We start from the raw sequence: 54,708 nt of genomic DNA, 5'->3' as shown, positions 1-54,708 counted from the left end.
TTCCAATCGAACCCGGAGATAGCTGGTTCTCCCCGAAATAGCTTTAGGGCTAGCCTCGGTGTGAGCGTCGTGGAGGTAGAGCACTGATTGGGTGCGGGGCCCGCAAGGGTTACCAAGTCCAGTCAAACTCCGAATGCCATAGACGTATGACCGGGAGTCAGACAGTGAGTGCTAAGATCCATTGTCAAGAGGGAAACAGCCCAGATCATCAGCTAAGGTCCCCAAGTGTGTGTTAAGTGGGAAAGGATGTGGAGTTGCCCAGACAACCAGGATGTTGGCTTAGAAGCAGCCACCATTTAAAGAGTGCGTAATAGCTCACTGGTCGAGTGACTCTGCGCCGAAAATGTAACGGGGCTAAACACACCACCGAAGCTATGGCATGTACCTTAGGGTACTTGGGTAGGGGAGCGTTGTGTATAGGTTGAAGTCAGACCGTAAGGACTGGTGGACGGTACACAAGTGAGAATGCCGGTATGAGTAACGAAAAGATCAGTGAGAATCTGATCCGCCGAAAGCCTAAGGGTTCCTGAGGAAGGCTCGTCCGCTCAGGGTAAGTCGGGACCTAACGCGAGGCCGAAAGGCGTAGTGGATGGACAACAGGTGGATATTCCTGTACCACCGTAGCCGTTATGAGCAATGGAGTGACGCAGAAGGGTAGTGACGCGGACTGATGGATGTCCGTCCAAGCAGTGAGGCTGATGAGTAGGCAAATCCGCTCATCGTAAGGCTGGGCTGTGATGGGGAGCGAAAATTACAGTAGCGAAGGTCATGAGCTCCAGCTGCCAAGAAAAGCTTCTAGCCAGGTGAAGGTGCCCGTACCGTAAACCGACACAGGTAGGCGAGCAGAGCATGCTAAGGCGCGCGGAAGAACTCTCGTTAAGGAACTCGGCAAAATGACCCCGTAACTTCGGGAGAAGGGGTGCCTCGGTAGGGTGAATAGCCCGAGGGGGCCGCAGTGAAAAGGCCCAAGCGACTGTTTAGCAAAAACACAGGTCTGTGCGAAGCCGTAAGGCGAAGTATACGGGCTGACGCCTGCCCGGTGCTGGAAGGTTAAGGGGAGCGGTTAGGGGCAACCCGAAGCTGTGAACCGAAGCCCCAGTAAACGGCGGCCGTAACTATAACGGTCCTAAGGTAGCGAAATTCCTTGTCAGGTAAATTCTGACCCGCACGAATGGCGTAACGACTTGGGCGCTGTCTCAACGAGAGATCCGGTGAAATTTTAATACCTGTGAAGATGCAGGTTACCCGCGACAAGACGGAAAGACCCCATGGAGCTTTACTGCAGCTTGATATTGGACTTTGGTACGATCTGTACAGGATAGGTGGGAGCCTTGGAAGCCGGAGCGCCAGCTTCGGTGGAGGCGCCGTTGGGATACCACCCTGATCGTATCGGAGTTCTAACCCACTACCGTGAATCCGGTAGGGGGACCGTGTCAGGCGGGCAGTTTGACTGGGGCGGTCGCCTCCTAAAGTGTAACGGAGGCGCCCCAAGGTTCCCTCAGAATGGTTGGAAATCATTCGTAGAGTGCAAAGGCATAAGGGAGCTTGACTGCGAGACCTACAAGTCGAGCAGGGACGAAAGTCGGGCTTAGTGATCCGGTGGTACCGCATGGAAGGGCCATCGCTCAACGGATAAAAGCTACCCTGGGGATAACAGGCTTATCTCCCCCAAGAGTCCACATCGACGGGGAGGTTTGGCACCTCGATGTCGGCTCATCGCATCCTGGGGCTGAAGTAGGTCCCAAGGGTTGGGCTGTTCGCCCATTAAAGCGGTACGCGAGCTGGGTTCAGAACGTCGTGAGACAGTTCGGTCCCTATCTGTCGTGGGCGCAGGAAATTTGAGAGGAGCTGTCCTTAGTACGAGAGGACCGGGATGGACGTACCGCTGGTGTACCAGTTGTTCCGCCAGGAGCACCGCTGGGTAGCTATGTACGGACGGGATAAACGCTGAAAGCATCTAAGCGTGAAGCCCCCCTCAAGATGAGATTTCCCAATTCGTAAGACCCCTGGTAGACGACCAGGTTGATAGGTCCGGGGTGGAAGTGCAGCAATGCATGCAGCTGACGGATACTAATCGGTCGAGGGCTTATCCTAAAACCTTCAGCTAAGACTTACCTTGCTTTGATTCGCATCCAGTTTTTAAGGTGCAATGCCTTGCGCTGCTGATCTACATTCCCTGATAGCTCAGTTGGTAGAGCACTCGACTGTTAATCGAGTTGTCACAGGTTCGAGTCCTGTTCGGGGAGCCATAGCTTGGAGAGGTGTCCGAGTCAGGTCGAAGGAGCACGATTGGAAATCGTGTAGGCGTCACAAGCGTCTCGAGGGTTCGAATCCCTCTCTCTCCGCCACTTCACCCCCAAAAGTGAAGTCTTTTCTAAGAAGGAGTTTCCGAGAACTTTTCGGGGCCCCGGATAACAGCATGGCCCGTTGGTCAAGGGGTTAAGACACCTCCCTTTCACGGAGGTAACAGGGGTTCGAATCCCCTACGGGTCACCAACTTTTTTAAAAGAATTGAAAATTAAAGCTTGATTTTAGCAGCGCTTTTGAGGTATACTAATAAATGTCGCTTCTAAAACTTGGACGCTTAGCTCAGCTGGGAGAGCATCTGCCTTACAAGCAGAGGGTCGGCGGTTCGATCCCGTCAGCGTCCACCATAATTGCTTATCGACGCGGGGTGGAGCAGCCCGGTAGCTCGTCGGGCTCATAACCCGAAGGCCGCAGGTTCAAATCCTGCCCCCGCAACCAATTCACCTTCGGAGTCTTCCGAGAAATCATGTGGAGCTGTGGTGTAGAGGCCTAACATGCCTGCCTGTCACGCAGGAGACCGCGGGTTCGAATCCCGTCAGCTCCGCCATTTAATACTCATGATAAGGCTCGGTAGCTCAGTCGGTAGAGCAGAGGACTGAAAATCCTCGTGTCGGCGGTTCGATTCCGTCCCGAGCCACCATTGTATCACCTTGGAATTGTATATGCCGGTGTAGCTCAACTGGTAGAGCAACTGACTTGTAATCAGTAGGTTGGGGGTTCAAGTCCTCTCGCCGGCACCACATGGAGGATTAGCGAAGTGGCTAAACGCGGCAGACTGTAAATCTGCTCTCTCTGAGTTCGGTGGTTCGAATCCATCATCCTCCACCAGTTTACCTTAGGGGCATAGTTTAAAGGTAGAACAGCGGTCTCCAAAACCGTTAGTGTGGGTTCAATTCCTGCTGCCCCTGCCAACTGAATATCTTGTTATTATGGCGGTCGTGGCGAAGGGGTTAACGCACCGGATTGTGGCTCCGGCATTCGTGGGTTCAAGTCCCATCGATCGCCCCATTTAACAAACTAAAACAAACCAAAAATGTTGGGGCATAGCCAAGCGGTAAGGCAACGGACTTTGACTCCGTCACCCCTAGGTTCGAATCCTAGTGCCCCAGCCATGAACGCGGAAGTGGCTCAGCGGTAGAGCATCGCCTTGCCAAGGCGAGGGTCGCGGGTTCGATTCCCGTCTTCCGCTCCATTTTTTTTTGGCGCCATAGCCAAGTGGTAAGGCAGAGCTCTGCAAAAGCTCTACCCCCAGTTCGAGTCTGGGTGGCGCCTCCACAAACCTTATATTTGCGCCCTTAGCTCAGCTGGATAGAGCGTTTGACTACGAATCAAAAGGTCAGGAGTTCGAATCTCTTAGGGCGCGCCATCTTTTTTTTGTGCAAAGAGAGAATTATGAACAAGCCGGTGTGGCGGAATGGCAGACGCGTTCGACTCAAAATCGTGAGCGTAAGTCAAAGATTTATCCGCTAAAGCCTTGGTATTACTGGATTCTTTAAAAGGTGTTCCAAAAGTTCTCTCCTGTAGTTCTCTCCTTTATCCAGAGGAGCGATGGAGACTATAAAATGTGCCGGTGTGGCGGAATGGCAGACGCGAACGACTCAAAATCGTTTGGGGAGACCCGTGGAGGTTCGAGTCCTCTCACCGGTACCACATTAATAACAAACAGTTCATTAGATTTAATTCTAATGGGCTTTTTTATATTTTTATGACCTCATTCATTGTATTGGCTGAAGAAACTTTGGAACTGTACTCTAAGTGAGAATAAATATTAGCTGTGGTGGAATAATCACTATGTCCCAACCACTCTTGGACTTCTTTCATGCTGACACCATTGCTCAAGAGCAGAGTAGCGCAGCTATGGCGAAGATCGTGAAAACGGATATGGCGCATGCCGTTCTTCTTCAGCACGAGAGCAAAATGTTGGGTAATATAGTTAGGCTTGATTCGCTCGCCCATAGCATTGACATAAATGTAACCAATATAGTCTTTGCAGTACGAATCCCTGAAGAGTTGATGATTTGTTTCCTGTTGCTGCTTCAATTGCAAAAGAAGGTCGTAGAAAGCATCTACAAGGGGCAGAGTACGGAGACTTGCCTTGTTCTTTGTTCGATCCTTCTCAATCGTGATCAACTTTCCATTCAGTGAACCAGAAGTGACCGTATGTCTGATCGTGATCGTTTTATTGAACAGATCAATGGCAGACCATTTTAGACCTACCACCTCACTCCGCCTTAATCCATAAAATGCTCCCAAGATTACAGCCAGCTCAATCTTGGTGCCTTTGATAATTTCTAAAAGTTGATTAACTTCTGAGGCACTGTATGAACTGCCCACAAAGGATTCCTTCTTCGGACGAATGATTTTGTCGGCAGGATTAGAACTAATTCGATCTGTGATGTATGCTTGTTGAAGTGCTGAACGAATATTGGCATGATAATGAATGACGGTGTTGGCGCTCACACCCCATTCATTTAAGGCATGGCTGTAAAAATCCTGAATATGGTGAGGTTTCAATTCCAGGAGTGTAATGCCTTTTTCTCGGAAGTAAGGAACGATGCGCTTCTCCACTGAATTAACATAGGATATATAGGTGATCAGTTCGACCCTATGCTTCACCGTGTCTAACCAATTCATCATGTAATCTGCAAATATGGACTGATCAACATCAGAATTTTCTTCATTGTTTTGCTTTCCTTGTTCTTTTTCTTCTTCAATTGTTTTTAATTTAAAATTTTTGCGAGCATCCATTAGCATGGACTCCGCTCTTTTCTTGTTTCCTTTGACGGGCAAGCCCGTAGCAATCCATTTACTTTTCCGCTTCCCCTCCTCATTTTTATAATTTAAGACGATATAGAAAAGACCTTTTTTTTCTTGTAGGTGGCCTGCAACCATGATTCATTTCCTCCTTGGTTAGCAACACCGATCCCACCATTGACACTTTAAATATACCATAGCAAAATTAATGATTCAATGCACTAAAGCGTCGCAGTGAGGAGTCGGTTGATGAGTCATTATGCTGTGGAGATAAGCAATAATGGTGGCTTTGGGGATTTTATACGCTCTGCCTATTTTGAAGTGATTGATTTTATTAGCTTGTAAGAGCTTGTATCCAGTTTTAATGCTGATTCCACCGAGCATTTCACACATCTGAACGACATTGACTACGTCCGGATAATCTTGAAACATGTGCGAATAAAAAATGAGTGCTGACTCATATGGAACGTCAGACTGGTCATGCATGTCACATGTCTCCTTTCATAGAAAAGAAGATTATGTATACGAAAAAAAACCTGTTTCAAGTTGCAGGTGGTTAGCCCACACATAACTTCATTTACAAAGCTCCCCCTCATCCGAGCGGGCTGCCCCCAATGCAGTGACGCTGGCCAGGCAGAAGTATCATTATCTCTTCCTGTAGATCATCGCGATTCACCTCACCACAAGATGATTCCAGCCAAAAGTTGATCGCTCAAGTTTATAACGAAAATAAACTGTCATGGCGCTTTCGCTGTGTCGCTATTGTATTTTTAACAGCCACAGGAAGAACGTACTCGTAACAGGAATATGTAATTGTCATGGTACAGGGTGAGTCGATTTGAGTAGATCAGCGATGCTAAGGAGAAAAAGTATTATCTGCTCACTTATTAATTGATGATTTTTGAATTGAAAGGCAACCATTGAGTTGAAATAAGTTAGTCGATTGATGGTTGCTTTTTAAAACCTTCTTCTTTTTTATAGTTGTAACGAGAAAGATCAAAGCGCCTAATTGCCATAATAAACTCAAGAACCATCTGTTGTTTGCAGTCTTCGTTAATGATGCCATTGTATCGAGCATATTTATTGATAAGCGGTTCGTAACGATTAATCAATTCGATTTCCGCTTCGTGGTCGCCTTTTTGAGCCAACTGGATTAACTCCATGACATCGCGCATTATATAATCCCTCCTTAGTTGTTTTTGTGAATGACATTAACTAAGGAGGACTTCGATTATTTATTTTAAGTAATGGAAGATTGGTAATGCTTTTTAAGTTTGAACAACAATTTTTTTTTTGACTTGGTAATAGCTTGTCTGGTGACACCAAAGACACGGGCTATATCCTCGTCGGTTTTGTCTTGAAAATACTTTAGATGAAGAAGTTCTCTTTCTGACGACTCAAGATCATTCATTGCCTGTAGAAGTGCAATGTTTTGTTCGAGAATGATGAAAGGACTTTCACAGAATTTAAAGGCAACATTGATCTGGAAGTCAGCTTCATCAAATGGCCTGAAACGATCATTTTCCATACATAATTTTTTGAAAAAGTCGCGACTTGCATGGCGTAAAGTAGTACTTGCATAGCTGCTGAATCCTTTTTCAATAGCTTTACGATTTTTGAGATCCCTGTTCATAATTTCACCCCCTTTCACTATGTAATTGGGAGGATGCAACGGAAAAAGCAACTTTTTGTTGAATTTTGGAAAGCATAAAAAAACATGATCAATGAAAAAGCGTATTGCTTGACACAAGGTATATAGGTGCTATATACTTGTTTGATGAAAGGTCCATAAAGTTTGCAACGTCTTGATAAGAACAAGATAATCAGTATCGATTCAAGAAAAATTTTTTATTATAACATTATAGCAGCTAAAGGCTTTTAGCGCTTAATTCACTGCGCTTTAAATTAGATTGCTATTTGTTTATAAGGTGGTGACGGAGATGAATGCAGGTGAATGGAAAAAGCAAGAACTAAGTGATGCATTTTTGGGTGCCGTTTACGCGTATATGGATTATGAGAAAACGACGCATCTCTTAAAAACGAAGGATGGAAAGCAGATTTATTATGCAGAAATTCATATCGTATCCGCGATCCATGACCATGAAGGGATTCATGTGTCGGGTTTGGCGGATTTGCTTGGTGTGACGATCGGAGCTGTTTCGCAAATATTAATGAAACTTGAAAAGAAAGGGCTTATCAAAAAAGAACGTGATGCACGTAATCAATCGCGTTTTTTATTGAAGCTAACTCCAGATGGAGAAATTACGCATCTTAATCATTTGAAGTTTCACGAGGAGTTTGATGAATTATTTTGTTCGGCACTCGACGAGGGAAGTGTAGAACAAGTTCGTTTCTTAAAACAGTTTTTTAGCCGAATAGAACATAAACTACAGGAAGTGACGAAAAAATAATTTTTTTTAAGCAACGCCTATAGCAACTTAATACTTTAAAGTCAGATTCCATCAAACATGATGGAATTAAAAAATATTTGTAATTGAGAATGATTATCTTCTTCATAGGAAAGGGAACAGATTTCATGGTGGGCTTCTTAAAAAGGTGCATAGGCCTGATCATTACTCTTTTGGGGGTGACGGCACTTTCGTTTCTAATGGCCAATATTTCAATTGTTGATCCCGCTGAAGCTTATGCACGAAATCTATTTTTGCATCCCTCGGAAGAACAAATTGTCCAGATTCGCACGGAAATGGGGCTGGATCAGCCGTTATACCAGCAATATATACAATGGTTAGGCAGCAGTTTGCGTGGGGATTTAGGGGTTTCTTTACAGACAAAAAATACAGTCGCATCAGATATTGGCCAGAAGCTGCCTATAACCATGCAACTTGTTGGCATGTCCCTATTGTGGGTGGTGGTCTTTACCATTCCTGTTGGCCTTATCACTGCCTTGCGAAAAAATAGTTGGTTTGACCACGTTGTTAGAATAGCAACGATATTGGGTGCTTCACTGCCCAACTTCTGGCTGGGATTCTTGGTACTTCTTTTGTTCGCTGTAACCTTTCCAATTGTGAAGGTTGTGGACTACGACAATCTTATGAGTCTTATTCTTCCTTCTCTCGTTCTAGCTGTTCCGGTTGCTTCGATATCCATTCGCTTATTTCGCGCGACACTGCTTTCCAATCTGAATAAGGATTATGTTGCTTATGCGAAAGCAAGGGGACTGAGCAACGGAAGGATTGTATGGGTTCACGTGACAAGGAATTCTCTGCCGCCGCTCATCATGTTGTTTGGTCAATACATGGGTCACATGATTGCGGGAAGTGCCATCGTGGAAAGCATTTTTTCCTTGAAGGGCGTCGGTATGCATTTGATTGACGCGATTATGGCTCGGGACTTGCCAACGATCAATGGTTGTGTATTGGTCATCGCACTTATTTTTGTTTTTGGCAGAGTGCTTGCGGATATCCTCAATTGGCGGCTCAGCCCCAGGATGATGGATAAGGGGGAAGGAGCTTTATGATTATAAAAATTGTTAACAACAAGCAGGCGCTGGCAGGACTTGTAATGATCGCATTGGTAAGTCTGGTTGCTGCAACTGCTCCACTGATTGTACCAAATGACCCGCACAAAATTGATATCTTGAACCGATTCTTATCCGCAAATGCGCAATACCCTCTCGGTACGGATCAACTGGGCCGTTGCGTGTTATCGAGGCTGCTCCTTGGGGCGAGCTACTCACTTGGCATCGCCGTACCGAACCTGATGGCGCTTGGCGGCATTGGATTAATACTGGGAACGTCAGCCGCTTATTTAGGCGGGCGCCTGGAACGGGCTTTTCTGATCATCTGTGATCTATTTATGGCTTTTCCATCGCTGGTAATTGTATTGTCTCTTGTCGGGGCGCTAGGACAAGGAATACCCAGCATTGTTGTTGCCGTGATGTTCTCTCTGTGGGCTTGGTATGCCAAAGTGGTGTGGAGCTATGCATGTCTGGAAAAAAGCAAGGACTACATTCTTGCATGCATTATAGCCGGGTGCAATTACAGAAGAATTATATTTCGACACCTCATTCCTAATCTGTTTCCTCAATTTCTGGTGTACTTAAGCACGGGAATGGCTTCCATGATCATCATGATATCCGGGTTTTCATTTTTAGGATTAGGCTTTGAATCCGGCACGCCGGAATGGGGAGCGATGTTGAACGAAGCCAGGGCGAGTTTTTATTCTCATCCGACATTTGTCCTTTACCCTGGCCTTTGTATTCTGTTAACGGCAGCGGGCTTCAATTTATTCGGAGAGGCGCTTAGAGACATCATTTCTCCGGAGGAGGTGAGCGAATGAATGGTTTGTTGGAAGTGAAAAATCTTTGTGTCGGACTTAAGGAGCAGCCCAGCCGTCTGATTGTCAAACATGTAGATTTTACGCTTCGCCAAGGAAAGGCATTAGCTCTTGTAGGGGAAAGCGGAAGCGGAAAGACGATGATCTGCAAGGCGCTTATGCGGTTATTAAATAGGAAGAAATTCGAAGTTTCCGGGAGCATCCGGTATAGGGAGGTGGGGCTGCTAACCCTTAAAGAAAAAGAAATGCGTTCGTTATGCGGAAGCAAAATGGCGATGATTGTTCAACATCCGATGACCGCCTTCAATCCGACAATCAAAATTGGTGCGCAAATCATAGAGTCGATAAGAGCTCATCGACAAATCGGCAAAAAAGAAGCGTATGAGATTGGTATTCAAGCACTGGAGCAAATGAATTTGCCGCGCTGCGAACAATTAATGAACAGTTATTCTTACACATTAAGTGGAGGAATGCTGCAAAGAATCATGATCGCAGTAGCCTTGATTCACAAGCCGGAGATCCTTATAGCGGATGAAGCGACCACGGCTTTGGACGTGAAAAACCAAAGCATTGTACTTGAGGAACTCGATCAATTGAAGAAAAAGGGGATTGCGCTTCTTTTGGTTACTCATGACTTGGGCGTGGCCGCGAAGCTTGCGGATGATATGGTGGTTATGAAAAGTGGGGAGATCATTGAACGCGGGGCTGTCTTCAAACTCTTCGCATCACCTCGGGAAGCATACACCAAAGAACTGCTGGGAGCCAGGCTAATGAAAGGAGCAGGGCTGTGATTGAGCTAAAGCAGGTATCCAAGCAATATCAGGCAAAGGATAAGCGAGGAAATAAACTGACTGTCGATGCGGTGAAACCAGTATCGCTTTCGTTGGATCATCAAACCAGTTACGCCCTTGTAGGCGAAAGCGGAAGCGGAAAAAGCACCTTGGCCCGTCTGATGCTGGGGATCGAGCGACCGACACGCGGCGAGGTATGTCTGGATGGGAGTAATATCGCTTTGCTGCGTCCAGGAGAACTTCGCATGAAAAGGGCAGTGCTCCAGATGGTGTTGCAAAATGCACAGAGCTCACTCGATCCCAGACTTCCGGTATTTGATTCGATTGCCGAGCCGATCCGGTGTTTGAAGAAGATGGACAAACAAAGCGAGCGCCAAAAAATTCTGGCACTGGCCGACAAAGTTTGCTTAACCGTTGATCAGCTTAGCCGCCTTCCGCATGAGTTGAGCGGCGGTCAATTGAAGAGGGTTTGCATTGCTCGCGCAATGAGCATATCCCCAAAGTTTATTGTTTTTGACGAATCCGTTAGCGGACTGGATGTGACGGTCCGAAAGCAAATTCTCGACTTGATTCTCCAGCTAAAAAATGACGGAATAGGAGCGTTCCTGTTTATTACCCACGATATCGATGTAGCGATCTATATGGCGGATCACATCTTTGTGATGAAAGATGGATCTATCGTTGAACGGATTGAACATGCTGCTTCTTATGATGATTTTAAACATGAGTATTCGAGGAAGATGATAGAGTCGCTTCCTCCGAAGTCGCCTGAATACCGGAACCAACAATATCGGATGGCTGCAACCCTTTAACAGTGTTAAGGAGAGATTCCCATGAGAAAAAAGATTGATGCTCTCGTTGTAATAGCGTTATTGCTATTTGTTTTAACTGCTTGCTTACAGACAAATACCGAACAAACGGAGGGTGAGATTACATTAACGGAAAGCTGGGATTTTGCCGGAGGTTTTTACCCGATTGAAACGCTAACGGTAAATGCCAATTACGGTCCACAGTTTTACATGGTTAATTTTTATGAAACGCTTGTCCGTTATAAGGATGGAAATATCATTCCCGGTCTTGCAAAGTCATGGGAGATATCGGAGGACGGCTTAGTTTATACATTTTATTTAAGAGAACAGGTGAAGTTCTCCGATGGATCGCCATTCGATGCGGACGCGGTTAAACGAAATCTGGAGGTGATCCCGGCCAATCTCGGTCCCATGAATGGAGGCTTGGGAACGGTGTCTACACTCCTGGACCAGATTGTAGTCATCGATTCCCATACGGTTGAAGTGCATATTACAGCCCCTTATTATGGAGCGCTAAAGGATTTTACACTGATGAACCCGATGGCGATGGTAGCCCCCAGTGCATTCAATGCGGACGGCTCTCCGGGGGATGCGCTCAGAACAGCCACGTTCGGAACGGGTCCTTACATGTATGAGGGGGAAACGGACGGGACGACGTACACCTTTGTTAAAAATCCGCATTATTGGGGCGAGGAGCCCGAGGTCGAACGCTTTCATGTGAAGGTGATTCCGGATAACGATACCAAGCTGCTGGCTTTGCGCAATGGAGAAGTAGACATGCTCGTAGGAACACGGCATATGTCCTATGATCGTTTTAATGAAATGAAAAAATCGGGCTACGGAGCGCAGATTTCAGAAGGGATAGCCAGCAACACGCGCTATCTTGCATTTAATGTGTCCAAAGCGCCTTTCGATGATCGGAATGTACGACTGGCAGCCAGCCGCGCCATCGACAAAGAGGGGGTTGTACAAAGTATATTTACGGGAATTGAAACGAAGGCCGACAGTATTTTCGATCCCGCTATGCCTTACAGCGACGTGAAACTTGTTCCCCATGAATACGATATAGATCAAGCCAAATTGATTTTAGAAGACGCTGGCTGGGTGGATACGGATGGCGACGGCTTCAGGGAAAAAGACGGCAAGCGATTGGCAGGTGAGATTCTGTATATGAAAGGAGATGTCATGATCGATGATTTGCTCTTGGCAATCTCGGCGCAATGGAAAGAACTTGGTATGGACATCAAGCCAAAGGGGATGGAAAAAATGACTTTTCACGCTGAGTTCGCAAAGGCCGATTTTGACCTCGCTTTTTATGAAACTTACGGCTCTGCCTGGGATCCCCACACATCGATGACAAATATGAAGCCCGATTACAGACATGGTTATCCTGCGGCCCAGGCGCTGGCGCTCGTAGAGAACGGCAACGAGATCATAGATGCGCTTAATGTCAGCACAGATGAAGATCAGATTCAGGAGATTTATGATCTTGTTTTAAACGAAATCAACGACCAGGCCATTCTTATTCCTCTCTCCTATACAAAAGAACTGGCCTTGTATAATAGCCAAAGAATAGCGCATTACTCGTTTAATGGACAGCCGACCGATATTGACGTTGCTGCTATTCAACTAAAATAAAAAAGCTCTCCCTCGTCTGTAAGGGTGAGGAGAGCTTTTGTTCGGTCAAAGTGTATAGCAGCTATATACATTTGGGAGGTGTGCTGATTGGGAGGACAATATAATAACCCAAAGAAAAATCGTTCGACAGATGACAATCGCAGCGGCAACTTGGCCGGGGAGGAAGCTCCGCGTATGCTGCCGATAAGCGATACGTTTCGCATGTTGCGCCCGATCCGGATTCACTTGATCACGTGCGCGTTCCTCACCGGGGCGAGCGCGGTAGCCGGCTTTGCGCCGTACTTGGCCATTGTGGAGATCGCCAGAGCCTTGTTCGTAGCCGCCAATGCCGCAGAGGCTGCCAGTACAGTGTGGATCTGGGTCGGCATCGGCGCCGCAGGCGCTGCGTTGCGACTCATTATGCTCGGGTTGTCCACGCATGTCGGCCACAACGCCGACGCAGAAATGCTGCATCATCTCCGAGGTCAAATTGTGAAGCGGCTTGGCGTTCTGCCTCTCGGCTGGTTCCGAGCCGCCGGTTCCGGACAGGTGAAGAAGGCGATGACCGATGATTTGGAAGCGATGCATGAACTGTTCGCCCATGCGTTGGGAGCAGTTGTCGGCGCAGCCGTTTCGCTTGCTGTCGGCTTCACTTACCTGATGCTTGTGGATTGGCGGATGGCGCTCATTACGCTCGCAGTCCCGGTGCTGGCCGCAATTACGTATAAGATGGCGATGCGATCGCTTCCCGCGCACATGTCCCGATTGTTAACCGCAGAGGGACGGATCAGTTCCGCAAGCGTGGAGTATGTTGACGGAATTAACGTCGTAAAGACGTTTGGAGGTACAAAGGGCCGAATATTGGCCCGTTTCGACGAAGCGATGAATGAACACACCGAGGCTTATCGAGCTTGGGTAGCAGGACATCGGAACAGTTCCGCCATGAACCGGGTATTGGGCTCGGAGATGGTCCTGCTTGGCGTAGTATTGTCCGCGGGACTGGCATTCGTGAGCGCAGGCTGGCTTGCGGTTGCCGATCTGCTCCCTTTCCTCGTTGTAGGCGTGGGGCTGCCGACAGCTTTCGGTCCGCTGATCCATGGCTCGCAAGGCGTTCGTATGGCGCGTATGGCAGCCGGCCACATCGGCAGCCTGTTGTCCCGCGAACCGCTGCCCGAGCCCTCGGAGCCTCGTCAACCTCGGGACAATCGCATCGCACATGAGAAGGTATCCTTTTCTTATGATGGACTTACTCAGGTGGTAAGCGAGATCGAGGCGGAGTGCAAGCCCGGTACCGTCACCGCACTGGTCGGTCCGTCCGGCGCGGGCAAATCGACGCTCGCCAGCCTGCTGCCGCGCTTCTACGATGTAACGGGAGGCGCAATCCGTATCGGCGGCGCGGATGTGCGCGAGATCGGTTCCAAGACGCTGCTTTCTTCCATGTCGCTAGTATTTCAGGAAGTTATGCTGCTGCGGGATACCGTGAAGGAAAATATCCGCATCGGACGCCCGGAAGCTACGGATGAAGCCATTTATGAGGCGGCCAAGGCTGCCCAGGTTCATGAGGTAATCGAAAGACTTCCGAACGGGTACAACACGATGCTTGAATCTGGCGGGGGCGGATTGTCGGGCGGAGAGCGTCAGCGCCTGACGATCGCGCGCGCGATTCTCTCGGGCGCCGGCATCGTCGTACTGGACGAAGCGACCGCCTCGCTCGATCCCGACAGCGAGGCAGCGGTGCAAGACGCATTGGCCGAGCTTGCAGCAGGCAAGACGGTCATTGTCATCGCTCATCGTCTTCATACCATTAAAAGCGCAGACCAGATTCTCGTTCTGGATGGAGGGCGTCTCGCCGAGCACGGCAAGCACGAAGAACTGCTTGCAGAAGACGGATTGTACGCTCGGATGTGGGAAGCGCAGCAGAGGGGGGAATCTGCATGATTCGCATGATTGCTCAGTTATATCGTCTATGGCCTGATCCGAAGCTGCTGGTTCGCATGTGGCTGCTGAGTGCCATTCTTGCGGTGCTGCAGGGGCTGCTGCTTGGACTGCTGATCCCGATTCTGCGTGCGCTGCTGCAGCCGAGCCCCGATTTCGAGGCAGCCACCCCTTGGCTGATCGCTGGGGCGGTGGGACTTGTTATTTATGTGGTGCTTACTGTGCTGGCTACACCCATTGGGTTCGCTGCCAGCATGAAGCTTGCGGTTCAACTAAGGCATCATCTGATGAGCCATGTGACGACGCTGCCGCTTGGCTGGTTCACTGCTGCCCGTAAGGGAGAATTCGTCCGTACGGTCACGAATGTGACCGGTGTCCTGTCGCAATTGACCGTGACGGTAGGGGTTCCTGCGATTACCGGAGTGATTGTGCCTGCTACGATTGTTGGTGTCACCTTCCTGATAGATTGGCGGCTTGCCCTAGTGCTGCTCGTCACCATACCCGTATCGTTATTCGCGCTGCGCCGCTCCAGACGAACCGTTGATGAGGTATCCGCCGATATGGAAATAGCGGCGAACGAGGTAGCCGGTCGAGCGATAGAGTTCGGCCAGGCCCAGCCTGTATTGAGGGCAGCGGGACACGGCACAACCGGTAGTGTTCGCATGCGTGACGCCCTTGCAGACCACCGTATGCGATATCACCGCGGATTGAAACGAATGCTGTTTCCTGATTTGTCATACAGCGGTGTCGTCATGATTGGTTTTATCGCAGCTGTCGTACTCGGTGTGCAGCTGCTGCTTGCCGGAACGATCTCTATGGCGGATACGATTGCCTTGCTCGTGCTGGCGGTACGCTTTCTTGAACCGCTCGGCGGGATGATTGATCACGCTTCGGGTCTTGGCGCGATGGACTATCTTGCGAGGCGTGTCGAGGCTGTGTTGCATACCCAATCGCTGCCGCACAATCCGCGGCCGGTTCGCCAGCTGGAGCGGACCGATATTGCTTTCGACGACGTGACTTTCTCGTATAGCGACAAGCCTGTACTGACGAATGTGTCGTTCGAATGTCCTCACGGCAGCACGACAGCATTGGTTGGGCCATCGGGATCAGGCAAGACGACGGTGACGCGGCTGATCGCACGCTTTTTCGATGCTGATGCCGGCAGTGTGAGTGTCGGTGGAACGGACGTTCGCGATATTGATCATAGCGTTCTGATGAACGACATTGCGATTGTCTTCCAAGACGTATATCTGTTTGACACGACAATCGAAGAGAATCTTCGGCTGGCCCGGCCGGATGCAACGGAGGATGAACTGGCCGAAGCGGCCCGCGCCGCTCGGCTGGATGAGGTAGTCGCGCGTTTGCCTCACGGCTGGCAGACCCGGGTAGGCGAGGCGGGGGCGCAGTTGTCCGGCGGCGAGCGGCAGCGGGTATCGATCGCGCGCGCATTCCTCAAGAAGGCGCGGATCGTACTGATCGACGAAGCGGCGTCGGCGCTCGACCCGGAGAATGAGCGCGCCATTGGCGAGGCGATTGCTGGACTGGCTCGCGATCCCGAGCGAACCGTAATCGTGATTGCCCACCGTCCATCGACGCTGGCTGCGGCTGATCGCGTCGTCGCTCTCGACAGGGGAGAGGTTGCCGAAGTAGGGAGCCCTGAAGCGCTTCGCAAATCCGGCGGAATATATGCCCGGTTGTATAACCAATACGAGAGAGCCCGAAGCTGGCATATTAAGCGGGCTTGAGTTGGAGCAGGGAAGGCACTGCGGAACGTGACAGCGGAAATCACTTAACTTTTCCGGGAAGTATGGGGAATAGGCTTTTTAGATATAAAGTGTATAGCAGCTATATTCTTTTACTCATAAATAGGTGTTGGTATATCAACACGGATAGGGGGAACTGATGGGTAACGATCATGTGCATGGTCATCATTCAATGAATGACATGCTTCATTCATCTACTGGGGGCGAGAACGGGCAACTTGCAAAATCCGACGCGCTGTGGCGGTTGTTGCGACCGGTTCATCTGCACCTTGCCTGGTGTGCAATTCTGTCGGCAATCGGCGCGGCTGCCGGGTTCGCTCCTTATATCGCAGTTGCGGAAATTGCACGCATGATGCTCGGTGCGGGGGAGACTAGCGGAAGCGCCGTATGGATGTGGGTCGCGATCGGCGCGATTGGAGCAGGGGTCCGCCTGCTGTTCATCTTCGCCTCGTCGCGGCTTGGACATTATGCGGACGCGGCGCTGCTGCATGATGTAAGAGTACGCATCGTAGGCAAGCTGGGCGTGTTGCCGCTTGGCTGGTTTCGCGCCAGCGGCTCGGGTGCGATCAAGAAACGGATGACCAACGACCTGGAGGAGATGCATCAGCTGATTGCGCACGCGCTTGGCGAGCTGGTCGGGGCTGGCGCTGCCATGATTACAGGGTTTGCGTATTTGCTGTTGGTCGATTGGCGTATGGCATTGATTTCAATGGCAGTACTGATCCTGATGGTCATAAGCTATCGGATCGCGATGCGATCGGCTACCACCCATATGTCTCGTCTTCTTGCCGCGGAAGGGCGAATCAGCGCGGCGAGCGTAGAGTATGCGGATGGCATTGCTGTTGTGAAGGCGTTCGGTACAGGCGGACGCATGAATGAACGATTTGGCTCCGCCGTGAAGGAGCATACGAACGCCATGCTCGACTGGGTGAAAGAAACGACGTACAGCTCAGCAGCATCGCGGCTGCTCTCTTCCGAGATGACCGTGCTTGGTGTCGTCTTAATTGCCGGACTTGCTCTTGTGAGCGCAGGCCAGCTCGAGATGGCGGATCTGCTACCGTTTCTCGTCATCGCCGTCGGCCTGCCGACATCGATCATGCCCGCCATTCAAGGAGGGCAGGGCATTCGGAAAGGCCGCGTGTCCGCCAGCAACATTGAAGAGCTCCTGCAGCAAGAGGCTTTGCCGGAGCCTCTTGATCCCAAGCAACCGGCATCCTACCGAGTCGAACTGAATAACGTGTCATTATCGTACGACGGTTCAAGTGATGCGCTGTCATCGATCAGCGCGGTATGTGAAACAGGCACCGTCACGGCGCTTGTCGGTCCTTCGGGAGCGGGCAAGTCGACGCTGGCAAGCCTGCTGCCGCGATTTTACGATGTAACGGGTGGCGCGATTACAATCGGGGGCGTCGATGTGCGCGATATGACATCGGAGACGCTGTTGTCGTCGATGTCGCTCGTGTTCCAGGACGTCATCCTGCTGCGCGATACCGTGACCGAGAATATCCGTATCGGCCGTCAGGATGCCAGCGATGAAGAAGTGCGCGAGGCCGCCCGGGCAGCCCATATTCATCATGTGATCGAGCAGCTGCCTCAGGGATACGATACGGTGCTGGGAAGCGGAGACGGCGGCTTCTCCGGCGGAGAGAAGCAGCGGCTGACGATTGCGCGCGCGATCCTGTCCGGGGCGCCGATCGTCGTGCTGGACGAGGCGACCGCCTCGCTCGATCCTGATGGGGAGACGGCCGTTCAGGAGGCGCTGGCTAAGCTCGCAACGGGCAAGACCGTCATTGTCATTGCACATCGGCTTCATACCATTAAGAACGCAGATCAGATTCTCGTGCTGGACGGCGGTCGTCTTGCCGAACGGGGCAAGCACGAGGAGCTGCTGGTCAAAGACGGATTATACGCGCGGATGTGGAAAGCGCAGCAGAAGGGAGAATCGTAGATGATTCGCAAACTGTACAACTTATGGCCGGATCGCAGCATATTGCTGCGCATAGGAGCGCTGCAGGCTGTATTGGCCATCCTGCAAGGACTGCTGCTGGGGCTGCTGGTGCCGATATTGCGGGCGCTGCTGCAAGCCGAACCGGATTTCCAGGCGGCTGCTCCTTGGCTCATTGCGGGTGCCATTGGGCTGCTTCTGTATTGGGTGCTCACGGTTATCGCGACGCCGATCGGCTTTGCCGCCAGCATGGAGCTGGCGGCAGCGCTTCGCCATCATGTGATGCGCCATGTCGCTATTTTGCCGTTAGGCTGGTTCACCGCTGCGAACAAGGCGCGGCTGGCACGCGCTGTGACGGCGGACGCCGGCAATATTGGACATTTGGCTGTCGTCATCGGGGCACCTGCCATTGTCTCCATGCTTGTCCCGCTTACAATCATCGGAGTCGCTATGGCACTGGAATGGAGGGTGGCGCTCGTATTTCTAGCGATTATTCCGGTTGCGCTGCTGACACTTCGACATTCTGGCCGCATTGCATCGGAGGCCGATATCGAGCTCGAAGAAGCGGCCACGGAAATCGCCGGACGCGCGATTGAGCTTGGCCAAGCCCAAACGGTGCTGCGGGCGGCTGGGCAGGGGCAGTCGGGGGGCATGCGCATGAGGGAAGCGTTAGATGAACATCGGGCTTCATACCGCCGGGGGCTAAGACGTGTCATGCTGCCGGATCTTTCGTACACGGCTATTGTGCTTGGAGGCTTTATCGCAATCCTGGCCTTCTCCGTATACTTGCTTCTGTCCGGTTCGCTTGCACTCACGGATACGATCGTACTGCTGGTGCTTGCGGTCCGATTTTTGGAGCCGCTCGGCAATTTGATCGAGCTGATCGGCGCGCTGCGCGCCATGGAAAATGCGGCTGTCCGCGTTCAGTCCATACTGGATACGCCTACTCTACCGCATCTGCCGAATGCGGCGACCGCACTGGAGCATGCGGGGATCGAGTTCGAAGGCGTGACGTTCTCCTACGGGGATACGCCAGTGCTGAGCGACGTTACATTCCGCTGTCCGGCAGGCAGTACGACAGCGCTGGTCGGACCATCTGGCTCAGGCAAGACGACCGTCACACGGCTCATTGCGCGGTTCTTCGATGTCGATGCCGGATGCGTGCGGGTCGGCGGAGTAGACGTTCGGCAGCTTGATCCCGGGATTTTGTTGAACGATATCGCCATCGTGTTCCAAGAGGTATATCTGTTCGATTCCTCCATTGAAGAGAACCTTCGGCTTGCGCGCCCGGACGCTTCGCTTGAGCAGCTTAACGAAGCCGCACGCGCTGCCCGTTTGGACGAAGTCATCGAACGGCTGCCCGAGGGGTGGAATACCCGTGTCGGGGAAGGGGGATCGCGGCTCTCCGGGGGAGAACGGCAGCGTGTATCGATTGCGCGCGCCTTCCTTAAGCAAGCGCGCATCGTACTGATCGATGAAGCGGCGTCCGCGCTTGATCCGGAGAACGAGCGGGCCGTAAGCGAAGCGATTGCGCGGCTCGCGCGCGACCGCCGCAGAACGGTCATCGTCATTGCCCACAGACCGGCTACGCTTGCGGCGGCGGATCAAGTCATCGCGCTTGAGGCCGGGCGGATTGCAGAGATGGGATCTCCGGCGGAGCTTCGTGTCGCAGACGGAATGTTTGCCAAGCTATATGGTCAGTACGAGCGGGCCCGCAGCTGGCATATTGCCGAACGGGAAAGTTCCTAACGCGTTCTACATTATTATTGAGAAGGAGCTATCGAACCATGACTACACAATTTGAAGTTCGCGGTCTGAAGACCGCTATTAACGGAAAAGAAATTTTGAAGGGTGTCGATCTGGCAATCAAGGGCGGGGAGATTCACGCCATAATGGGCCCGAACGGCACCGGCAAAAGCACGCTTGCTTCCGCATTGATGGGCCATCCGAACTATGAGGTGATCGAGGGCGAGGCTTTGCTTAATGGTGAGGATCTGTTGGAAATGGAAGTGGATGAACGCAGCCGAGCCGGATTGTTCCTCGCGATGCAGTATCCGAGCGAGATTGCAGGCGTAACCAATGCCGACTTTTTGCGAAGCGCCATTAACGCACGTCGTGGCGAGGGCAATGAAATGTCATTGATCAAGTTCATCCGTCAGATGGAAGGCACAATGAAAGAGCTGGAGATGAACACGGAGTTTGCTCACCGCTACTTGAATGAAGGATTCTCCGGCGGGGAGAAGAAGCGCAATGAAATATTACAAATGAAGCTGTTGGAACCGAAGATCGCCATTCTCGACGAGGTTGATTCGGGGCTCGACATTGACGCCCTGAAGGTTGTAGCGGCAGGCATCAACGCGATGTGCGCCGAGGACCGCGGTTTTCTGATCATCACGCATTATCAGCGTCTGCTCGACTATATTACGCCCGATTATGTGCATGTGATGATGCAGGGCCGCATCGTTAAGTCGGGCGGAGCTGAACTGGCGTTGCGTCTGGAGAATGAAGGATATGAATGGATCAAAGAAGAGCTCGGGATCGTCGATGAAACGGTCGGTCGGCTGTGAGCATGGAAGAGGAGCGACGGAATATGATGAACAAACCGGTATCGAAATCTGTTCAGAGCGCTGCGGCAGAGGCGCTCTCGAGATCCAAGGGCGAGCCCGAATGGTTGACGCGGCTGCGCGGAAATGCGGCGCAGGCTGCGGAAGGACTGGAGTGGCCGAAGCCGGACAAAATACGGCTCGACCGCTGGGCGCTGGATGCGCGCGGTCGCTATCTGCCGGCTGACGAGATGTGCGACAGCGAGGAGCTTCCCGGTTCGATTCGGGGCCTGGCGCCGGAGGATAGTGCGTCCGGTTTGATCGTGCAGCGCAATTCCAGCGTGGTGCTGAAGCGGCTTTCCGTGGAGTTGAAGAGCAAAGGAGTCATCCTCACCGATCTGGAGACTGCGGCGCGCGAGCATACGGAAGTGCTCAAGACGCATCTGTTCAGCGCCGTCAATTGGGAGGAGAACAAGCTGACGGCACTGCACGCAGCGTGGTGGAACGGCGGAATCTTCGTCTACGTGCCGAAGCATGTGGAGCTTGAGCTGCCGATTCAGGCACTGCTGTTCAGTGATGATGCGGAGGCTGCATTCGCGCCACACATCTTGATCGTGGCCGACTCCCATAGCAGGATCACCTACATCGATCATGTCGTGTCTGAGCCAGGCGACGGACTGCCGCCAGCTGTCCATCAATCGATTGTGGAGGTTATTGTGAAACCCGGGGCTCGGGTGCAGTTCGCATCCATTCATCATTTGGCCGACAATGTCGTCGATTTGACGTTGCGTCGGGCGATTGTGGAACAGGGTGGCCGAATCGAGTGGATCATCGGCGACCTGAGCGACGGCAATGTATTCTCCGACACACGATCAAGTCTCCACGGCAGCGGATCAACGTCCGATGCGAAGGTGATCAGTATCGGAGCGGGATCGCAGCAGTTGAGTCTGACGACACAAGCGGTTCACTTCGGCAAGCGCACCGACAGCCAGATGGTGACGCGGGCGGTCATGAAGGAGCGGGGCACGGCAATTATAAATGGCGTTACGAAGATTGAGAAGGGGGCGTCGAAGGCGAACGGAGAGCAGACGGAGAAGGTACTGATGCTCAGTCCGAAAGCGCGCGGCGACGCCAACCCGATTCTGCTGATTGACGAGGACGACGTAACGGCGGGTCATGCTGCGAGCGTAGGCAAGGTTAGTCCGGAGCAGATCTATTACTTGATGTCACGCGGCATTCAGAGGGAGGAAGCGGAACGTCTCGTAGTCCAGGGCTTTCTCGCGCCGATTGTGTCCGGGATACCGGCCCAGAGCGTCAGAGAGCGGTTGAAGCGGTTGCTCGAGACGAAGCTTCAATCTGGAACGCAATCGTCCGAGGGACAGCTGCGATGATAACGAAGGAGGATGACAACGATGACCAAGACAATGCCGGAGATCGAAGCGTACAAGTTCGGATTCCGCGACGAGCATAAGGCCGTATTTCAATCCGGGAAGGGGCTTACGGCGGAAATCGTGCGCACCATTTCCAAAATCAAGAACGAACCGGATTGGATGCTCCAATTCCGGCTGAATTCACTGGAGCAATTCAAAGAAATGCCCCTCCCCAATTGGGGAGGCAAGCTGGACGATCTGGATTTTGACGACATTCAATATTATGTGCGTCCCTCGGAAAAACAGGGGAAAACGTGGGAAGAGGTACCTTCCGAAATTAAAGAGACCTTCGGTAAGCTGGGCATTCCGGAGGCGGAACAAAAATTTTTAGCGGGCGTATCGGCGCAGTATGAGTCAGAGGTTGTTTATCACAGCATGCAGGAAGATTTGGAGAAACAGGGCGTTATTTTTACTGATACGGATACCGCATTGCGTGAGCACCCTGAGATATTCAAAGCGTATTTTGGTCGAGTTGTCCCTGCAAGCGACAATAAATTTGCTGCTCTTAACAGTGCTGTTTGGTCGGGAGGCAGCCTCATTTATGTGCCCAAAGGAGTGAAATGTGAAGTTCCGCTGCAGGCGTATTTTCGCATCAATTCAGAAAATATGGGTCAGTTTGAACGCACGTTGATCATTGCGGATGAAGACAGCTTTGTGCATTATGTGGAGGGCTGTACAGCGCCGGTATACAGTACGAATTCTCTGCATAGCGCGGTCGTCGAGATTGTTTGCAAGAAGAATGCCCGGGTTCGGTACACAACGATTCAAAACTGGGCGCCCAATATTTATAATTTGGTTACAAAGCGGGCAATGGCTGAAGAAAATGCAACCATGGAGTGGGTGGATGGCAACATCGGCTCCAAGCTTACGATGAAATACCCGTCTGTTGTTCTGAAGGGACGTGGCGCCAAGGGAATGGTGCTTTCTATTGCAGTTGCAGGCAAAAATCAGCATCAGGATGCGGGGGCGAAGATGATTCATTTGGCACCGGACACAACTTCCACAATTGTTTCCAAATCGATTAGCAAACATGGAGGCAAAGTGACCTACCGAGGATTGGCTTCGTTCGGCAGACAAGCCGTCGGTTCCAAAGCAAACATCCAATGTGACACGCTGATCCTTGACAACGAGTCCACATCGGACACGATACCGTACAATGAGATCATGAATGATAATGTTACGCTTGAGCACGAAGCCACCGTCTCCAAGGTTTCAGAAGATCAGCTGTTCTACCTGATGAGTCGGGGCTTAAGCGAAGCTGAAGCAACGCAAATGATTGTCATGGGATTCATCGAACCGTTCACGAAGGAGCTTCCGATGGAATACGCAGTGGAAATGAACAGGCTTATCAAGTTTGAAATGGAAGGCAGCATCGGGTGATAGGGAGGGTTTCCATGATGATGAATATGGCTCCCGTGCCAGATCAATATATGGATCAGTTGAAAGCAAGAATGGAGCAGTGCGGTATAAGATGGACAAAGCAGCGCGCTGCAATAATAAATATATTTGTAGTAAAAGGTGTAGGGCTTTTAACGGCGGAAGAGGTATTTTTAGCGGCTAAGAGAAAGCTTCCCAAGCTAGGAATGGCAACGGTGTATCGTACCCTGGAACTGTGTGTTAAAGTACGTTTACTACGCAAGATATTTAATGACCGAACAGCTAGATACTGTCTTTGCCCATTTGAAATGAATGGGGATATCCATTCCTTATAACTAGTAGATTGGGAAAAGTATTAGAGAGACTTCATGCCGACAAGAAGATTGGTCTATGAAAAGGAAGAGGGTGGCTTGTGAACATACAAGCTATCCTCCTTTTCGGTGCTGCAATCGGATTTGGTCTTCAACGCCGCTTCTCGCATTCTGCACCGAACAATATTCGTTGTTCTACTACGAAGGGAACATTAAACATTTTGGAAGTATCCTGAATTCTTCATGATTTCTTCTCCGCTCAATAGTGCAGCCTCTTCAACGGAAATCCCCTGTCTTCTTTAGGAAGGCCTGAACAGCACGGTACCCAATGGCATATCCGCTATAGGAGGGATGCCCGTACGTTCGGCACCCTCGTAGCTCGCCTGGTCTCCGAACATATACTTGCGTACTTCACCGAACCCCTTAACGTCAAGCGCTTTCCTAATCACACGCCGCGCTTGCTCCAACTCATCGCAAGCTAATCTATTCACCCAGGGTCGCCGCGATTCAAAGCCGTACAGGTTCTCAGCAAATCTCTCGGCAAGCCCCTCCACCGCCAAATATTTGGCAACAGTAATATCCATAAAATCCCACTTGCCGTTCGCAAACAAGACGGTATGGTGGAATTCATGGGCCACGATTGACGGCAGTATATCGAGATTTTCATCGGGCAAACTCCCTCGCTCGATGTGTCCGCTTCCCAACCTCCTATCAAAGCGCACTTCTAGTGATCATAAAACCTACAGCCCCTCTGTGGACAGAAGGGCTGCCTTAGATTATCAGGGCTTCAGAAATTCCAGCCCTTGCATGTATCTCCGCAACGCTTCCGGAATCCGGATGGATCCGTCTTCCTGCTGATGATTCTCCAGCAGTGGGATCAATATACGGGGCGAAGCGATGGCAGTATTGTTCAAGGTGTAGCAAAATTGCGTCTTGCCGTCTGCATTCCGGTATCGAATGTTCGAACGACGGGCTTGAAAATCCAGCAGATTGGAGGCGGAGTGAGTCTCACCGTACGCTTGGCGGCTTGGCATCCAGGTTTCGATGTCCCATTGTTTGTAGGTTTTTTGAGACATGTCGCCTGTGCATACAGCCATGACGCGATAAGGCAGCTCAAGCAACGACAGGATCTCTTCCGCATTGGCTGTGATCTCTTGCAATAGCTGTTCCGATGTATCCAAACTGGCTTCACACAAAATGACTTGCTCAACCTTTGAGAACTGATGCAACCGGTACAAGCCATGAACGTCTTTTCCTGCCGATCCTACCTCATTGCGGAAGCAGGTTGAGATGGCAGCGAGTCGGATGGGCTCGGTGACATCCACGATTTCATGGTCGTAATATGACACAAGCGGCACCTCCGATGTACCCACCAGCCATTTATCCTCTTCTGCCATCCTGAACGTCTGACTTTGGCTTAGCGGGAAGTGTGCGGTATTGACCAATGCCTCTGTCCGGACCATGAGCGGCACCTCAAGCAGCGTGAACCCTCTTTGGATGAGCACATCGAGGGCCAACTGCTGGACCGCCCGGTGCAAGAGCGCTCCCATGCCTGTAAGATAGTAATTGCGGCTGCCGGCGATCTTAACGCCGCGGGGGATATCGATCATCTGATGGAGCTCGCCAAGCGCGACATGATCTTTGGGCTCGAAATCAAACCTTGTCGGTTCACCTGCCCCTCTTACCTCTACATTGTCATGATCGGAGCTGCCCGCAGGCGTATCCGGCGACACCACATTGGGTACATGGAGCATGAGCTGTCTGTAATGGGTTTCGACTTCTTTATGTTCCTCTTCCACGGTACTTAAGCGTTGATTGATTTCCTTCACCTGCTGTTTGTTGCGGTCAGCCTTCTCACGCTCATTGCTCCGCATCAACCCGCTGATCTCCTGGCTTAGCCGGTTGCGATCCTGCCGCAGCTGCTCCAACTGCTGGAGCAGGCTCCGCCTTCTGTCATCGTATGCGACCAATTGAGAGATCGAGAGGGAAATCCCTTTTTGATCCGCGACGGCTTGCACTTCCGCTTGATTTTGCCTAATCCATTTGATGTCCAACATGGTAACGAACTCCTTTTAATGAGAATATAAAAAGCGCTCTCGTCCGATTGGGACGAAGAGCGCTATTCTCGCGGTGCCACCCAAATTGATCGAACAGCATAAACTGCTCAATCCACTCAGTTCCACGGTAACGGGCGGACCCGGTTAACTTAGGGGGAACTTTTCCCCTTGACGAAAACGCCTCCGAGTTGGATTCTCATCATCGGCCTGATGTCATTATTTTTATAGTATATCTTAGACTGCTCAATGTAATCAAGGGGCTGAGATTTACCGGTACCCCTTAGCATCTGCCGGCTTGCCCGCATCCTGAACTTCGACGATGTAACGCCAAGCATCCGGCCGTGAGCCGTCGAGATCCGTTATCCCGTATTCGTTGGCAAGCTCACCGCTTGATGTCGATTGTCCGCTCCAGCGAGCGGATTGTGAATCATTAGCCAATGCCGCGATCCCGCGACCAATGAAGCGTGGCGTTTCGGAAATGATGAAATGCGGTTCGCGGACGAGCGCATCTTTCCAGTTTGCTTCGGTTACGCCGTATTCCTCCAGCATGATTTCTGAGCGTAGCCAGCCTGGCGATACAGAGAGGGCACTCCCTTGGTAGGGGGCAAGTTCATGCGCCAAAGACTTGGCCATTCGGATGACGGAGTTCTTCGCCAAATCGTAAAATAACGACAACCGGTAGTTTGTTTCATTATAGGCTTTCGTGCCGTCCGTGACTTCCACAACGAGCCCGCCCGGCTTGCGGATGAGTAGCGGCAGCGAGTAATGACTTGTAATGATATGGGTGTCTATGGCCAGATGGAGCATACGCAACCCGTTTTCCAATGAATGTTCCCACACGGGGACATTCCACTCCACCATATATTCGCCGCCCCAAATATCGTTAACCAAAATGTCCAGTTGACCTTGCTCGCGTTCAATTCTTGCGATTAAAGCCTGAACCTGAACGGGATCGAGGTGATCGACTTGCACCGCAATTCCGGTGCCGCCGGCCAGATCAACGAGTTCAGCGGTTTCTTCAATCGTTTCCGGTCGGTTGTATTCAGAGCGCCTCGTCCGTGTTGTACGGCCTGTCACGTAGACGGTTGCACCTGCCGCCCCCAATTCAATTGCGATGCCTCTGCCTGCGCCCCGGGTTCCTCCGGCAACCAAAGCCACTTTCCCTGATAATGGCTTCATCACTTACTATCCCTCTTTCCCTTGCTCAATTCCATCATAAAGGCTAACTCTTCTTTAAATTTAAGTAGTAGTCTCTTGTACTTTTATCAAACTTCTCGATTGCATACCTTAAGGTGGTTCTGGGCATGGTGCGAGCGTGCTTATTCAGGAAAGACTTCAGCTTTTCTTCGTCTTTTTTGCCGGCTTCACGAATGAAACTGCCAACTGCCTTGTTAATTAATTCTTCCGGATCGTTTACCAGTATTTCAGCGATGGCAAAGGTGTCCTCGGTGTTTCCCTGTTTGATAAAGCTATACGTACTTACCATAGCTGTCCTTCGTTCCCAAATATCAGAGGAGTGTGCCATGTCGTACAGTTTATCCTTCGGTTTATCCAGCAAATAGTTTCCGACTACAGATGGCGCGGCACGATCGACAAAATCCCAGTTGTTGATTCGATCATGCCTCCGTATATACAGCTCGTACAAAGCTTGTCTGTGTTCCTCCGGGAGCTTCTTGGTCTTGGCCTGAAAATCCATAATGCTCACGGCGCCCATTCTCACTTCATAATAATCGCTTTCCAGAAGCTGTTCGACTTCGGGTAAAGGCATATCCGTAAATTTCTTAGCAATTTGGAATACCGTGCGCATGTTGAGACCTAAGCACTTTGTGTTTTCATCTGAACCTTTAAAAAACTTTTTCATTTTTTCAATATCGGCTTCATTTTGATGTTGCTGCAACTCATGTATAAAACGCTCAGCGGTATGATTGTCCATGTTTCTAAGACTCCTTTCATTAGACAGTTAATAGTATGGCATATTGACGATTCCTATATTTCTTGTAGATTGCTACAATCTTTAATAAATCCTTAAACACGGCTGATATTCACATTGTAGATCATTCAGCTTTTCCGGTAAGCTGCGTCGGCTTTCCATTGCGGAGAACTTCCACATCAAGAGGAACGTAGACCTCGAATCGTGCATCACAATTTGCTAGACCAAAACAAGTGGCTTTCAAGTTCAACGTATTGTCGACCAAGCTCCAGTCTGCGTCAACCGAGCCGTTTTTAACGTGTAGTTTTCTCACTACCTTCACATTTTCACGTTCTTCGGCAAAAAGATCGGTTGGAATACTATTCTGAATCACGTTTAATGTAGTTCCGTCAAATTCAAATTCTTTTTCTTCAGGTTCAGCTTCCAAATATGATGCACATGACACTAAAACGATTATACCGACGAGTAAGAATAGCCATTTTCCAGCTTTGATCAAAAAATTCCCTCCATTTGCAATTTCAATGAGGAAGAGTATATAGCAGCTATAGTCTTTTGTCAATTTACGGATCAGTCCATAATTTTCTTCTTCATTCATATACTTCAGATAGACGGATGCAAACGGGTCGTCGACGCGGACTTGCATACGTGTCATATTATCGAAAATTGTTAAGTTATGTTTCAGAATAAGCAGATCTTAAATGCTGACAGCGGGCCGTTAACTCTTGCTTGATTTGTTCAGGCTGTTCGGTTTCCACAACGATACGCTGGTACAAAGACGAAGGAGCTAATTCGAGAATGACGACTGAATGTCGTTTCGAGTAGGCCATAAAGGTGCGTTTTCCGTTATGGAGAAAGCGTCCAGTCCGATAAAAGGGCAGAGATACCCCTCCAGTTGGCAATGCCGTGACGCGCTCTTGGAATGGCCCTGTCTGCACGGACATAATCGTGGAATAAGGAATTATCAATTTGCGCTTGAAACTTGTAATGGCTGTTAACCCGGAAAACGATAAGACGACTTCAGTAGAGTTAAATAAAAACTGAGTATTCATCGTTATTCTCCTTTACTTGTTGGTTTTTGAGGTTGCGGAATCATCATCGAAGCAAAAAGACGTGCTTTACGTTCTGGAGATGGCTTATACGCGGCAACCTTATCCAGCAATTCATTGATGCTTGCAACAAAAGATGCAAACTCTTCATCCGTCATATGGAGCGGTGCATTCCAGTAGCCGAATCCGTCTGCCGCGTACTGCTCAACCGGTGTTTTGCTCAGATAAGCGGTTGCTTGTTGCAGCAGATTGGCATGGAAGACGGAGAAGTACCGCAGATGGTCCTCTTGAGATGCGGAGTATGCTTCACTTTCTGAAATGGACAAATTTTCTTGTACGGCAGCATAGACGCGTTCTTCTTGTCCATGTATTTTGTTGACTTGGACAACTTCAATCAAGTTGGATTCCAGCATTAGCTTCATATGGCGGTATAGGGTTGCTTGCGGCACATCCCCAAGCGCTTCCACCAATTGCATAATGGTTTGAGGTTCTCCCGTAAGCAGCTGTTGAATGATTCGCATCCGTACAGGATGAAGCAGTAAATCGGTTTTTTTCACAAGTATCACCTCGTATTTGTATAGGTTGCTGAATGTGCAACGATAAGGATTGCTTGACTATCTATTATTATTTTATATAATGATAATATCATGATTGAGACAAGATTGCAAATGAAGCTCGTTGGAACGGGATGAACGAACAACAAATGAAAGTAGGGTTGAGTATGACATTAGAACAAAAATCAAAGTTGTTTAAGAAGCGATGGCCGAAAGTAGTGCTGATTATCGTGTTGGTGCTTGTAGTGTCAGGAGTCGCGGGTTCCATTTACCAAGATCGAAGCAAGCAGGCGGAAGTCACCCGATATCCGCCATTGGGCACAATGGTTGAGGTTGAAGAGAAACAGATGCATGTGTACGCACAAGGTGAAGGAGATATGACCATTGTGTTGGCTTCGGGACATGGCACGGAAAATCCATATGTGGATTTCTACCCGTTGCATGAGAAACTCTCAGAGCAGTCCAGGGTGGTAGTTTATGATCGCTTTGGTTATGGCTGGAGTGATCAAACATCGGTTCCAAGGGATATTGATATCATTACGCAAGAATTGCACACCTTATTGCACGAGAGCGGAGAGAAGGGCCCTTATCTTTTCGTCGCACATTCCATTGCATCTCTGGAGGCTATTCGCTTTGCCCAGATACACCCGGAAGAAGTTGCGGGTATTGTTCTGCTTGATGCTGGCAATCCAACATTTTACGAGACCTATGAGACACCTTCGAAAGCAGCTCAGAAGATCATGCAAACGTTGAAAAACACCGGCGTGCTGCGTATGCTATCCCATATTGATTCCGTTGCCGATACCTTGCTTCAGCCAGAAGAAGGAGATGGGCAACATATTCCTGAGTCGCTCAAGAAATTGCAGCTTGCGATGTTCTTGAAAAATTTTTCGAATGACACCGTCATTGACGAAATGCTGCATCTGCAGTCTAATGCTAAAAAAGTAATCGAGGCCGGTCATCTTGGGGATCTTCCGCTAATTTGGTTCACATCGGGAATCAATCAGCAAGCGATCCAGGGGTGGTCGGAGTCTCAGGAAGCGTTGGCGGAATGGTCTACAAACAGCAAACAAATAATATTAGATAGTGCGGGCCACTATGTGCATCACCATGAACCTGGACTTATCATCGAGGAAATTTCGAATCTGACAAAAGCTTTGCTTCAAAATTGAATGGAGCAACTCGAGGTTAACAAGAGGGGCTGTGTTTGTCTAGCTATTCGACCGACTGACAGGCGAGCTCTGCCTTTCGTAGAACGCACCTTCGTGGAAATGGATGGAGGAATTCGAATGGCGAGGCAACAACCCGGATTAGTAACTGCATGGGTTTGATTACAGAATTACTGTCTAGCTATCTCACCTGCAAAAACTCGCTTAACGAGTGTTTGCAACGAGTAAAATCGCGATGCTACGCAAAAAAAGCGAAGGTGCAACCGGAAAATGGCAAGGTTGCAACCTCTGATAGATAGATAAATAGTGGCTGTCGGTTTACGATAAGGGTGAGGTGAAGAGAATGGAATTTTATCAAAAACTAAAAAAGCTGAGGGCACAAAAAGGATGGTCCCAAGAGGAATTTGCCGAAAAGCTACAAGTCTCCAGACAAGCAATAAGTAAATGGGAGAACGGTCAAGGATTTCCGGAAACAGAAAAACTGGTGAAAATGAGCAGGCTATTCCAGGTTTCGCTCGATTACCTGTTAAAGGATGAAGATCAGTCCATTGGAGAACACGGAACGACTGAGGAAGGCTATTATGCCAGTCAGGAAGTTGTGGAAGCCTATCTTTTAAGTAAGAAGCAGGGTGCCAAAAAAATCGCCGCCGGAGTGGCTATTCTTATAGCCTCAATCTTATTGCCTATGTATTTTCAAGAAGCGTTTAGCTATGTGTTGTTTATGATGGTCGTTGCTGTTGGAGTGGCTATCTTGGTGTGGCAAGGCTTTAGCGTAAAAGCGTACAAGGAACTTGAAACACAACCATTAGTTTTTGATGATTCGTTTATTAAAGATTTTAGACAGAAAAACTTGGTCAATCGTAAAAGGTATGGAATATTAATCGTCACCGGAATTGTGATCATTATATTAAGTTTTGGGATCCCTTTTTTGACTAACGACACTGGTCAGGCTGATAGAGATCCCCTCTTAGTGCTAATGCCGCTGACATGGGCATCTGCTGTGTACTTGTTCATTATTGCAGGTTCGGCATTGGAGGGCGAACGATTGGTTACCAACAATGAAGAATATGTAAAGGAATATGAGAAAGATGAGGAATCGAGCAAACATGGCTGGATTCATGCGGTAATTTGGCCCTTGGCAGCTGTTGTTTTTCTGGCGATCGGTTTTATTTGGAATGCTTGGCATCCTGGGTGGTTAGTGTTTCTGGTTGCCGCCGTTTTTACAATCGCTTATACTGCATGGAAAAGTAGTAAAGATTGAAAAGGAAGATGGCAGTCCATTCTGACATCTTCCTCCACGATTCAAGGAACTTTCCAAGCATGCTTTTTTGAAAATACTAATACTCATATTTGTATCAATCTGATTTTGAATAACGCAACGTATATTCTTTCAAAAATAGTCTATATATCCGACTGTTTACTACAGAATCAAATAGGTCGTGAGAGTTATCTCCGAAAAGAATGTCGTTTCTTATCATTTGAAGCAAGTAGGAGTGTAAACTTTCAGGTACAAATAATCCTATTACATGTACAGGCAGGTCTTTGCATCGCTCTATAGCCCGATAAAACATCGGCAATTCGTAAGGCATAGCCGAGCCGCAAAGTATACGAATATCTGCTTGTATAAAGGATTCTTGTACCCTAGGATCACCCAAAACTCCACAATCCGTCACAATAAAGTTATAATCGCGATCAAACTCAGGGGTTAAATAAAAATTAGCCCCCTCCATTACATAAGAGTTCCCTGATTTCTCCGGCTCGAACAGATGGATAATGTGAGCCAAATGCTTGCTCGTATTGGCTTCTAAATAACAGGCATTCCCTCCATGGGCTTGAATCCAAAAAACTAAATTCATTGCCGTTGTCGTAACGCCTACCCGTCGATCGCTACCAGCTATGGCAATTCGAATGTTCTTACAGTCAAAAATATATTTCTCTTCATCAGGTTGATTTGTTTCCGACGTTGCCTCTACTGGTTCAAAGGAAACAGAATGAGTATAACGCTGCATCCCTTGCTCCGAAAAACACTCTTGTATTTCTAATAACATCGTCTCAATACTTTTTGAAGTTACTACATTCGTGATTCCAGCCCGGATCAGTTGTTGAAGAAAAGGGCTACTCTCCGGCAGCCCTTCGGCAATGACAATGATTCGAATTTCATACATCGTTTGAAACGATAACAGAGCTTGAAGCATTTCCTCATCAGATTCCATTACGGCTTTCCGATCAATCGTTACGTATCGAACGTGACTAAAATGCCGCATGTCTTTCACCACAAAGGATAGAAGCGAGAATTGTCCGGTCAGCTTTTTTACCGGCAATTCCTGCTCCGTCTCTAATTGATCCAGTAAATTCACATTCGTATTGCTGGTCAGATACAGAATCATGGTCATCCTTCTTTCATAAACAATAGGATTGATCCTACAATTACGATGACAATATAAATGAAAAGCTCGATGAGTTGCTTCTTTTTATTCATCATTCATCGTCCTCCTGCGGCTCCCATATAAGCAAACTTGTACTCGGGAATCTCGAAGTGAACGTGCATTCGTTTGGAGCCGATCATAAGCAGAGCGTGTTCGCGCTTTTTACTGGCGAGAAGCTCCTCTTCAGCTTCAGTTAAGTTGTACAGTTCCCGAGTTTCTTTGAGGTTTTGTCCATCGGTTCCCATCAGGATTTTGATGCAAGGAATATCGAGCAGCGCTTGACCGTACATCTTCACTTCAGGAGCCAGAAAATCCACGACGCTGTGAGAGATAATGGCCAAACTCGCTTCATATTTCCGTGCTCGCTTCTCGACGTTCCGAAGAAAAACTAGACTTTGCGGAACGTTCGGGTCGATCATGAGATAGGATTCATCACAGATTAGCAGTACCCGTTCATTCCGATCCTGCGACATCTGCTCCCAGCACCAGGATAGCAAATTGAAGTATTGCGTTCTCTTGATGTTATCGGACGTATTTTGAAGCGAATGCGTATCCAGACAAATGCAGCGGCTGCGGGTTTGAATGGTGCTGTGGCCATTCCATAAAAAAGAATCCCCGCCGTGTGCAATATCGTGCAACAGCAGGGATAATTCTTTATAGATGTCATCCTGTGTCGCTTGTTCCTTGGCAGAGATAAGGTTGTGGAGATCAGAAAACGTTGGAAAGTCCATGGACTTCAGTTTAGTGATGTCGGTGGTCCATGTGATTTGAAATTGATGATATAGCTCGATTAAACATTGCTTGAGAACGGCTTTTTGCATCATTGTAAGGTCAGGGATGTAAAGATTAAAAAATATCTCCAAATTTTTGAGATGCAAGGCCATATCCGACATGCCGTTTCCTTCATCCTTATAGAGCGGATGCTCCTCGTCATCATCGTCACGAGGAGCTGGGCGAATTTGCAACGGATTGATCTTTCCGCCTGCGCCGCCGCCGGCATTGATCCAATCGCCGTTTAAGCGCAGAGTTAGCTCTTTGTACTCGGATTCGGGGTCCACGAAAATGATTTTGGTTCCTTTCATGTACTCGCTAAGCGCAATATGTTTAACCGCCGTCGATTTGCCCACACCGGCTATGCCCATCACCACGATGTTGGAATTCGTTCGATCCCCGCCGCGCCGCCATAGATCAACAATAATCAGTCCGCCGCTGGCGTCCTTGGCTAGGTAATAGCCGGTTCCATCATTGAAGCCACTGCTGGCAAACGGAAAACCACCCACGAAGGTACTCATCGGCATGATTTTGTTCAATACATTTTCGATTGGCTCCTGAGCAGGATATAAAGGCGACAAATGGGTGTAGCTTTCTTTCTGAAGATGAGCAAGCGTGCGAATTTTACAGCGCATCATGCTGAATGTGTTTTCAACGCGGCGACAAGCTCGGTTGAAAAGCGTTTCTTCATGGGCAAACGGCATGACGACCATGTTCATGAGTCCTACCGTTTCGCCGTTTTGGTCAATTTGCAGCATGATTTGCTCGCCGTCCGCTGCCGCTTTTTCTGCCCGCTGGCGGGTAAGCGGGTCTTTGGCGCTGTCGGCCAGACTGCGGTTTTGGGTAATGGACTTGGAAATAGCATTGATTAAGGCGCTGTTGTCAATCGGCTGAAAACCGATGGCGACCATCGTAGCAGGCAGATTGGTGAGAGGGGAGAGCCAGCCAATGTCCACTTTTTGCGGGTATTGGATGACGCCATACATTTTAGCTGCCTCTTCTCCGACGGTAAGGCCCGCACGTGAAAAACCAAGGCCCATTGGTGTAATGGCGTTCAACAGAGATGAATTAGAGGATACGTTAGCATTGCGTGACATAAGAAGTGCCAACTCCTTTCATGAAATGATCCAAAACGGTCCGCCCGCCAGCGTTTTGTCGGGCTTCAGTTAGGATGATATTGAAATCCCAAGACTGCTCGCTCCTTTTCTTGCTAGCCGGGTCAGCGACTAAAATGTGCCCATCTTCCGTAACGCCGCGCAGAACAATGAAATGGCCGGATGAAGTGAAATGCCCTTTGGCCATAATGGCGATAACGAGCTTACCGGCACCCAGAGCATCGACGATGGTCTGCTTATCCTTAACGGTCGCACCAGTTACCTGTAAACCAAAATGTTTGGCTCCGTCTGGAATCAAGCTGTGGTAGCTGCCGGTGCCTTCTGCCAAATAGCCATTGTCATAGGCCCACTTGGACATGGTGACCGGATCAACCGTTTGACCGGTTAGCGTGGAGACCACAATGGAAAGAGAAGTCGGGCCACAACCTGCAACACCAATCGTATCGTTTGGGCCGTAAGGCTTGTCTGCCCATCGGATATCTAGTTGGTTAAAGTACACGACTTCTCGGCCGCCGTCCTGGAATACGACACCTTCGTATTGCTGGCCATTGCTTTCCTTGTAACCCTCTTCATCTGCTTGCAACAATTGCGTGTATCCGTAATCGGAGCGTAAATTTTCAACAATTGGAGCTTCATTGGGAGTGAGCCAGATTTTGAGGGATTCAATCGGTGAAGTTAACAGTTGTAAAATCATGGCGACGAGAAGCAAAAGCGCGACAATAGGAACGGCGATTAGAAGGAGGAGACGTTTGCGCGCTTCTTCGTCAGCAGCCAATTTGGCGGCAAGTTGCGCTAGTAACTTAGCCGTTGATGGGTCCATGCGTTATCCCTCCCTGAAAAATAAAAATGGGATGGCTTCCTCTGGGTCATCTTGATCGAGGTGACTGTAAGCCGGATTGTTCACCAAATTGCATAGTCGAACAATCTCTTGCTGCTTAAGAAGTTGAGCCTGCACTCCGGCATCTTCAAAATGCTGGACAAGTCGTTTGGCCTTGTCCAATAAGTTGCGTTCATCGCCCTGTTCTTGTCGTTGCCAGAGCGTCAAATAAAATTGCCGCTCAACCACTTCACCGGATAGGGACAACGTGTTCATCTCCATCAATTCTTGTCGCAGCAGTTCTTTTTGTGTAGCATCGGCGGAGGGGAGCAAGGAGGAAAGATCGGTAATTAAGGGGGAAATATCGACCGGTCGGCTGACAGCCAGAAATTTAAAGGGGAATCGAATAGAAGAAAGCTCGGCGGTTAGCTTTCGGATAAGAAGCCGCTTTTCTGCGAGGCTTAACAGGTCAAGGCTGATTGGAAAGAGGCGAAGGTAAGACAGTACCCAGCCGTCCAATGTAAACAGGAAATGTCCTTGAATATCTTGAACGTTGACGAATTGTTGCGCCGTTTGATCAGCCGCATCACTCGTCGCTTGCGATCGTCGCTTGCTGGTTCGGAGGAAAAATAGAACTGCTCCTCCGCCTATGAGGCAGAAGAGCAGGATGAGGATCGGCAGCAGCATGGAAGCAGCACCATCCTTTCATTATTTTAGTGGCGCGATATGCCAATCGGAGAACAAGTTATCAGATATTGTGATTGAACTTTGAAGTTGTAACGTGAGCATCCCGTCTGGTGTCCAAGCATCCAATACACGCGTAATCGGGGTATAGGGACCATCGGGGTACCAGATGGGCGTGAAGTGTACCCGACTTTGGTAGGTGGAGAAGACATTCGGCATTAACCAGAGGTTGGCGTTCAATCCATTCGTTTTCAGGTCATGCAGTCGCCAATACGTTTGATAGTTAAATTCGGGGAAATAAGATACGGCATTTTGCGCTCCAGTCATGTGGCTGCTGGGCGCATTAGAAGACACGGCAGTAGATACATCCATTTCAATGCCGTATCCGGATTTGATGCGGTCGGAAGCTGTATTAGGAGACTTGGTATCAGGAGTAACGGATTGTGTGGCCGAAAGCGAGGCGTTATAGCCTGTCCAGGTGTAATCCCACCATCCTTGATCTTCCCAGTGCCCAAAGTCCACCCAATAACCGCTATCCGGTCCGGCGCTAATCCATTGCCACTTTGGAATCCAAACCCAATAGGCGTGCCAGCGAGCAGACCATATGCCCCAGGAAGCGGTGGTTTTGGCTGTATAGCTAAGGATAGAGGGCTCTTGAAAGCTATCATTTCGGTCCGTTGCCTTCGGATCGGGAGGTATATTCTGATTAAGATCGACAATGGAGGCGGTGATGGGAGAAGCGCTTAATGAGCCCTTTGAGGAGCTTACCTGAATGGAAATCGTCTGGGGTTGGCTTGGTGTGCGCCATTTAACCCAAACCAGTTGACTGTCTCCCTCTGGAATAACAATATTACTGACGGTGTAGCTGCTGCCCATGATATGGAAAGTAACGCTGGCCGGGGACTCTGGAGTGATCGGGGCGGAAGTGGAGAGACGTGCGGATGTAATAACCTCGGTATTGGTGCGATACTGCACGCTTGTTTGACTTGGTGGCGGGGGTGTAGGTGGCGCACCGTTAAAACGGACAATGCCAAGTCCCAGGGAAGTGATAATTTGGTCGTTGCTTACCCTGCTGCTACGTGAGCCGCTCCACGCGGGGAAATCAAGATCGGGATTTTCCAGAAACATGGACAAAGGCAGATTTTGATGGGTGAGGCTCACCATTTTGGAACGTAGACCCCCACTAAGGATTTGATCGTATAAAGCCGCTTCATGAGCCGTCATCGCCATGAATCCGCCTTGAAAGGTAAGATAGGCAATGGGCTCCAGCAGTAGCTTATAATTTCCGTTGGTCAACGTATCGTAATCCATGCCGGTATCGTTGGCCACCATTTTGACTGCACCTTCGGACGTGAAATATCTTTTGATGACCTCAATGTTGGTTATGGTATCACCAGAGCTGATAATGCGTGGCATTGGGGTTGCGGGGATTTTATAAGCGTAGCCTCCCACCTTTACCGTAAGAAGTGTGCCGCTACGATATTGGAGTTTGCTGACTTTCCCAAAATGAATTAAACCGGAGGAAGGTGTTTTGTTTGTATAATCTAAAGGGTTTGAGACAGGCTTTTCATCTATTGCTCGAACTATCGTTATTCTTACTCCGTCATAACCGGGGGTCCATTTATTTTGCGATGTTCCCGATCCCATGTCTCCTCCGCCATTATCAATATTCCCGTCACCGTTTGCATAGATTGAGGAACTAACGGAAGACACAATTATGAATAAAGAAAGTACTGAAATGAGGAAACGTTTCATTCTGATCTCCTCCCAAAGCAAAAAGGTACAGGCGATTACCTGTACCTCAGCTCAATGTAATATTTTAATCCATCGTACCTACTTGCTTATTCCAATCTCCATCTGAACTGCTTTGACTGCCTTGATTTTCACCAGAGTCTTCGACCCAACCGAAACCTGGAACAAAGACTTTGCCACTGCTATTTTTGTCGCCCGCATTCGGCTCATTTTGCGGCTTGTTCGGCTGGGTTTCTTTCTCCTCATAAGTCGGAGGAGTATCAGGAGCCTGTGGTTGCTCCGTTTCTACGGGCTTAGGCTTTGGCGGCTCTGTCGGTTTTGGTGTCGGAACCGGTTCGGTAAGAGGTACTTCGACTTCCTTAACTTCTTTCTCCGGTTGAAGCACAGGCGATTCCGAAATGCTTGAACCCGCATCTTGTGTTACTTCGGGAACGTCGGGAACCGTGATAGGTTTAGAATTAGAAAGTTGAGCGTCAGAAGATGGATCGGGTGTAACATCCGGTATCGTAACAGCGGCAGAAGGATTGGGAGATGGAGAAACGTTCTGGTTGGTTTCAACCTTGGCAGATTTACCGCCGCCATCATTGTTTAACGCCCATAATCCCATTGCTCCTAAAAGAATGATGCAGCCCGTCCATACCCATATTTTGCGTTTCAAGATGAATCAACTCCTTTTCATTTGAATGAATAGAAAAAGGAATGGTTATCCCTATTATACTGTATAAATCTGTAAATTCCAATTAAAACGGTGATCTTGTTCGTTACGTATGATTTTTGGACTTTCAGAAACGTGGTCGATACACGGCCTGAACCGTCAGGTTTGCTTGCATGGGAGGCAGATGCCCCCAGCCAAATGATAGTGGCACGGTGAGGTGGATCTGAGCTTCAGCGGTAAACTGTTGCATGGAATGGGGGGACGTGGGAGCAAACGGTGTATTGATGACATTTACTTTTAGTTGGGAAATGCTATATTCGATGTGCTCTGAGGACTTCCTTACATAGCTGCTCTCTTCCTGAACGAGTCCTAAATCCCGGCTGATGCGGTTGTAGATGTCACCTGTCGTCCATGATTCTTGCCACTGATTGCTGGAGCGGGTATACCCTCCCGAATAACTTTGGCGTAAGCCATTGTAGACCAAGCTATAGTTCTCTGTCGCCACGGCTATGATGGCGCTTTGTGTGGCGTCCCGTACTTCGGCTGCAATAATAGACAGCCGAAAGTATTCAAAGATGCAGCAGGACAGCAGCAGAATAGCCAGTACGATCGTTATCGCAAGTGGATACCCGCTGCCAGAACGGTTTTTCCAAAGTCGCATCATTTCCAATACACCTCGGACTTTCCTTTAGCAGAAGCAGAAAGCTCGATGGGAAACGAGCCAAAGCCTCCGAATAAACCGATATCTACCGTCATGTGCAGCGAGACCGACACTTCCTCATTAATTTGAATTTGGCCTGTTTTGCTCCACGAAATGGTGGGGTGCAGCCCGGTTTGTTCCTGCAATTCATTGACCCGCTGTGTAGTTTCCGAGCCGACTCTGCCGGAAATCTCTGCTTCCCTCACCAGTTCATTCGCGAACGTATTCAGCTTTTGCTGGGCCATAAACACCGGAAAGACTTGAATGGCAAGTCCGACGCAGAGCATGGCCGCCAGCACAATGACGGCGACATCGACATAGCCTTCGCCTCGCCGGGAGCAGATCGCTCGATTCAGCATAGAAAGCCTCCTTTCTTAAATGGACTAGAACAACTTGCCGATCGCCTTCATGATCTCCATGCCGATAATGACCATGTAGGTAAGGATGTAACAGGCAAGCATGAGGAAGGAATATTTGCGGATTTTGCCGGGGCGTTTCATTGCAATCCGCTTGAGCTTCTGGATCTCGGCCAGTTTGAAATCGTGAGCCAACATCTCAAAATAGACAACGCCTTGGTCGCCGCGCAAGACGGCCAGCAAGCCGCGCACCATGTCAGAGAGCATGGGGCTGCCGATTCGGGTTTCTAGTCGGAGCAGCGCGGTTTCCAAATTGCCGCTTTTCATATCAGCAATCGTCATTTGAAGTTCATGCTGCAAACTCTCTCCGGCATGGCTGGCATACGTCTCCAGTATCCGCAGGACATCGCGGGATGCCTTCAATTCTTGGGCTACGGTTGCGACAAAACGGGGGAGCTCCGTTTCAATTTGTTCTCGCTTTTTTCGCACCACTTCGTCGGCAGAGCGATAGTCCTTAAAAAAGAGAGCGATTGCCAAAAAAATCAATAGGGGAGAAAGCAGAGGCAGCAAGGGAAGCAGCGCCATTCCTGCACCCAAGATTAGACCTGCTTTTACAATCGCTTGCGAGAGAAACACTTCGGGTGTGAGGGAGATGCCCGCGGAACGGAGCGTAGCCGCCGTCTTACGTTTGTAATAGTCGCTGAGTGGCAAGCGTTCTGCCAGCAAGGCGGAGAGACGAAAGAGCAGCACGTGCAGGGAGGATGGTTTTCCGTTACCAGTTTTGGCTACCTCCAGAATCGCTCTTGTGCTGGCACGGGTGGAGACATGCATTAGATCAGCCAACAAAAAATAGGCACCGGCTGCAAAAGACAAACCGAAACCAAAAAGAAGTCCCGTCATAAATCAGGTGACACCTCCTTTACCGTTCCCATTCGTCATCGATTTCGTCTGACGAATGCAGTGTTTCGTATGGATAGTCGCTTTGTTCCATCACTGGAAGGGAGATGGACTCGTAGTTGGCAGTCCTTTCTGCAACGCTCGGCAATTTGCCCATTTCAGCCATGGACAGGTAGCCGTTGCCTGCAATGATGATGTGATCAAGTACTTGGATGTTTAATGGGTTGAAAATATCAACCATCCGTCGTGTTAACTGTACGTCTTCAGGAGAAGGGGAGAGCGTGCCGCCTGGATGATTATGGGCAAATATTAAAGAGGAGCAGTCGCAATTCAATGCGGCCTTCAAGATATCACGGGGGTAAACAGGCGCTTGGTCGATGCTTCCTTCCGAAATCGTTCGGGTCTCGATGATGCGATTGCTGTTATTCAAGAAGGCAACCATGAACCGTTCCCGGTCCCGAACGCCTTCGAGCAGCGTAGAAAAATAGTCGCCTGCTTGTTGTGGCGAGCGAATACACTGTCTGGCGTTTTCTTCCTCCCACTTGACTACGCGATAGGCCCGAAGGAATGCATTGAGCTGTTCGATCTTTTGAAATTGCGCAACAGTCGGTTCCAAAACACGAGGATGTTCCAGCACGTTTATCAGGTTGTTTACCTTGCCGTATTCCTCCAGCTTGTCTAGCGGGATGCGAGTCAATTTGTGAATAGATTGGACAAAATCAGAAAAATACTTCTCATTCGTGTGGAGGTAACCCATAATCGTTTTCCTCCCCGAGTTCGGTATCATCCCTTTGTGACATGCGATCAATCAACAATTGAAGCGCTCGAAGCTTCTCCAAGCTTTCCGTTGATAAGGGCATTCCCTCATCTAACCGTTGGAAAAGGCTGACCACGCCGTACCGAGCAAGCAGTTTTTCCAAACGGGCACTTTCATTCTCATCCGCTTCAATCAACTCTCCCAGCAAGGCAGCGACGTCTTTGTTGTTCATAAAGGTATCCTCCTATCTTCGATAATCAAGCGGGCGTGTCAATCGAATGACCGCACCCAAAGAAATCAGTATAGCTAGCCCACATAACGCTAGCACCATGTGGCCCGGCGTCGTTTGCGTCAAGGCGCGATACCAGTCCCGATTCAAAAAGTATAGCAACGGGATATTGCCAATCAGCAGGAGCGCCATCGTCAAAAACTCTTTTAGCGGCTCATATAACGCCGAATCCAGTTCAGCCGAAACGACGCGCATATCCGATAGCTTGGCGACAATGGGCATCAGTGTCGTTTTCAATGTGCGATCCTCCTGACAAGCCATCAATGCGTCGCACCATTCCTGAAATACGCTGTTATGGATGCGGCCTCGCAGCTCTGTGAGCGCCAGATGCAAATTCGTATGAATCAGTTTGGATTCAGCCAAAAACGCCTGAAACACATCGGATACGGGCGGATTCAAATAGGGCAAATTCTCCTCCACTGCCGACAGGATATTTTCGCTGCGCAGATACGATGTTGTAATAACGGACAATGCGGTTTCCAATTCGGCATGCAACCGTTTTTTATAAAACGTTGTACTAAACAGCACGAGCCAAAAAGGCGACATCGCCAGCCCGCTTGCAAAGACCGGCAGAAGCCAAACATTATTCAGCATTAAAGCAAGCAGCGAACCACCTATTGCCAGTAGCAGGGAAAGAGTAAAAAGAAAGCCTATGCGCTGCTCATGACCCGTTTGCTGTAAAATAGCGGTCACCTCGGCAATCGTAGCCCGCCATCCTTTCAGCTTCTTTGGGCGCTGGATGCGGCGCATTTGCTCAGCTATCGACGGATTGCGCGTTTGCCCTCGCTGCAAGCGTTCTACCAACGCTTCGATCAGCAGCCGAGGGGACAATCGGAGCAGCAGCAGGCTTCCTGCGGATAAGCCGACAAAGGCAAGCAGGAGCAAAACTATCATGTGCTATCGCCCCCTTTTTGTAATCGTTGCAACATGGACAAGGGGAGACCGTTTTCCAATAGACGCTTCTGTAAACCGGGAGAGATGTCGTTCACTTTTTCATAGTCGCCTTCAATGCGAATCTGTCCGCCGACTTCCCGAGTGGATCGGACTGCGAATCGATACAAAGGAACCACTTCACGCGTTCCATCCAGTTGAATGCGGCATTCCGTGATCTCCATGATGCGTCGAACATTATCCTCCAGCTTTTTGACAAAAAGGACAATCGGGAACGCTTCGGTGACCAAATTGAAAAGCGTTCTGTCATTCATTTCATACTTTTGCGTACAAAGCGTGACCATCCGATAATAGGTAGCAAGGCATGAATTGGCGTGGGTCGTAGTGATCACCGTATGACCGGTACGAGCCGCTTCCTGAGCGGCAAACGCCTCGGCGGATTTCATTTCTCCAACACAGATCACATCAGGGTTGGCTGTGAGTGCAAACTCAAGTAATTTCTCCTGATCGATGTTTTGACGCGGGTCATCGCTGGAACGGGTTACCGTATGCACGACATTATTCAACACATGACCATCTTCATCGGTGATGACAAGATCAAACTCGCGGGTGCCGTTTTCAATCGTAAAAATACGCTTGTCAAAAGGGATGGTGGATAACAGCCAGCTCATCAGTGTGGTTTTGCCGCTGCCAGTTGCTCCGGTGACACAAATTGATAGACCATAGCGGAGACACAAGCTAAGAAAGTCCAGCATGTCGTCGGTGGCCGTACCGCCTCGAATAAAATCTTCCCGCGCCAGCTTTTGCGGGTTGACAATCCGAATGGAAGCGGCGATGCCTTTGTCCTTATCCGTGATCGGTAGACCAAAAACGGTAATGCGAATGTTGTTGGCAAGGTGTCCACGAACGATGGGCTGCGAGTAGTCGAGAATCATGCCGGACTGGTGGAGTAAACGCCGAATCACATTGACCGCATGTTCGGGGGAAGAGAACTGTTCATCGGCAGGCAGGATAGAGCCGTTCGTGTAGCTGATTTTCACGTCGTTATAGCCGTTAATGTTGATCTCTTCCACGTCACTTGCAAACAAGTAGCGGGTCAAAAACGAATACTCCACCATTTCCGCGTACAGCCGGTCGATCAGTTCATCCAAGGAAAGACTAGAGACATGCAGACGATGATCGGTCAAGTATTGACTAATGTACGCGATTATCTGCTGTTTTTGCTCTGCCGGATGCCTGCTAAGCAACGTCGCGTATTTGCTAGAAAGGTAGGCTTGTACCTCCTTCAGTACTTCGTTAAAGGGCTTGGATTGGCTGGAGAAATAAAGTGCGGTTTGGTTCATTTTCGACCACCTCGCCAGCTCCAAAGCTGCCCTTTGAACCAACGTACGATAGATGCCTTGTTCGCAGCCGATACGGATCGCTGATGTGGCTTCTGCGTGTCCTCGGAGACGATCAACCCCATCATGTGGGAGATGCCTTCCTGATAGGCAGTGGCATCCTTGCCGGGCGGAAGCGAGTCCATTAATCTTGCTTCGAGGGCTTGCTGTTCCAGCGCAGCGATGTGTGGCAGGAGGAAGCGGATACCTCCGACAACTTGGCTGTACGTCCGACTGTCTTGTCCGGGTTTGACATTGGACAGAATCGGAATCGTTTCCGCGTGTTTAAACCGGGCATCGGACAACAGCGGCAAATAGGAAGCGTAAAACATCATGCTTTTCAGGTCGCAGGTATGAAACCGGAACACCGTATCGGCCAATTCCAGCGCCACGGTAGAGAGCAAGTAGGCGGACACATAGCTGGCGCAATCCACCAGCACGACATCGGCGGTATGTCTGGCCAGTGTCAATAAGTCAACGGCTCGTTCACGGCTGTAGTCGGCATAGGAAAATAAATGATCGCCTTTTTTGTAGCCCAGAAATGCGAGATGGGGTGATCCTTTTAATGCGAGAGAATAGCGAAGTAGGTCTTCTTGGGCAAGTGTGGGCAGACTGAGCAGTTCGCCAAGTGATTGTTGCTCACTTACCTGCTGAGGTACGATCGAGGCAACGGAAGGGCAGAGGGCATCGCTAAAAATGACGAGTACATTTTTACGGCGAGCGGCAAGGGCTTGAGCCAGCTTGACGGTGGCAATCGTTTTGCCGCTAAACGGACTGCCCCACATGACAATCAGCGGTTTGTTATTCATGCGCAGCTTCCTCCGGTTTCTCCTTGGAAGTAAAATAGGCATCTTGTTGATCAAGGAATCGTTGCGCAGTTGCCGCATCTCCCCGATATACGAGTGCAGCATGGAGCTTTCCTTTGTTTTCGATATCGGTCAATAAAACGGCTTGCTGTGGCTGAACGAGCAGTGTAAGCGTGGAAGGCAGTTCCTTTTCGTTCTCGTCTTTTTGGTCGTTTGTTGCGGATTGGGCATCCAGACCTCTGCTAGTCGTTACCGACAATACTTCAACATACTGTAACTCCGGGGGCAGCGCGGTCGTACGAAGATCGCCGTAGTCGGCTGCGATCAAGCTGACAATATCACCAGGCTGCAGCTTACCTGACAGTCCTGCCGCGAGGCTTTTGATCGTAACGGATAGGGCTTGTTTTTGTCCGTCAAGACGGGTCAGATAAGCGTCGAGGGGAACTGCCGACAGCTTGGAGGGGAGTACATAGTCGCCAGCTTTCAGGTCGACAGTGGCATACTGCCCCACTACATCATCACTTGATTTCAGTACGTCAGCGGGCAAGTTGTAGGCTCCGACATTGGCATTTTCTACGTGGGTTGCGGCAATGGCCTCTCCCCTAGCCACATCTTGGACAATGCGTACAATGGCGACTTGTTCGCTGGCGCTCCGGTTCAGCAACGGTGCAATGCCGAGGCAAAGGATGAGGGAGAGAATAATGCAGCTTGTCCCCAACACGGTACGGTTTTTTATCCAACTCATGAATGTGAGTAACCTCCTTCTTTCATAACAAATGAAGTAATGTAAACGAGAGCAAACCGCCTGCCGCGAGAAAAGGAACTAGCGGTAAGGCGGTCTGTTTGGCGCTTTTAAGTCCACTACGAAAAGCAATCCCAATGGCGAACAGCAAAACGAGCGTTAACCCAACAATACTTTGCAGGATGCCGCCGACAGGTCCCAAGACAAAGCCGCAGGCAGCCATCAGCTTGATGTCGCCGCCGCCGATCTTTCCGCCTGTGATAACGGCGGCCAGCAGATAAGGCAAGCTGGTGGCAAGCAGGCCAAGGAGAGCCGACACCAGTTGAAGCTGGAGCAAGCCTGAACCAACTAACGCAAGCGGCAACCAATTGGGAATCTCACGTGTGCGAATGTCGTGAGAACTCGCGATCATGAGAAACAAGGCAAACAGAAAGCCTTTTACCAAAAAGGTGGGCTCCGCGTCCATCATGGCTTGCGCTCCGTCATCGTCCAACTGCTCAAACTACGATAAGGGTAGAACTTCTGCGATTTTGCAAAACGAATCATAAACGTGATCTGGTCCAGCACGGACAAATTGTGCCGGTCCTTGGTCGTCATCATTACGGAGGCGGATACGCCGATCAGAAAGACAACCATCGCCAGCGGGACGCTGCCACCCATCAGCCAAAGGAATAGAGCGATACCTACAGCGGCAAGTGAGCCTACAGCAGATTGACCAAGCTGACGCTGACCAAAGCCGGGGAACCACTCCGCTTCAGGCTTGACACCAAGGGGAATGTACAAGGACTGTTCTTCCAACAACATTGTCTTCTCCTCCTTTACAAGTTGTGTTGTTTTTTAATATGGGTTCGCAAGCAGGAGAAATGAAACGAGCAGAGAAGTTGAACCTTTAAGCGAACCATTTATTACGTTGGATGAATGACAGGACATTTTCAGGAGGGATGAAAATGAAAGGCAGAGAATCGGAGACAAGAGCTTTTCAATTACCCGCTGTTGATTTTGAAGATTTGCGTTATTTATTGGAAGAGCTAACTTTAGATAAGGTGGAGGTTCAAAATCCTTATGGAGGACGAGCATTAGGGAAAGTCGAAGTCGACTCGGCTGAAGGGAAAGTCAGTATGGTTTTACGCTCGGAGCTTTATTGCCATGAAGCTTCGATTTATCAAAGTCTGATCATTGACAGAATTGCTTTGGCACCAGAGCGAATGGGGATTGGAACAAGAGTGGTCGAATGGTTAAAAGACTATGCACAGCGTAAAGGTTTTGATCGAATTTGTATCAGAAATGCTCATACGGATGCTAGCGTTGGACTGGCGCATAAACTAGGTTTTATAAACGTTCCCGTTGATGTTCATCTTCGAGAGATGTTCAGTAAAGAGGAGTCATCCGATTTCCATCTGCTAATTTCACGGTGTTAGGCCTGAGAATCTGAACTATAGGTGTCGGCAAGCACATTGGGCCATTTAATGCCGCAGGCGAGATCATGGATACAGGTCTCGCTTTCTCTTGCACAGGGGGAGAGAAAACTCTTCAGTTACTGATAGTAATACTGGATAATGTCTTTTACTTGCCAGATGCTTTCTGCGAGTATATAAAACAACACGACATTGCGGGCACGCTTTTTGTACTTGGTCGCTTCTTCGTCGGCTCCTGACAGGCGTACCATACAATAGATGAAGCGAAAGATGCAGCCCAGGCGAATAAGCACGATGACCGCCTGAGCTAGTTCCTCTAGCGTTACCATTTTCCTCACCCGGCCTTTATGAGCTTTCGGGCCATACCAACCAGCTTCACGCTATGGTAGACGTTGTTCACGACACCGCCGCCTCCGCCAGTCGTAATCAAGAAGTCAGATAAAAAGCGAGGTGTCCGAATCGCTAGCACCATACAGGCCATGCCCCAAAAGATGTGGTCTTGCAGCATCAGGCCAACGCCCAGTTTAGCAAGCGCAATTTGAATGACAACCGCCAGCATCGATTGCATAAACTTCTGCGCATAAGCACGAAAGATGCCCCGGTCATTATCCAGCAATCCTGCGCAGGCTAACGGGATACCTACCCGCAAAATAAACATCTCCAGTCCGCGCATGAGGAATTGGAAATAAAGAATAAAGAAACAGACAACAAAGATGAGACCGAAAATGGCGGTCACCAGTCCCATGGAACTGATACTGTCCACCCAGAACTGCCAGTTATAGTCGGTGGACTGGCCAATGACAGCCAACAATCGGTCTGTTAAGTCCTCTACGATCTGACCGAGCCAGGTGTAGATGGTCGGGAAGCAAATGGCAACTGCCATGGCCCGAAAAAAGTTGGTAAGCAATAATAGCGGCTCCTCATCCGGATCGCCGTCTGTCCAGAGGACATAAATTTCAAATCCCTTTTTCAAAAACTTCAAGATCATGAGCGCGACTCCAAAACCGAACAGGATGTCATACAAACTTTCGGCAAGATCCACGCCGGTGGAAAGCGTCATGTAACGCTCTGCATAAAGAGAGATGGGGATGATGTCTTTCAACAACGTATCCATGTAGATGAGCGCGCCATTTAGAATGGCGACAATGAGCAACAATAAAATTTTGTCCACTGATTCCTCCTTTCCGGGAAGCGGTGCGGACACCGCTTCCGCTCAAGGCAGGTTTACCCCCTGTAGTTGAACATTTCTTGGATTCGCTGCCTCAGTGTCGGCAGAATGGTTTCGCCAAACAGCAGGTACAGGCCAGCCAGTACCAGTGCTCCAATGACAACGGCCATAAGGATTTTGACCGCCGTATCCACAAAGCCTTCCCCGCGGCGATTGCTAATCGCCTGCTTCACGTTCATTACCGCACGAAAGTATTTTTTTTGCAGCCATTGTTTCATGATAAGATAGCCTCCTGATTTTTTAGGATAGAAAAAACAGCCTGCCGATGCCTCAGCAGGCTTGTCTTACTTGTAGTAACCGATGATGACGTTGAGCAAGGCTGAACCAAGCACCGCCCCGATACAAGAAACAACCGCTATGATAATGCGGTTGTTCCACTTTTTGGTGTCCATTTCATCGGCGGCGGAACGGCGAATAAAGAAATAAATAATGAGCAGACCGGTAACAACGGGGGCCAATATCATCAGCCAAGTGGTGACGTCACCGATCAGTTTTTCCGTCCCTGTCGCCAGCTTGCTATCTTGAATGCTATTTGCGTAAACGGAAGACGCTGAGAAAAGAAAACCTAAGCTACAGCAGGCTGCTGACAAAGAATAACGAATCAAAGCTTTTACTCTTCTGAAGAATAAGGTGGAAATTGGTTTTGCGCGGCTGCCGCACGTTGCTGTTCGGCCAGTTGCCTTGCAATGTCCTTCTGGTAGTACACCCAAATGTTCCACAGCTTCACCTCCTCTCGGGTGTCGGTTCGAATGGGCCTCCGCTTTTCTCGTTCTTCCCGAACTTGGCGATTATGTTCCTTGTCACCCAAGCCCATCATGCGATTGAAAGCCCAGGTGCTTAAATCGGGAGCGAACATCATGGCCGGATGACTGCGGGAAAGCACGAGTTGATAGGGACGGGAGATGCGGCGCACCTCATCCACGGTCAGCAGCTTGCGCTCCAACAAATTGAGACTATGGGACGTGCTAGGCGTCGAGTATTTCCCGTGCGAAGCAGATAACGAGTAGCTGGAGGTGGTGTAGGTGCCGAGCTTTTCGCTGACTTCACGCAGCGTTTCTAAATCGTCTGCCTGCAAATAAATCCAGGTCTGGCAGTTCGATTTGATCGTGTTTGCCACATGATCGTCGTACTTTTCCTTGAGCTGTTCGAAACTCTGCACGAACAGGTTAAAACGCATCCCGCGTCCGCCGCCGACCGTCAATTTGTTCGTAAAATCGGCAATCGGCGTAAAGTTCCCGAACTCATCAAGCAGAAAGTTGACGCGCCGTTTAAGCCGTCCGCCGCGCAAGTCGGCCTCTGTCGTCAGCAACTCATATAGCTGAGAAATCATCAGAGACGCAACCGGATAAAACGTCGTCTTTTCGTCCGGCAAAATAATAAAAAGCGCCTGTTTCTTCTCGCCAAGATCGGCTAAAGAAAAGTCGCTTTTATGGGTAATCGCATAGATGGATTTGGAAGTAAACAATCTCAGCGTCGTGAGTGCCGAGGTGAAGAAGCTGCCTTTGGTGCGTGAAGGCGCAATGTCGGAAATACTGAGCAGCGCCCGGGCAGGATGCTGCTGCGGCAAGCGCTTGATATACTCCTGCATCGGCGTTTTGTTTCCGGTTTGCTTGTTCATCTCGGCCAAAAACCAGTACACGTTGGTCATGTTCTGATATTCCGGTCGCTTGATGTTGTCCCAAATGACGCTTAAGATAGAGGCTGCAATGACGGACATCTCGCCGTTTGTCCAAATTTTTTCCCCCTGCGCTTTGCCGACCAGCACATTCGTCATATCCCAGGCCAGCATTTCGGCTTGTTCCTGATTGCCTCTTAGCGTGGCGTCAATCACCGGCTGGAGCAGGTTATAATGATGGCTCTTTTCCGGGTGGCGGAAATCCAGCGCGAGTACCTCATAGCCCAGCTTTTCCAGAAGGGGAGCGCTGTAATGGAATAACTCCGCCTTCGGATCGGAGATGACCAGCGATTCACCGGCCAGCGCCAATAGGCCAATGGATTGCAGGACGACAGAGCGAGACTTGCCGCTGCGTGTAGCGCCAATGCAAAGCGTATGGACATCATCGCCCACGTAATAAAGTCGTTCTCTCCCGCGATCTTGCTGCAAACCAAGCACAATGCCGCCGTTGCGCAAGTTAAGCGAATTTTTGGGAATCGTCTTCGGATGAAAAGGCATTGATTAGACCTCCTGTGTGAGTGATTTTCAAAAAACGTCGTAGAGTAAAGGTAGAGTAAATGGTGATAATTGACAAATTGTAGACTCGTGTTAAAATGTCATTAATATATGGAGAAGAGTAATGAAGAGAAGAAAGTAGAAGAGCTCTTATGTCCAGAGAGCAGAGGGAATGCTGCAACCTTTGCCTTAAACTCTTGTACATAGTCGTCTCAGAACTGTTAGGCGAAACCGAATGAAGCGCTAAATTCGGCGAGTAGTCTCAAACGGGTGCACCCGTTATCGTGCTGAAAGTAAGAAGAATTTACTTTGTGAGGCCGAGATCGCGAGATTTCTGGCAAATCAGGGTGGTACCGCGAAAATGAACCCTTTCGTCCCTAAGTCATGGCAGTATGCTGTGGACTTGGACGGAAGGTTTTTTTGTTGATATCTTTTTTACCAGCAGAAGGAGATGGAATTTATGCCGTATTCAGGACAGACGAAACCGTTAACTCCCGCGCTTCTCCTCTTAATGTCGGTGTCATGCGGGCTTGCTATTGCAAATTTGTACTACAATCAGCCCTTGTTAGCTGATATGGGGCGAACATTTGGGGTGGATGATCAACATTCAGGGATCATTTCCATGCTCACCCAGATCGGTTTTGCTGTGGGCATGTTTTTATTTATCCCCTTGGGGGATATCTATGAAAAAAGGAAGTTGATCACAGTGCTTCTGCTCGCGGTCGGGTTGGCGTTGATTTTCCTGGCAACGGCGCAAACACTGATGTGGCTTTATGCAGCAAGCCTTGCAGTGGGTATCACTACCGTAACGCCACAAATCATGGTACCACTGGCGGCTGAGATTGCTGCTCCCAATGAACGAGGCAAAGCAATCGGGAGTGTGATGAGCGGTCTCCTGACTGGTATTTTGCTCGCACGAACAGTCGCCGGTTTTATTGGCGAGTTGTTTGGCTGGCGGGTCATGTTTGGATTTGCCGCCGCGATGATGTTTGGTATGGCATTTATTTTGTTTCGGCAACTGCCCGCTAGCCAATCGAGGGCAAAACTAACGTATAACGAATTGATCCGTTCCATTGGTCAGTTGATCTCCAAAGAGCGCACACTCCGGGAATCAGCGCTTATTGGCGCGTTTATGTTCGGCGCATTCAGTGCATTCTGGACGACACTGACCTTTTTTTTGGAAGGTCCAAGCTACCAGTACGGAAGCACCTTGATCGGACTGTTCGGCCTTATTGGTGTAGTTGGAGCAGCTACAGCCTCTATAATCGGTCGACTGGCGGATCATGTCAGTCCCAAACGCATGATTGGATGGATGAGTGTAGTCGTCTTGCTCTCCTACTTATCCTTCGGGCTGCTCGGAACCTGGCTCTGGGGGTTAATCCTCGGTGTCGTTTTGTTGGATTTGGGTTATCAAGGCGTTCACGTTTCCAATCAGGCTCGCATTTACAGCCTGTTGCCTGATGCAGGAAGCAGACTGAACACCGTTTATATGGTCAGTTCATTTCTGGGAGGTTCCATAGGCTCGGCTTGTGGTGCGGCTGCTTGGAGCCATTGGGGATGGTTCGGCGCATGTGCTGTCGGTGGGGGAATGGCAGCCATGGCATTCCTGGTTTGGTTGGCTCATCGCTTGTCAAAACGTGAATAAACGGTGTGTTCCGAATTTAAGGGGAACGTTAAAGGTACGGCTTAAATTAGGTATTGCCGCCCCAGGCAACTATCTTAAACTATTCTTAGGAATCGTCTTCGGATGAAACGGCATCGGTTCGTTCCTCCTGTTCGGATGATTTTAAAAATTGTAAATCATCGTAACCGGTATCAAGTAAGTGCCGGATAAAAGGATGACGAAGTTCAAGCGTACAATGGTCAAACGCTTGGGACCATTCGTCTTCCTGCAGCCAGCGGGCCGATCCGTGCTGATGCTGTCCGGTTGGAACTGGCGTTTCAATGCCCGGAGCCACTTGCTGCAACTTGCTTTGATAAGGCTGGCTGTTCTTGAGGAAGAACAGAACAGCCAGCAGCATGACAATGCTTTGCAGACATACGAATAGGAGAAGATGGGGGCGGCTGGAACAGAGACTATCGAGACTTGTTGCGAGGGAAGGGAAGGCAAGTCGTGATGATTCTCCCGATAGCAAGTGATGCAGCGCGGTGCTGACAAAGAGATTGAATGCACAGCCTACCCCGACGATCAGGAAGGAAATCCAGGCCTTTTGCTTGGTCTTCACAGTTCGAGTTCTCCGCTTGGCTCAAAAAAGTCGTCCGATTCCCTGGCTTGAAGAATGGCGACAGACTTGTCGGTTTGATAGGAAACCGATCGGTGCTGAGTATCCGGCTCGTCGTTGCCCGCGGCGGCTTGATCCAGTTGGATTTGCAAAAACAACGATTTTGGCGCAGCGCAATCATGAATATGGCCCCATTCTTCCGTATGCAAATTGTGCATAGCCACGTAAACCGGAAAATCTTCGCATAACGTATGCGTTAAGCTGTCTTCACTTACAATTCGTTCGGCCACAGCGGGATGTGAGGCGGAAAGCTCGTAGATCGGGATGGCGCAATCATCCATCGCATACAGAAGATACTCGCCTTGCCCGCCAGCTTGGTTTATGGCCATCTCCGACAGGACTTGCTCTCCGATAACTTGATGAACCGCCAGCATGGGTTGTCCGTCTCGTTCTACGAAATAAATCCCGTTATCCAGTGGCTGATGATTCGTAAATTCAGTCCATGAGGTGTTTTGAGGAGGTGCAAATTCTCCGAAGTATTCTGGGGCAAAATACTTCCCGTCCTCCGCCAATTTCTCCGGGTTTTCCGTGATTTCACTCAATTCCGGGTGGGTGATCGCCCCTTGTTTGGCCAGTTCATAAGCAGGTACTACACTCTTCACATCATCAAAATAGATATGATCGCCTTGCTTGTTGCCCAATTTTAATGATTCCTCGCTCAAGACGTCTTGGGCGTAATCAGCATCCAGCACGAGGCCGCTGTTTCGCTCGGCCTGCATGGCATAGATGTGGAGGCCAACCTCCACGCAAGTCAAAATGTTGCCCCAAATGGAGCTTTCCGGTCTTGGCATAGGGATACCTCCTTTAACGTTCTTCGGCAACCTCCAATGCTTCCGGATTGCCGTCATAATCGTGAGAAAATTCTTGTTCGTAGTCCAGATGAATTTCCCGATCTTTTAACGCAGGCAGCAGGTCTTCCAGTTTATCGATCAGGATCTGCACCTGCTCAAACTGCTCGACTGTTTTGTCATTGGGCGTGATGAGAAATTTGACCATTTCATCGTGAATAAGCAGCAATTCAGCTTCATTGAACAATTTTCGTTCATCTACCAATCCACTGCGGCAAGCAAAGTTCTCCAGCGCCTCATCCTTGTTGTAGAAATATTGCCGCTGAACCGGTGTGCCATTGTCCGGGGATAAGCGGTAAGTGGAGAATACGTACTCGAACAGCGGATGATGCTTGCAAGCCAGCACAACATCGCCATACTCACATAGCTTATAAACGCCGTTGGCGATCTTGGTATCATTGTCCGTATACGGTTTATCGGTGCAGATGCCAAGCTGCAACGCCGTTTTTCGGGCCAAGTCTTGAATGCCGCTCATCAACCGATCGGGAACGGTGACAAAAGGATTCTTTTCGATGCTGTCCATGCGGGTATAAAAGGCGACGAGCTGGTCCTTCATATAAAGATCAGCCAAATAATCGGCGGACGCCGAGCGGCGCACTTCGATGCCTTGTTGAGTAAGTGCGGCAAAAAAGGCTTTATAAAACTCGCTTTTGCTTTTCATCGGGCTTCCCACCTTTTAGACAGTCTGTAAAGCGGTCATTAGCGTTCTCGATCCGCTTCCGTCTCGGCTTCCAGCAAAAGTTTGTCAATAGGGAGTAGAAGTGCGTCAATCCGGTGCAGCACCCTATCCAGATCCTCCCGGTCTTCGGAACTTAATTCTGCGTCTTGAATACCCCGAAAAAGGAGTGCTTCCCGAATAACCGACAATTCATCGGGACGAAAAGACGTAACGTCCTCGGCAAGCCCGCTGCGAAACAGAAAATCTTCCTTGGCTTCAGAATAGGTATTTTTGTGAAAGTAATGTCCAAGCGAACCTGCCAGTTCACAAAGGTAAACTGCCCGTCTCCATCGTAGCGGGCTGCCAGGACATACCCGTTGTAGTCAAGTAGTTTGCGATACTCGCTGACCGAATCGATGGTCATATACGGAGCTTC

Annotated in this window: 55 protein-coding genes, 16 tRNA genes and 1 rRNA gene (2 of these 72 cut by a window edge); 35 read left to right on the top strand and 37 right to left on the bottom strand. The window is 49.5% G+C overall.

Going from position 1 to position 54,708, the window contains the following annotated elements:
• The 17 genes from ABC336_RS07680 to ABC336_RS07600 form a co-directional block, all read left to right on the top strand.
• Positions 1–2,094 (top strand): 23S ribosomal RNA (locus ABC336_RS07680); it begins 831 nt to the left of the window's first position.
• Between the two features lie 79 nt (positions 2,095–2,173).
• Positions 2,174–2,249 (top strand) — tRNA-Asn (locus ABC336_RS07675).
• Positions 2,250–2,255: 6 nt separating this feature from the next.
• A tRNA-Ser gene (locus ABC336_RS07670) sits at positions 2,256–2,348 on the top strand.
• Between the two features lie 73 nt (positions 2,349–2,421).
• Positions 2,422–2,496: transfer RNA gene (locus ABC336_RS07665), tRNA-Glu, on the top strand.
• An 82-nt stretch (positions 2,497–2,578) separates the two neighbouring features.
• Positions 2,579–2,654 (top strand) — tRNA-Val (locus ABC336_RS07660).
• Between the two features lie 14 nt (positions 2,655–2,668).
• Positions 2,669–2,745, top strand: a tRNA-Met gene (locus ABC336_RS07655).
• A 32-nt stretch (positions 2,746–2,777) separates the two neighbouring features.
• Positions 2,778–2,854: transfer RNA gene (locus tag ABC336_RS07650), tRNA-Asp, on the top strand.
• Positions 2,855–2,871: 17 nt separating this feature from the next.
• Positions 2,872–2,947, top strand: a tRNA-Phe gene (locus ABC336_RS07645).
• A gap of 24 nt (positions 2,948–2,971) precedes the next feature.
• Positions 2,972–3,047: transfer RNA gene (locus tag ABC336_RS07640), tRNA-Thr, on the top strand.
• 3 nt (positions 3,048–3,050) lie between these two features.
• Positions 3,051–3,135 (top strand) — tRNA-Tyr (locus ABC336_RS07635).
• A gap of 9 nt (positions 3,136–3,144) precedes the next feature.
• A tRNA-Trp gene (locus tag ABC336_RS07630) sits at positions 3,145–3,218 on the top strand.
• Positions 3,219–3,239: 21 nt separating this feature from the next.
• Positions 3,240–3,315, top strand: a tRNA-His gene (locus tag ABC336_RS07625).
• 29 nt (positions 3,316–3,344) lie between these two features.
• Positions 3,345–3,419 (top strand) — tRNA-Gln (locus ABC336_RS07620).
• 5 nt (positions 3,420–3,424) lie between these two features.
• A tRNA-Gly gene (locus ABC336_RS07615) sits at positions 3,425–3,499 on the top strand.
• A 9-nt stretch (positions 3,500–3,508) separates the two neighbouring features.
• A tRNA-Cys gene (locus tag ABC336_RS07610) sits at positions 3,509–3,582 on the top strand.
• A gap of 14 nt (positions 3,583–3,596) precedes the next feature.
• A tRNA-Arg gene (locus ABC336_RS07605) sits at positions 3,597–3,673 on the top strand.
• A gap of 200 nt (positions 3,674–3,873) precedes the next feature.
• Positions 3,874–3,957, top strand: a tRNA-Leu gene (locus tag ABC336_RS07600).
• Between the two features lie 45 nt (positions 3,958–4,002).
• Here the strand turns inward: ABC336_RS07600 and ABC336_RS07595 are convergent.
• The 4 genes from ABC336_RS07595 to ABC336_RS07580 form a co-directional block, all read right to left on the bottom strand.
• Positions 4,003–5,199 (bottom strand): site-specific integrase, encoded by a 1,197-nt coding sequence (locus ABC336_RS07595; RefSeq protein ID WP_155618003.1) that lies wholly within the window; start codon positions 5,197–5,199, stop codon positions 4,003–4,005.
• A 75-nt stretch (positions 5,200–5,274) separates the two neighbouring features.
• Positions 5,275–5,547 (bottom strand): helix-turn-helix domain-containing protein, encoded by a 273-nt coding sequence (locus ABC336_RS07590; protein WP_413238093.1) that lies wholly within the window; start codon positions 5,545–5,547, stop codon positions 5,275–5,277.
• A gap of 449 nt (positions 5,548–5,996) precedes the next feature.
• Positions 5,997–6,236 (bottom strand): helix-turn-helix domain-containing protein, encoded by a 240-nt coding sequence (locus ABC336_RS07585; protein WP_095398219.1) that lies wholly within the window; start codon positions 6,234–6,236, stop codon positions 5,997–5,999.
• A 65-nt stretch (positions 6,237–6,301) separates the two neighbouring features.
• Positions 6,302–6,694: a sigma-70 family RNA polymerase sigma factor gene (locus ABC336_RS07580; protein ID WP_095398218.1), complete on the bottom strand. Its 393-nt coding sequence runs from the start codon at positions 6,692–6,694 to the stop codon at positions 6,302–6,304.
• Between the two features lie 307 nt (positions 6,695–7,001).
• Between ABC336_RS07580 and ABC336_RS07575 the strand changes: the two genes are divergently transcribed.
• From ABC336_RS07575 to ABC336_RS07510, 14 genes are all read left to right on the top strand, one after another.
• A complete protein-coding gene (locus ABC336_RS07575; protein ID WP_413238092.1) occupies positions 7,002–7,472 on the top strand; it encodes a MarR family winged helix-turn-helix transcriptional regulator in 471 nt (156 codons plus the stop codon).
• Between the two features lie 125 nt (positions 7,473–7,597).
• Complete coding sequence (locus ABC336_RS07570; protein WP_249413085.1) at positions 7,598–8,539, top strand: ABC transporter permease; 942 nt, start codon at positions 7,598–7,600, stop codon at positions 8,537–8,539.
• Positions 8,536–9,360 carry an ABC transporter permease gene (locus ABC336_RS07565; RefSeq protein WP_413238091.1) on the top strand — a complete coding sequence of 275 codons (825 nt, stop codon included), beginning with the start codon at positions 8,536–8,538 and terminating at the stop codon, positions 9,358–9,360. Before ABC336_RS07570 ends, ABC336_RS07565 begins: the two co-directional genes overlap by 4 nt.
• Complete coding sequence (locus ABC336_RS07560; RefSeq protein WP_413238090.1) at positions 9,357–10,148, top strand: ABC transporter ATP-binding protein; 792 nt, start codon at positions 9,357–9,359, stop codon at positions 10,146–10,148. The genes ABC336_RS07565 and ABC336_RS07560 overlap by 4 nt, the downstream gene beginning before the upstream one ends.
• Positions 10,145–10,960 (top strand): ABC transporter ATP-binding protein, encoded by an 816-nt coding sequence (locus tag ABC336_RS07555; protein WP_413238089.1) that lies wholly within the window; start codon positions 10,145–10,147, stop codon positions 10,958–10,960. The genes ABC336_RS07560 and ABC336_RS07555 overlap by 4 nt, the downstream gene beginning before the upstream one ends.
• A gap of 21 nt (positions 10,961–10,981) precedes the next feature.
• Positions 10,982–12,595 (top strand): nickel ABC transporter substrate-binding protein, encoded by a 1,614-nt coding sequence (gene nikA, locus ABC336_RS07550; protein WP_413238088.1) that lies wholly within the window; start codon positions 10,982–10,984, stop codon positions 12,593–12,595.
• An 87-nt stretch (positions 12,596–12,682) separates the two neighbouring features.
• The gene (locus ABC336_RS07545; RefSeq protein ID WP_413238087.1) at positions 12,683–14,512 is read left to right on the top strand and encodes an ABC transporter ATP-binding protein; all 1,830 of its coding nucleotides are present in this window, start codon (positions 12,683–12,685) and stop codon (positions 14,510–14,512) included.
• Entirely contained in the window at positions 14,509–16,254 is a 1,746-nt protein-coding gene (locus ABC336_RS07540) for an ABC transporter ATP-binding protein (protein WP_413238086.1), read from the top strand. The genes ABC336_RS07545 and ABC336_RS07540 overlap by 4 nt, the downstream gene beginning before the upstream one ends.
• 157 nt (positions 16,255–16,411) lie before the next feature.
• The gene (locus ABC336_RS07535) at positions 16,412–18,220 is read left to right on the top strand and encodes an ABC transporter ATP-binding protein (protein WP_413238085.1); all 1,809 of its coding nucleotides are present in this window, start codon (positions 16,412–16,414) and stop codon (positions 18,218–18,220) included.
• The gene (locus ABC336_RS07530) at positions 18,221–19,966 is read left to right on the top strand and encodes an ABC transporter ATP-binding protein (RefSeq protein WP_413238084.1); all 1,746 of its coding nucleotides are present in this window, start codon (positions 18,221–18,223) and stop codon (positions 19,964–19,966) included.
• 38 nt (positions 19,967–20,004) lie between these two features.
• Entirely contained in the window at positions 20,005–20,784 is a 780-nt protein-coding gene (gene sufC, locus ABC336_RS07525) for a Fe-S cluster assembly ATPase SufC (RefSeq protein WP_095398211.1), read from the top strand.
• Positions 20,785–20,810: 26 nt separating this feature from the next.
• Positions 20,811–22,151 (top strand): Fe-S cluster assembly protein SufD, encoded by a 1,341-nt coding sequence (sufD, locus tag ABC336_RS07520; protein WP_413242463.1) that lies wholly within the window; start codon positions 20,811–20,813, stop codon positions 22,149–22,151.
• Positions 22,152–22,172: 21 nt separating this feature from the next.
• Positions 22,173–23,570, top strand: a complete 1,398-nt coding sequence (gene sufB / locus ABC336_RS07515) for a Fe-S cluster assembly protein SufB (protein WP_413238083.1) — start codon at positions 22,173–22,175, stop codon at positions 23,568–23,570.
• 14 nt (positions 23,571–23,584) lie between these two features.
• Positions 23,585–23,902, top strand: a complete 318-nt coding sequence (locus ABC336_RS07510) for a Fur family transcriptional regulator (RefSeq protein ID WP_095398209.1) — start codon at positions 23,585–23,587, stop codon at positions 23,900–23,902.
• Between the two features lie 275 nt (positions 23,903–24,177).
• On the opposite strand, the gene ABC336_RS07505 is transcribed toward ABC336_RS07510, so the two are convergent.
• From ABC336_RS07505 to ABC336_RS07475, 7 genes are all read right to left on the bottom strand, one after another.
• Complete coding sequence (locus ABC336_RS07505) at positions 24,178–24,582, bottom strand: DUF2268 domain-containing putative Zn-dependent protease (protein ID WP_413238082.1); 405 nt, start codon at positions 24,580–24,582, stop codon at positions 24,178–24,180.
• A gap of 75 nt (positions 24,583–24,657) precedes the next feature.
• On the bottom strand, positions 24,658–25,935 hold the full coding sequence (gene serS / locus ABC336_RS07500) for a serine--tRNA ligase (protein ID WP_095398207.1): 1,278 nt from the start codon (positions 25,933–25,935) through the stop codon (positions 24,658–24,660).
• Positions 25,936–26,202: 267 nt separating this feature from the next.
• Positions 26,203–27,114 (bottom strand): SDR family oxidoreductase, encoded by a 912-nt coding sequence (locus ABC336_RS07495; protein ID WP_413242462.1) that lies wholly within the window; start codon positions 27,112–27,114, stop codon positions 26,203–26,205.
• Positions 27,115–27,157: 43 nt separating this feature from the next.
• Positions 27,158–27,868, bottom strand: a complete 711-nt coding sequence (locus tag ABC336_RS07490) for a DNA alkylation repair protein (RefSeq protein WP_413238081.1) — start codon at positions 27,866–27,868, stop codon at positions 27,158–27,160.
• A 121-nt stretch (positions 27,869–27,989) separates the two neighbouring features.
• Entirely contained in the window at positions 27,990–28,460 is a 471-nt protein-coding gene (locus ABC336_RS07485) for a hypothetical protein (protein WP_413238080.1), read from the bottom strand.
• Positions 28,461–28,536: 76 nt separating this feature from the next.
• On the bottom strand, positions 28,537–28,914 hold the full coding sequence (locus tag ABC336_RS07480) for a PH domain-containing protein (RefSeq protein WP_212940660.1): 378 nt from the start codon (positions 28,912–28,914) through the stop codon (positions 28,537–28,539).
• A 2-nt stretch (positions 28,915–28,916) separates the two neighbouring features.
• On the bottom strand, positions 28,917–29,468 hold the full coding sequence (locus ABC336_RS07475) for a helix-turn-helix domain-containing protein (RefSeq protein WP_212940657.1): 552 nt from the start codon (positions 29,466–29,468) through the stop codon (positions 28,917–28,919).
• Positions 29,469–29,599: 131 nt separating this feature from the next.
• On the opposite strand from ABC336_RS07475, the gene ABC336_RS07470 reads away from it, so the two are divergent.
• Positions 29,600–30,637: an alpha/beta hydrolase gene (locus ABC336_RS07470; RefSeq protein ID WP_413238079.1), complete on the top strand. Its 1,038-nt coding sequence runs from the start codon at positions 29,600–29,602 to the stop codon at positions 30,635–30,637.
• 340 nt (positions 30,638–30,977) lie between these two features.
• Positions 30,978–31,895: a helix-turn-helix domain-containing protein gene (locus ABC336_RS07465; protein WP_413238078.1), complete on the top strand. Its 918-nt coding sequence runs from the start codon at positions 30,978–30,980 to the stop codon at positions 31,893–31,895.
• Positions 31,896–31,989: 94 nt separating this feature from the next.
• Here ABC336_RS07465 and ABC336_RS07460 read toward each other — a convergent pair whose 3' ends face one another.
• The 17 genes from ABC336_RS07460 to ABC336_RS07380 form a co-directional block, all read right to left on the bottom strand.
• Positions 31,990–33,021: a hypothetical protein gene (locus ABC336_RS07460; protein WP_249413083.1), complete on the bottom strand. Its 1,032-nt coding sequence runs from the start codon at positions 33,019–33,021 to the stop codon at positions 31,990–31,992.
• A gap of 95 nt (positions 33,022–33,116) precedes the next feature.
• Positions 33,117–34,928, bottom strand: coding sequence for a VirB4 family type IV secretion system protein (locus tag ABC336_RS07455; protein WP_413238077.1), 1,812 nt, complete (start codon positions 34,926–34,928; stop codon positions 33,117–33,119).
• Positions 34,912–35,766: a C39 family peptidase gene (locus ABC336_RS07450; RefSeq protein WP_413238076.1), complete on the bottom strand. Its 855-nt coding sequence runs from the start codon at positions 35,764–35,766 to the stop codon at positions 34,912–34,914. The genes ABC336_RS07455 and ABC336_RS07450 overlap by 17 nt, the downstream gene beginning before the upstream one ends.
• Positions 35,767–35,769: 3 nt before the next feature.
• Complete coding sequence (locus tag ABC336_RS07445) at positions 35,770–36,450, bottom strand: TraC-like domain-containing protein (RefSeq protein WP_095398195.1); 681 nt, start codon at positions 36,448–36,450, stop codon at positions 35,770–35,772.
• 21 nt (positions 36,451–36,471) lie between these two features.
• On the bottom strand, positions 36,472–38,202 hold the full coding sequence (locus ABC336_RS07440; protein ID WP_413238075.1) for a DUF8193 domain-containing protein: 1,731 nt from the start codon (positions 38,200–38,202) through the stop codon (positions 36,472–36,474).
• A gap of 64 nt (positions 38,203–38,266) precedes the next feature.
• Positions 38,267–38,857 (bottom strand): DUF6550 family protein, encoded by a 591-nt coding sequence (locus ABC336_RS07435; protein WP_413238074.1) that lies wholly within the window; start codon positions 38,855–38,857, stop codon positions 38,267–38,269.
• 124 nt (positions 38,858–38,981) lie between these two features.
• Positions 38,982–39,518 carry a hypothetical protein gene (locus ABC336_RS07430; protein ID WP_413238073.1) on the bottom strand — a complete coding sequence of 179 codons (537 nt, stop codon included), beginning with the start codon at positions 39,516–39,518 and terminating at the stop codon, positions 38,982–38,984.
• Positions 39,515–39,913 carry a DUF4320 family protein gene (locus ABC336_RS07425; RefSeq protein ID WP_459564704.1) on the bottom strand — a complete coding sequence of 133 codons (399 nt, stop codon included), beginning with the start codon at positions 39,911–39,913 and terminating at the stop codon, positions 39,515–39,517. The genes ABC336_RS07430 and ABC336_RS07425 overlap by 4 nt, the downstream gene beginning before the upstream one ends.
• Before the next feature lie 24 nt (positions 39,914–39,937).
• A complete protein-coding gene (locus tag ABC336_RS07420) occupies positions 39,938–40,810 on the bottom strand; it encodes a secretion protein F (RefSeq protein WP_213410932.1) in 873 nt (290 codons plus the stop codon).
• A gap of 19 nt (positions 40,811–40,829) precedes the next feature.
• Positions 40,830–41,564 carry a JAB domain-containing protein gene (locus ABC336_RS07415; protein WP_413238072.1) on the bottom strand — a complete coding sequence of 245 codons (735 nt, stop codon included), beginning with the start codon at positions 41,562–41,564 and terminating at the stop codon, positions 40,830–40,832.
• Entirely contained in the window at positions 41,542–41,796 is a 255-nt protein-coding gene (locus tag ABC336_RS07410) for a hypothetical protein (protein WP_413238071.1), read from the bottom strand. Before ABC336_RS07410 ends, ABC336_RS07415 begins: the two co-directional genes overlap by 23 nt.
• 12 nt (positions 41,797–41,808) lie before the next feature.
• Positions 41,809–42,747 carry a hypothetical protein gene (locus ABC336_RS07405; protein WP_413238070.1) on the bottom strand — a complete coding sequence of 313 codons (939 nt, stop codon included), beginning with the start codon at positions 42,745–42,747 and terminating at the stop codon, positions 41,809–41,811.
• Positions 42,744–44,087, bottom strand: coding sequence for an ATPase, T2SS/T4P/T4SS family (locus ABC336_RS07400; RefSeq protein WP_413238069.1), 1,344 nt, complete (start codon positions 44,085–44,087; stop codon positions 42,744–42,746). The genes ABC336_RS07405 and ABC336_RS07400 overlap by 4 nt, the downstream gene beginning before the upstream one ends.
• Positions 44,084–44,932, bottom strand: coding sequence for a hypothetical protein (locus ABC336_RS07395; RefSeq protein WP_413238068.1), 849 nt, complete (start codon positions 44,930–44,932; stop codon positions 44,084–44,086). Before ABC336_RS07395 ends, ABC336_RS07400 begins: the two co-directional genes overlap by 4 nt.
• The gene (gene cpaB, locus ABC336_RS07390) at positions 44,925–45,674 is read right to left on the bottom strand and encodes a Flp pilus assembly protein CpaB (protein ID WP_413238067.1); all 750 of its coding nucleotides are present in this window, start codon (positions 45,672–45,674) and stop codon (positions 44,925–44,927) included. Before cpaB ends, ABC336_RS07395 begins: the two co-directional genes overlap by 8 nt.
• 22 nt (positions 45,675–45,696) lie before the next feature.
• Positions 45,697–46,140 (bottom strand): prepilin peptidase, encoded by a 444-nt coding sequence (locus tag ABC336_RS07385; protein WP_413238066.1) that lies wholly within the window; start codon positions 46,138–46,140, stop codon positions 45,697–45,699.
• The gene (locus ABC336_RS07380) at positions 46,137–46,475 is read right to left on the bottom strand and encodes a hypothetical protein (protein ID WP_413238065.1); all 339 of its coding nucleotides are present in this window, start codon (positions 46,473–46,475) and stop codon (positions 46,137–46,139) included. The genes ABC336_RS07385 and ABC336_RS07380 overlap by 4 nt, the downstream gene beginning before the upstream one ends.
• A 143-nt stretch (positions 46,476–46,618) precedes the next feature.
• Between ABC336_RS07380 and ABC336_RS07375 the strand changes: the two genes are divergently transcribed.
• Positions 46,619–47,089: a GNAT family N-acetyltransferase gene (locus tag ABC336_RS07375; RefSeq protein ID WP_413238064.1), complete on the top strand. Its 471-nt coding sequence runs from the start codon at positions 46,619–46,621 to the stop codon at positions 47,087–47,089.
• 116 nt (positions 47,090–47,205) lie between these two features.
• Here ABC336_RS07375 and ABC336_RS07370 read toward each other — a convergent pair whose 3' ends face one another.
• The 5 genes from ABC336_RS07370 to ABC336_RS07350 all read right to left on the bottom strand — a co-directional run bounded on the left by ABC336_RS07370 (position 47,206) and on the right by ABC336_RS07350 (position 50,487).
• Entirely contained in the window at positions 47,206–47,415 is a 210-nt protein-coding gene (locus tag ABC336_RS07370) for a mercury transporter (protein WP_213410942.1), read from the bottom strand.
• 5 nt (positions 47,416–47,420) lie between these two features.
• On the bottom strand, positions 47,421–48,257 hold the full coding sequence (locus ABC336_RS07365; protein WP_213410943.1) for a conjugal transfer protein TrbL family protein: 837 nt from the start codon (positions 48,255–48,257) through the stop codon (positions 47,421–47,423).
• A 53-nt stretch (positions 48,258–48,310) separates the two neighbouring features.
• Positions 48,311–48,532: a DUF6133 family protein gene (locus ABC336_RS07360; protein WP_213410944.1), complete on the bottom strand. Its 222-nt coding sequence runs from the start codon at positions 48,530–48,532 to the stop codon at positions 48,311–48,313.
• Between the two features lie 66 nt (positions 48,533–48,598).
• The gene (locus ABC336_RS07355) at positions 48,599–48,919 is read right to left on the bottom strand and encodes an Mbov_0395 family pilin-like conjugal transfer protein (protein WP_413238063.1); all 321 of its coding nucleotides are present in this window, start codon (positions 48,917–48,919) and stop codon (positions 48,599–48,601) included.
• 5 nt (positions 48,920–48,924) lie between these two features.
• Positions 48,925–50,487 (bottom strand): VirD4-like conjugal transfer protein, CD1115 family, encoded by a 1,563-nt coding sequence (locus ABC336_RS07350; RefSeq protein ID WP_413238062.1) that lies wholly within the window; start codon positions 50,485–50,487, stop codon positions 48,925–48,927.
• A gap of 448 nt (positions 50,488–50,935) precedes the next feature.
• Between ABC336_RS07350 and ABC336_RS07345 the strand changes: the two genes are divergently transcribed.
• Positions 50,936–52,129 (top strand): MFS transporter, encoded by a 1,194-nt coding sequence (locus ABC336_RS07345; RefSeq protein WP_413238061.1) that lies wholly within the window; start codon positions 50,936–50,938, stop codon positions 52,127–52,129.
• Positions 52,130–52,214: 85 nt separating this feature from the next.
• Here the strand turns inward: ABC336_RS07345 and ABC336_RS07340 are convergent, their stop codons facing one another.
• The 4 genes from ABC336_RS07340 to ABC336_RS07325 all read right to left on the bottom strand — a co-directional run.
• Positions 52,215–52,709 (bottom strand): hypothetical protein, encoded by a 495-nt coding sequence (locus ABC336_RS07340; RefSeq protein ID WP_413238060.1) that lies wholly within the window; start codon positions 52,707–52,709, stop codon positions 52,215–52,217.
• A complete protein-coding gene (locus ABC336_RS07335) occupies positions 52,706–53,557 on the bottom strand; it encodes a hypothetical protein (RefSeq protein WP_413238059.1) in 852 nt (283 codons plus the stop codon). Before ABC336_RS07335 ends, ABC336_RS07340 begins: the two co-directional genes overlap by 4 nt.
• A gap of 13 nt (positions 53,558–53,570) precedes the next feature.
• Positions 53,571–54,275 carry a hypothetical protein gene (locus ABC336_RS07330; protein ID WP_413238058.1) on the bottom strand — a complete coding sequence of 235 codons (705 nt, stop codon included), beginning with the start codon at positions 54,273–54,275 and terminating at the stop codon, positions 53,571–53,573.
• 151 nt (positions 54,276–54,426) lie between these two features.
• Positions 54,427–54,708: the 3' portion of a hypothetical protein gene (locus tag ABC336_RS07325; protein ID WP_413238057.1), read on the bottom strand. It continues 234 nt past the right edge of the window; 282 of the gene's 516 nt are visible here — the last part of the coding sequence; its start codon lies off the right edge, out of view — the gene reads right to left on this strand; the stop codon is at positions 54,427–54,429.

This window comes from Paenibacillus jepli, from assembly GCF_047238105.1.
GTDB lineage: Bacteria > Bacillota > Bacilli > Paenibacillales > Paenibacillaceae > Paenibacillus_D.
Note: the sequence above shows the minus strand (reverse complement) of the source record. Positions and strands in the feature narration are given on the sequence as shown.

Coding starts and splice junctions, on each gene's coding strand:
- ABC336_RS07595 (WP_155618003.1), bottom strand. CDS start 5,199: ATGGTTGCAGGCCACCTACAAGAAAAAAAAGGTCTTTTCTATATCGTC.
- ABC336_RS07590 (WP_413238093.1), bottom strand. CDS start 5,547: ATGCATGACCAGTCTGACGTTCCATATGAGTCAGCACTCATTTTTTAT.
- ABC336_RS07585 (WP_095398219.1), bottom strand. CDS start 6,236: ATGCGCGATGTCATGGAGTTAATCCAGTTGGCTCAAAAAGGCGACCAC.
- ABC336_RS07580 (WP_095398218.1), bottom strand. CDS start 6,694: ATGAACAGGGATCTCAAAAATCGTAAAGCTATTGAAAAAGGATTCAGC.
- ABC336_RS07575 (WP_413238092.1), top strand. CDS start 7,002: ATGAATGCAGGTGAATGGAAAAAGCAAGAACTAAGTGATGCATTTTTG.
- ABC336_RS07570 (WP_249413085.1), top strand. CDS start 7,598: ATGGTGGGCTTCTTAAAAAGGTGCATAGGCCTGATCATTACTCTTTTG.
- ABC336_RS07565 (WP_413238091.1), top strand. CDS start 8,536: ATGATTATAAAAATTGTTAACAACAAGCAGGCGCTGGCAGGACTTGTA.
- ABC336_RS07560 (WP_413238090.1), top strand. CDS start 9,357: ATGAATGGTTTGTTGGAAGTGAAAAATCTTTGTGTCGGACTTAAGGAG.
- nikA (WP_413238088.1), top strand. CDS start 10,982: ATGAGAAAAAAGATTGATGCTCTCGTTGTAATAGCGTTATTGCTATTT.
- ABC336_RS07540 (WP_413238086.1), top strand. CDS start 14,509: ATGATTCGCATGATTGCTCAGTTATATCGTCTATGGCCTGATCCGAAG.
- ABC336_RS07535 (WP_413238085.1), top strand. CDS start 16,412: ATGGGTAACGATCATGTGCATGGTCATCATTCAATGAATGACATGCTT.
- ABC336_RS07530 (WP_413238084.1), top strand. CDS start 18,221: ATGATTCGCAAACTGTACAACTTATGGCCGGATCGCAGCATATTGCTG.
- sufC (WP_095398211.1), top strand. CDS start 20,005: ATGACTACACAATTTGAAGTTCGCGGTCTGAAGACCGCTATTAACGGA.
- sufD (WP_413242463.1), top strand. CDS start 20,811: ATGAACAAACCGGTATCGAAATCTGTTCAGAGCGCTGCGGCAGAGGCG.
- sufB (WP_413238083.1), top strand. CDS start 22,173: ATGACCAAGACAATGCCGGAGATCGAAGCGTACAAGTTCGGATTCCGC.
- ABC336_RS07510 (WP_095398209.1), top strand. CDS start 23,585: ATGATGATGAATATGGCTCCCGTGCCAGATCAATATATGGATCAGTTG.
- serS (WP_095398207.1), bottom strand. CDS start 25,935: ATGTTGGACATCAAATGGATTAGGCAAAATCAAGCGGAAGTGCAAGCC.
- ABC336_RS07495 (WP_413242462.1), bottom strand. CDS start 27,114: ATGAAGCCATTATCAGGGAAAGTGGCTTTGGTTGCCGGAGGAACCCGG.
- ABC336_RS07490 (WP_413238081.1), bottom strand. CDS start 27,868: ATGGACAATCATACCGCTGAGCGTTTTATACATGAGTTGCAGCAACAT.
- ABC336_RS07485 (WP_413238080.1), bottom strand. CDS start 28,460: ATGAATGAAGAAGAAAATTATGGACTGATCCGTAAATTGACAAAAGAC.
- ABC336_RS07480 (WP_212940660.1), bottom strand. CDS start 28,914: ATGAATACTCAGTTTTTATTTAACTCTACTGAAGTCGTCTTATCGTTT.
- ABC336_RS07470 (WP_413238079.1), top strand. CDS start 29,600: ATGAACGAACAACAAATGAAAGTAGGGTTGAGTATGACATTAGAACAA.
- ABC336_RS07465 (WP_413238078.1), top strand. CDS start 30,978: ATGGAATTTTATCAAAAACTAAAAAAGCTGAGGGCACAAAAAGGATGG.
- ABC336_RS07460 (WP_249413083.1), bottom strand. CDS start 33,021: ATGATTCTGTATCTGACCAGCAATACGAATGTGAATTTACTGGATCAA.
- ABC336_RS07455 (WP_413238077.1), bottom strand. CDS start 34,928: ATGTCACGCAATGCTAACGTATCCTCTAATTCATCTCTGTTGAACGCC.
- ABC336_RS07450 (WP_413238076.1), bottom strand. CDS start 35,766: ATGGACCCATCAACGGCTAAGTTACTAGCGCAACTTGCCGCCAAATTG.
- ABC336_RS07445 (WP_095398195.1), bottom strand. CDS start 36,450: ATGCTGCTGCCGATCCTCATCCTGCTCTTCTGCCTCATAGGCGGAGGA.
- ABC336_RS07440 (WP_413238075.1), bottom strand. CDS start 38,202: ATGAAACGTTTCCTCATTTCAGTACTTTCTTTATTCATAATTGTGTCT.
- ABC336_RS07430 (WP_413238073.1), bottom strand. CDS start 39,518: ATGATGCGACTTTGGAAAAACCGTTCTGGCAGCGGGTATCCACTTGCG.
- ABC336_RS07425 (WP_459564704.1), bottom strand. CDS start 39,913: ATGCTGAATCGAGCGATCTGCTCCCGGCGAGGCGAAGGCTATGTCGAT.
- ABC336_RS07420 (WP_213410932.1), bottom strand. CDS start 40,810: ATGACGGGACTTCTTTTTGGTTTCGGTTTGTCTTTTGCAGCCGGTGCC.
- ABC336_RS07415 (WP_413238072.1), bottom strand. CDS start 41,564: ATGGGTTACCTCCACACGAATGAGAAGTATTTTTCTGATTTTGTCCAA.
- ABC336_RS07410 (WP_413238071.1), bottom strand. CDS start 41,796: ATGAACAACAAAGACGTCGCTGCCTTGCTGGGAGAGTTGATTGAAGCG.
- ABC336_RS07405 (WP_413238070.1), bottom strand. CDS start 42,747: ATGATAGTTTTGCTCCTGCTTGCCTTTGTCGGCTTATCCGCAGGAAGC.
- ABC336_RS07400 (WP_413238069.1), bottom strand. CDS start 44,087: ATGAACCAAACCGCACTTTATTTCTCCAGCCAATCCAAGCCCTTTAAC.
- ABC336_RS07395 (WP_413238068.1), bottom strand. CDS start 44,932: ATGAATAACAAACCGCTGATTGTCATGTGGGGCAGTCCGTTTAGCGGC.
- cpaB (WP_413238067.1), bottom strand. CDS start 45,674: ATGAGTTGGATAAAAAACCGTACCGTGTTGGGGACAAGCTGCATTATT.
- ABC336_RS07385 (WP_413238066.1), bottom strand. CDS start 46,140: ATGATGGACGCGGAGCCCACCTTTTTGGTAAAAGGCTTTCTGTTTGCC.
- ABC336_RS07380 (WP_413238065.1), bottom strand. CDS start 46,475: ATGTTGTTGGAAGAACAGTCCTTGTACATTCCCCTTGGTGTCAAGCCT.
- ABC336_RS07375 (WP_413238064.1), top strand. CDS start 46,619: ATGAAAGGCAGAGAATCGGAGACAAGAGCTTTTCAATTACCCGCTGTT.
- ABC336_RS07370 (WP_213410942.1), bottom strand. CDS start 47,415: ATGGTAACGCTAGAGGAACTAGCTCAGGCGGTCATCGTGCTTATTCGC.
- ABC336_RS07360 (WP_213410944.1), bottom strand. CDS start 48,532: ATGAAACAATGGCTGCAAAAAAAATACTTTCGTGCGGTAATGAACGTG.
- ABC336_RS07350 (WP_413238062.1), bottom strand. CDS start 50,487: ATGCCTTTTCATCCGAAGACGATTCCCAAAAATTCGCTTAACTTGCGC.
- ABC336_RS07345 (WP_413238061.1), top strand. CDS start 50,936: ATGGAATTTATGCCGTATTCAGGACAGACGAAACCGTTAACTCCCGCG.
- ABC336_RS07335 (WP_413238059.1), bottom strand. CDS start 53,557: ATGCCAAGACCGGAAAGCTCCATTTGGGGCAACATTTTGACTTGCGTG.
- ABC336_RS07330 (WP_413238058.1), bottom strand. CDS start 54,275: ATGAAAAGCAAAAGCGAGTTTTATAAAGCCTTTTTTGCCGCACTTACT.